The sequence below is a fragment of the Rhizorhapis sp. genome (genome assembly GCF_035276005.1).
In the GTDB taxonomy this organism is placed as follows: Bacteria; Pseudomonadota; Alphaproteobacteria; order Sphingomonadales; family Sphingomonadaceae; genus Rhizorhapis.
The window spans coordinates 1-47308 of sequence record NZ_DATEMB010000040.1 but is presented as its reverse complement, the minus strand read 5'-3'; the positions used below and the strand labels follow the sequence as shown (position 1 = coordinate 47308).

Annotated in this window: 46 protein-coding genes and 1 pseudogene; 24 read left to right on the top strand and 23 right to left on the bottom strand. The window is 61.0% G+C overall.

Features of this window, described 5'->3' with window-relative positions; all coding sequences use genetic code 11:
- The 7 genes from VJS46_RS09555 to rpoZ form a co-directional block, all read right to left on the bottom strand.
- Positions 1-218, bottom strand: a 218-nt coding sequence (locus VJS46_RS09555) for an ATP12 family chaperone protein (protein WP_324059798.1), incomplete at its 3' end; no start/stop codon positions are given.
- On the bottom strand, positions 215-478 hold the full coding sequence (locus VJS46_RS09550; RefSeq protein ID WP_324059797.1) for a hypothetical protein: 264 nt from the start codon (positions 476-478) through the stop codon (positions 215-217). The genes VJS46_RS09555 and VJS46_RS09550, both read right to left, overlap by 4 nt.
- A complete protein-coding gene (locus VJS46_RS09545) occupies positions 471-1130 on the bottom strand; it encodes an HAD-IA family hydrolase (protein ID WP_324059796.1) in 660 nt (219 codons plus the stop codon). The genes VJS46_RS09550 and VJS46_RS09545 overlap by 8 nt, the downstream gene beginning before the upstream one ends.
- Positions 1127-2374: an RluA family pseudouridine synthase gene (locus VJS46_RS09540; RefSeq protein WP_324059795.1), complete on the bottom strand. Its 1248-nt coding sequence runs from the start codon at positions 2372-2374 to the stop codon at positions 1127-1129. Before VJS46_RS09540 ends, VJS46_RS09545 begins: the two co-directional genes overlap by 4 nt.
- Positions 2371-2748 carry a fluoride efflux transporter CrcB gene (gene crcB, locus VJS46_RS09535; protein WP_324059794.1) on the bottom strand — a complete coding sequence of 126 codons (378 nt, stop codon included), beginning with the start codon at positions 2746-2748 and terminating at the stop codon, positions 2371-2373. Before crcB ends, VJS46_RS09540 begins: the two co-directional genes overlap by 4 nt.
- A gap of 164 nt (positions 2749-2912) precedes the next feature.
- On the bottom strand, positions 2913-3761 hold the full coding sequence (locus tag VJS46_RS09530) for a MipA/OmpV family protein (RefSeq protein ID WP_324059793.1): 849 nt from the start codon (positions 3759-3761) through the stop codon (positions 2913-2915).
- Between the two features lie 185 nt (positions 3762-3946).
- Positions 3947-4291 carry a DNA-directed RNA polymerase subunit omega gene (gene rpoZ / locus VJS46_RS09525; RefSeq protein ID WP_324059792.1) on the bottom strand — a complete coding sequence of 115 codons (345 nt, stop codon included), beginning with the start codon at positions 4289-4291 and terminating at the stop codon, positions 3947-3949.
- Between the two features lie 139 nt (positions 4292-4430).
- On the opposite strand from rpoZ, the gene VJS46_RS09520 reads away from it, so the two are divergent.
- Complete coding sequence (locus VJS46_RS09520) at positions 4431-5621, top strand: cardiolipin synthase B (RefSeq protein WP_324059791.1); 1191 nt, start codon at positions 4431-4433, stop codon at positions 5619-5621.
- 36 nt (positions 5622-5657) lie between these two features.
- On the opposite strand, the gene VJS46_RS09515 is transcribed toward VJS46_RS09520, so the two are convergent.
- Positions 5658-6308, bottom strand: coding sequence for a methyltransferase (locus VJS46_RS09515; RefSeq protein ID WP_324059790.1), 651 nt, complete (start codon positions 6306-6308; stop codon positions 5658-5660).
- Between the two features lie 217 nt (positions 6309-6525).
- Between VJS46_RS09515 and VJS46_RS09510 the strand changes: the two genes are divergently transcribed.
- Positions 6526-7773, top strand: a complete 1248-nt coding sequence (locus VJS46_RS09510; RefSeq protein WP_324059789.1) for an MFS transporter — start codon at positions 6526-6528, stop codon at positions 7771-7773.
- On the opposite strand, the gene VJS46_RS09505 is transcribed toward VJS46_RS09510, so the two are convergent.
- Positions 7730-10024, bottom strand: a complete 2295-nt coding sequence (locus VJS46_RS09505; protein WP_324059788.1) for a CDC48 family AAA ATPase — start codon at positions 10022-10024, stop codon at positions 7730-7732. The two genes, VJS46_RS09510 and VJS46_RS09505, sit on opposite strands and share 44 nt — an antisense overlap.
- Before the next feature lie 361 nt (positions 10025-10385).
- On the opposite strand from VJS46_RS09505, the gene VJS46_RS09500 reads away from it, so the two are divergent.
- Together VJS46_RS09500 and VJS46_RS09495 are read left to right on the top strand one after the other, a co-directional pair.
- The gene (locus tag VJS46_RS09500; RefSeq protein WP_324059787.1) at positions 10386-11264 is read left to right on the top strand and encodes a LysR substrate-binding domain-containing protein; all 879 of its coding nucleotides are present in this window, start codon (positions 10386-10388) and stop codon (positions 11262-11264) included.
- Between the two features lie 154 nt (positions 11265-11418).
- Complete coding sequence (locus VJS46_RS09495; RefSeq protein ID WP_324059786.1) at positions 11419-12573, top strand: GGDEF domain-containing protein; 1155 nt, start codon at positions 11419-11421, stop codon at positions 12571-12573.
- A gap of 23 nt (positions 12574-12596) precedes the next feature.
- Here VJS46_RS09495 and VJS46_RS09490 read toward each other — a convergent pair whose 3' ends face one another.
- Complete coding sequence (locus VJS46_RS09490; protein ID WP_324059785.1) at positions 12597-13112, bottom strand: hypothetical protein; 516 nt, start codon at positions 13110-13112, stop codon at positions 12597-12599.
- Between the two features lie 66 nt (positions 13113-13178).
- Here VJS46_RS09490 and VJS46_RS09485 point away from each other — a divergent pair, with 66 nt between their 5' ends.
- The 7 genes from VJS46_RS09485 to VJS46_RS09455 all read left to right on the top strand — a co-directional run bounded on the left by VJS46_RS09485 (position 13179) and on the right by VJS46_RS09455 (position 19007).
- Entirely contained in the window at positions 13179-14114 is a 936-nt protein-coding gene (locus VJS46_RS09485) for an AEC family transporter (RefSeq protein WP_324059784.1), read from the top strand.
- A 142-nt stretch (positions 14115-14256) separates the two neighbouring features.
- On the top strand, positions 14257-14625 hold the full coding sequence (rplU, locus tag VJS46_RS09480; RefSeq protein ID WP_324059783.1) for a 50S ribosomal protein L21: 369 nt from the start codon (positions 14257-14259) through the stop codon (positions 14623-14625).
- A 20-nt stretch (positions 14626-14645) separates the two neighbouring features.
- Positions 14646-14915, top strand: a complete 270-nt coding sequence (gene rpmA, locus VJS46_RS09475; RefSeq protein ID WP_184475205.1) for a 50S ribosomal protein L27 — start codon at positions 14646-14648, stop codon at positions 14913-14915.
- A 216-nt stretch (positions 14916-15131) separates the two neighbouring features.
- Positions 15132-15698 carry a GNAT family N-acetyltransferase gene (locus VJS46_RS09470; protein WP_324059782.1) on the top strand — a complete coding sequence of 189 codons (567 nt, stop codon included), beginning with the start codon at positions 15132-15134 and terminating at the stop codon, positions 15696-15698.
- A gap of 179 nt (positions 15699-15877) precedes the next feature.
- Complete coding sequence (obgE, locus tag VJS46_RS09465) at positions 15878-16921, top strand: GTPase ObgE (RefSeq protein ID WP_324059781.1); 1044 nt, start codon at positions 15878-15880, stop codon at positions 16919-16921.
- Positions 16906-18036, top strand: a complete 1131-nt coding sequence (proB, locus tag VJS46_RS09460; protein WP_324059780.1) for a glutamate 5-kinase — start codon at positions 16906-16908, stop codon at positions 18034-18036. The genes obgE and proB overlap by 16 nt, the downstream gene beginning before the upstream one ends.
- Positions 18037-18074: 38 nt before the next feature.
- On the top strand, positions 18075-19007 hold the full coding sequence (locus VJS46_RS09455; RefSeq protein ID WP_324059779.1) for an NAD-dependent epimerase/dehydratase family protein: 933 nt from the start codon (positions 18075-18077) through the stop codon (positions 19005-19007).
- A gap of 101 nt (positions 19008-19108) precedes the next feature.
- Here the strand turns inward: VJS46_RS09455 and VJS46_RS09450 are convergent, their stop codons facing one another.
- Positions 19109-19696 carry a Pycsar system effector family protein gene (locus VJS46_RS09450; protein ID WP_324059778.1) on the bottom strand — a complete coding sequence of 196 codons (588 nt, stop codon included), beginning with the start codon at positions 19694-19696 and terminating at the stop codon, positions 19109-19111.
- Positions 19697-19810: 114 nt separating this feature from the next.
- Here VJS46_RS09450 and VJS46_RS09445 point away from each other — a divergent pair, with 114 nt between their 5' ends.
- From VJS46_RS09445 to VJS46_RS09435, 3 genes are all read left to right on the top strand, one after another.
- Positions 19811-20053 (top strand): acyl carrier protein, encoded by a 243-nt coding sequence (locus tag VJS46_RS09445; protein ID WP_324059777.1) that lies wholly within the window; start codon positions 19811-19813, stop codon positions 20051-20053.
- Between the two features lie 41 nt (positions 20054-20094).
- The gene (spt, locus tag VJS46_RS09440) at positions 20095-21300 is read left to right on the top strand and encodes a serine palmitoyltransferase (protein WP_324059776.1); all 1206 of its coding nucleotides are present in this window, start codon (positions 20095-20097) and stop codon (positions 21298-21300) included.
- A gap of 85 nt (positions 21301-21385) precedes the next feature.
- A complete protein-coding gene (locus tag VJS46_RS09435) occupies positions 21386-23386 on the top strand; it encodes an ATP-binding protein (protein WP_414707996.1) in 2001 nt (666 codons plus the stop codon).
- Here VJS46_RS09435 and VJS46_RS09430 read toward each other — a convergent pair.
- The 3 genes from VJS46_RS09430 to VJS46_RS09420 all read right to left on the bottom strand — a co-directional run bounded on the left by VJS46_RS09430 (position 23343) and on the right by VJS46_RS09420 (position 26021).
- Entirely contained in the window at positions 23343-24239 is an 897-nt protein-coding gene (locus VJS46_RS09430; protein WP_324059774.1) for a hypothetical protein, read from the bottom strand. The genes VJS46_RS09435 and VJS46_RS09430 overlap by 44 nt on opposite strands.
- A 263-nt stretch (positions 24240-24502) precedes the next feature.
- Positions 24503-25477 (bottom strand): diacylglycerol/lipid kinase family protein, encoded by a 975-nt coding sequence (locus VJS46_RS09425; protein WP_324059801.1) that lies wholly within the window; start codon positions 25475-25477, stop codon positions 24503-24505.
- Between the two features lie 13 nt (positions 25478-25490).
- Positions 25491-26021, bottom strand: coding sequence for a DUF2141 domain-containing protein (locus VJS46_RS09420; protein WP_324059773.1), 531 nt, complete (start codon positions 26019-26021; stop codon positions 25491-25493).
- A 131-nt stretch (positions 26022-26152) separates the two neighbouring features.
- Here VJS46_RS09420 and lptF point away from each other — a divergent pair, with 131 nt between their 5' ends.
- From lptF to VJS46_RS09395, 5 genes are all read left to right on the top strand, one after another.
- Positions 26153-27358, top strand: a complete 1206-nt coding sequence (gene lptF, locus VJS46_RS09415; protein ID WP_324059800.1) for an LPS export ABC transporter permease LptF — start codon at positions 26153-26155, stop codon at positions 27356-27358.
- A gap of 3 nt (positions 27359-27361) precedes the next feature.
- Positions 27362-28456 carry an LPS export ABC transporter permease LptG gene (gene lptG / locus VJS46_RS09410; RefSeq protein ID WP_324059772.1) on the top strand — a complete coding sequence of 365 codons (1095 nt, stop codon included), beginning with the start codon at positions 27362-27364 and terminating at the stop codon, positions 28454-28456.
- A 200-nt stretch (positions 28457-28656) separates the two neighbouring features.
- On the top strand, positions 28657-29367 hold the full coding sequence (locus VJS46_RS09405) for a sterol desaturase family protein (RefSeq protein WP_324059799.1): 711 nt from the start codon (positions 28657-28659) through the stop codon (positions 29365-29367).
- Positions 29368-29466: 99 nt separating this feature from the next.
- Positions 29467-30624, top strand: a complete 1158-nt coding sequence (locus VJS46_RS09400) for an N-acetyltransferase (RefSeq protein ID WP_324059771.1) — start codon at positions 29467-29469, stop codon at positions 30622-30624.
- Between the two features lie 133 nt (positions 30625-30757).
- Positions 30758-31927: an acyltransferase gene (locus tag VJS46_RS09395; protein WP_324059770.1), complete on the top strand. Its 1170-nt coding sequence runs from the start codon at positions 30758-30760 to the stop codon at positions 31925-31927.
- Between the two features lie 2 nt (positions 31928-31929).
- Here the strand turns inward: VJS46_RS09395 and VJS46_RS09390 are convergent, their stop codons facing one another.
- From VJS46_RS09390 to VJS46_RS09380, 3 genes and pseudogenes are all read right to left on the bottom strand, one after another.
- On the bottom strand, positions 31930-32781 hold the full coding sequence (locus VJS46_RS09390) for an SDR family oxidoreductase (RefSeq protein ID WP_324059769.1): 852 nt from the start codon (positions 32779-32781) through the stop codon (positions 31930-31932).
- Between the two features lie 67 nt (positions 32782-32848).
- On the bottom strand, positions 32849-33820 hold the full coding sequence (locus VJS46_RS09385) for a DNA topoisomerase IB (RefSeq protein ID WP_324059768.1): 972 nt from the start codon (positions 33818-33820) through the stop codon (positions 32849-32851).
- Between the two features lie 29 nt (positions 33821-33849).
- Positions 33850-34509, bottom strand: a pseudogene (locus VJS46_RS09380) (UdgX family uracil-DNA binding protein); the annotation flags it as partial.
- A gap of 137 nt (positions 34510-34646) precedes the next feature.
- Here VJS46_RS09380 and VJS46_RS09375 point away from each other — a divergent pair.
- The 4 genes from VJS46_RS09375 (at position 34647) to VJS46_RS09360 (ending at position 38716) form a co-directional block, all read left to right on the top strand.
- The gene (locus VJS46_RS09375) at positions 34647-34832 is read left to right on the top strand and encodes a DUF3008 family protein (RefSeq protein ID WP_324059766.1); all 186 of its coding nucleotides are present in this window, start codon (positions 34647-34649) and stop codon (positions 34830-34832) included.
- 28 nt (positions 34833-34860) lie between these two features.
- Positions 34861-35748 carry a Ku protein gene (locus VJS46_RS09370; protein WP_324059765.1) on the top strand — a complete coding sequence of 296 codons (888 nt, stop codon included), beginning with the start codon at positions 34861-34863 and terminating at the stop codon, positions 35746-35748.
- Between the two features lie 3 nt (positions 35749-35751).
- Positions 35752-38190: a DNA ligase D gene (gene ligD, locus VJS46_RS09365; protein ID WP_324059764.1), complete on the top strand. Its 2439-nt coding sequence runs from the start codon at positions 35752-35754 to the stop codon at positions 38188-38190.
- Between the two features lie 94 nt (positions 38191-38284).
- Positions 38285-38716 carry a CBS domain-containing protein gene (locus tag VJS46_RS09360; protein ID WP_324059763.1) on the top strand — a complete coding sequence of 144 codons (432 nt, stop codon included), beginning with the start codon at positions 38285-38287 and terminating at the stop codon, positions 38714-38716.
- A gap of 185 nt (positions 38717-38901) precedes the next feature.
- Here VJS46_RS09360 and VJS46_RS09355 read toward each other — a convergent pair whose 3' ends face one another.
- Complete coding sequence (locus VJS46_RS09355) at positions 38902-39879, bottom strand: LysR family transcriptional regulator (protein ID WP_324059762.1); 978 nt, start codon at positions 39877-39879, stop codon at positions 38902-38904.
- A 235-nt stretch (positions 39880-40114) separates the two neighbouring features.
- Between VJS46_RS09355 and VJS46_RS09350 the strand changes: the two genes are divergently transcribed.
- Positions 40115-41005, top strand: coding sequence for a LysR family transcriptional regulator (locus VJS46_RS09350; RefSeq protein WP_324059761.1), 891 nt, complete (start codon positions 40115-40117; stop codon positions 41003-41005).
- Between the two features lie 24 nt (positions 41006-41029).
- On the opposite strand, the gene VJS46_RS09345 is transcribed toward VJS46_RS09350, so the two are convergent.
- The 5 genes from VJS46_RS09345 to rpmE all read right to left on the bottom strand — a co-directional run bounded on the left by VJS46_RS09345 (position 41030) and on the right by rpmE (position 46965).
- Complete coding sequence (locus tag VJS46_RS09345; RefSeq protein ID WP_324059760.1) at positions 41030-42679, bottom strand: Glu/Leu/Phe/Val dehydrogenase dimerization domain-containing protein; 1650 nt, start codon at positions 42677-42679, stop codon at positions 41030-41032.
- A 23-nt stretch (positions 42680-42702) separates the two neighbouring features.
- On the bottom strand, positions 42703-43071 hold the full coding sequence (locus tag VJS46_RS09340) for an Hpt domain-containing protein (RefSeq protein WP_324059759.1): 369 nt from the start codon (positions 43069-43071) through the stop codon (positions 42703-42705).
- Positions 43068-45758: a response regulator gene (locus tag VJS46_RS09335; protein WP_324059758.1), complete on the bottom strand. Its 2691-nt coding sequence runs from the start codon at positions 45756-45758 to the stop codon at positions 43068-43070. The genes VJS46_RS09340 and VJS46_RS09335 overlap by 4 nt, the downstream gene beginning before the upstream one ends.
- Positions 45755-46549 carry a tetratricopeptide repeat protein gene (locus VJS46_RS09330; RefSeq protein ID WP_324059757.1) on the bottom strand — a complete coding sequence of 265 codons (795 nt, stop codon included), beginning with the start codon at positions 46547-46549 and terminating at the stop codon, positions 45755-45757. The genes VJS46_RS09335 and VJS46_RS09330 overlap by 4 nt, the downstream gene beginning before the upstream one ends.
- Before the next feature lie 185 nt (positions 46550-46734).
- Complete coding sequence (rpmE, locus tag VJS46_RS09325) at positions 46735-46965, bottom strand: 50S ribosomal protein L31 (RefSeq protein WP_324059756.1); 231 nt, start codon at positions 46963-46965, stop codon at positions 46735-46737.
- Positions 46966-47308: the final 343 nt, after the last annotated feature.

The window sequence follows — 47308 nt, the reverse complement described above, 5'->3', positions numbered from 1 at the left end:
CTGTCGATGGCGGCATTGGCAAGGCCGGTAAAACGCATCCCGCGCGGATCGATCTCCTCGCCCTGCTCAGCCCATTCGCGGGCGATGCGCTCTGCCAGACGCATTGCCGGCACGACCAGCGGTGCACGGCCAGGCGTTCGGACCGGGCGGCCGTCCAGCCTGATCCCATATCCCTCGCCTTCAGCGGCGACTTCGGCCCGCTTGTAGAATCGCTTCATAGATTTTCACCGTCGACCGGCGGCGTCCGCCACGCCCGCGCCAGGATTTTCGGCACAATGATCGTCTGGAACATGCCCACGGTCGCGATGATGGCCCCCATCAGCTTGGCCTTGTCACCCGATACGAAAGCGAATTTCTCCAGCATGATCAGGAATCCGAACATCAGGATGAAAACGCCCGAGAGGCGGAACAGGCCAATGGCGAAGAAGCGCTGCTTCGCCGCCGCTTCCCGCGTCGGTTGCTGATCCATCTCAGTCATGGTCTGCTATATGGCGATAGAGCTCATCCGCGTCCACCGCGACGCTGAACGCCCCTGACGCAATCAGTTCTTCGGGCGCATGATAGCCCCAGCCAACGCCCAGCCCCCTTGTGCGGGCGTTCACTGCCATTTCCATGTCAAAGCTGGTGTCCCCGATCATGATCGTGCTTTCCATCACTGCACCGGCATCGGCCATGGCCTGCTCGATCATCGAGGGGTGCGGCTTTGATGGGTGGCGGTCGGCGGTTTGCAGCGTCACGAACTTCTCCACAAGGCCGTGATGGGACAAGCAAAGCTGAAGCCCCCGGTCCGACTTGCCCGTCGCCACGCCCAACAGCCAGCCTTCCCTGTCCAGCCGGTCGACCAGATCAGCAATGCCCTCGAACAGCGGCTCGTGCACCAGCCCCGCTCCGCGCATGGCCTGAAACACCTGCTTGTACTGCTGGGCGACATGCAGGTGGAAATCTGCTTCCGCGTCCGGCAGCAGGACAGCCATCGCCTCGGGAAGACTGAGCCCCACCACCGCCAGCGTCCGGTATCGGGGCGGCGGCGGCAGCTTCACTGCCTCGAAGGCGCGGTCCATGGCGGTGCAGATATTGTGCTGGCTGTCGACCAGCGTGCCGTCGCAATCGAAAATGGCAAGACGGTTCACTTGGGTCCCCTCGACCGGCGCTCTCCCCGTCGCTCCTTGCGCACCTGTTTCGCATGCGCCCTAGCCCGTTGCTTGAGTTGATCCCGGCTGGGTTCAGGCCGCCCTTCATCAAGGGGCAAGTCGCCGAGGGCCAAATCGAACCCCAGATTTTCAAGGCTTTGGGCGAAATGCGAGGGCAGTTCCGCCTTTACGTCGATCTGTCCGCCATCGGGATGGTCGATCCGGATGCGGCGGGCGTGAAGGTGCATCTTGCGGCTGATCGAGCCGCTCAGAAATGCATCCTTGCCGCCATATTTGCCGTCGCCGACGATGGGGTGCCCAATCGCCGCCATATGGACACGCAACTGGTGCGTGCGTCCGGTGAAAGGCTGCAATTCCACCCAGGCCGCGCGGTTTCCGGCGCGTTCGATCACGCGGTAGCGGGTCCGGGCGGGCAAGCCCTCCTCCTCATCCACATGCATCTTCTCGCCGCCGGTGCCCGGCTGTTTGGCGATGGGCAGCTCGATCATGCCGTCATCAATGGAAGGAACGCCGATGACGATCGCCCAATAGACTTTCCGCGCTGTCCGGCTGGAGAAGCTTTTCGCAAAAAGGGCAGCCGCGCGCGAAGTGCGCGCCAGTACCAGCGCGCCCGACGTGTCCTTGTCCAGCCGGTGAACCAGCTTCGGCCGCCCCTCCGCCTCAAAGATCAGCGCGTCGAGGAGCCCGTCCAGATGCTCGGAGGTCTTGGTCCCGCCCTGCGTCGCCAGCCCCGGCGGCTTGTTGACGACAATGGCCTGCGGATCGCGGTGGATTACCATCTCCTGCGCGAACGCGATTTCGTCGGCGCTCAAATCGACCACGCGCACCCGCTTTGCCGGAGGAGGCGCTTTCGCTTCGGCAGGAGGCACCCGGATGACCTGCCCCTCCTCGATCCGGTCGCCCGGCGTGGCGCGAGCGCCATCCACGCGAAGCTGCCCTGTCCGCGCCCAACGCGATACCAGGTTGAAGCCGATGTCCGGCAAGTGGCGCTTGAACCAGCGGTCGAGCCGGATGCCGTCATCATCGGCCTGAACCCGGAATTGCCGCACATCCTGCAACACCGCGGGCTTTGCCGCCGCCTTCTCAGGCTTTTTCGCAGCTGCCCTTTTCGTGGGTGACTTGGGTGCCGCAGCAGCCTTGCGGGCAGCGGCCGCCTTGGGAGCGCCCCTTGCCCGTCCCTTGGGCGCGGCAGGCCTGGCAGCAGGTTTACGCGGCGGCCTCATGCCAGGGCCCTCACCACGAGAAGGCCCAGCGCCATCATGCCGACCGCTCCAATAACCGAAGCAGTAATATAGCCGAGCCCCATCACCATCTGTCCGCGCTGCAACATCAGCACCACTTCCAGGCTGAATGACGAAAAAGTTGTAAATCCACCGAGCACCCCTACGGCCACGAACAGCCTGATCTGCTCTCCCCCATCGACGAACCGGGCCAATATGCCGGCCAGCAAGCCCATAGCGAGCCCGCCCAGCACATTCGCCGTCAGGGTCCCCCAAGGATAGCCGGGACCCATGACATGCGTCATCAGCCGCCCAAGCTGGTACCGGCAAGCCGCGCCCATCGCACCGCCCGCCATGACGAGGAGAGTATTCTGCATGGGACCAGCCCCTACCGGCTTTTGTCGGGTAAGGGAATGGAAACAGTGAAGGTGGCCTTTCGCTACCCCCTCGCCGCGTTCGCCCCGTGTTTGTCGAAGCCTCTCACTTCTTTTCAGGCAACCAGGTCAGGGCGAACCGATAAGCCAGCGCACGCCGCATGAGTTCAGAACGTATAGGCAAGTCCGGCAGCCGCCATCCATTGATCCGCATCGCCGGCTTCCGCCACGACGGGGCTATCGGCATATTTTCCGAGCAGCCGCGAATAACTGACACCTGCTCCGATACTGAGCCCGCCCCGTATCAGGTCACCAGTCAGGCTGTGCATGAAAAAGCCGCCCAGGCGGACATTCTTGAAGCCGCTGTCATCGACGCTGTAGGGCGACAAGCCACTTGCCGCCGCGCCGACTGGCGTCACCCCGAAATAGGTCCGGCCATAGCCTTTGCCCACATAATCGGCGGACACCGACACCCCCGCATAAGCCGTACTGCTGAGCGGCGTTCCATATTCGAGGCTAGGCGAGATCACATAGCTGTCGTGCACATTGCCCAGGTCGCGAAGATAGCTCACGCGAAAGGACAGGTTGTCATAGGCGCTAGTGAACACGCCGGCCTTGCCAATCCCTGCCCAGCCGCCAAGTTCGAACGCTTCGTCCAGCTTGCCAAGCGCCCTGACCTGCGGATCCTTGATGCCGCCCGTCCGGTCCAGGCGCAGATTGGCGGCTGGCCCAAGTTCGATGTCCCACCCGTCCTCATCGCGATCGGGAAAGACGTCCACGAAAAGATTGGTGCCGCGGGTGAAGAAGGCGATGCCCGAAATCCGTCCCCGCACAAGTGCGCCAGGGGTCACGGAATAGTCATCCGACCCCTCATAGCTCGGCACATAGGCTCCGCCCACCCCGATGGTCACGCTGTCTGCACGGGGATCGACGGCTGGCAGTGCCTGCTCCTGCGCAAATGCCTGGGGAACGGTGAACAGCGGAAGGCACAGAACGAGCAAGCATTGCCTATTCATCGGGACGTCTCCCTTGGAGCAGTTCTAAGGAAATGGCGCGACCGTCATTTTGGTTCCGAAACAGGGTTTCTTTTCAATACAACCAACTTCCAGTCCCTCATCGACCGGGAGGGAACTTCCCCCAAATAGAATAAGGGCCCGGCCATCCGGCCGAGCCCTTGTCCTCCCCTATTAGCTCTTGAAGCTCAGGCGTCGTAGTCGCCGCCAATATTCTGGTTGCGCGGCGGTGCGGCGGCGGTGAGGCGCAGCGCCTCCGCCGACTGGGCAATCGAACCGATTTCGTCAGGCATGTCGTCGTCATCGATCTGCACCTTCTGCAGACCGCTGATCAGGGAATCCTGAAGATCGTCGGGCTGAACCGTTTCCTCAGCGATTTCGCGCAGGGCAACGACGGGATTCTTGTCGCGGTCCCGATCAAGAGTAAGTTCAGCGCCGCCGCTGATTTCCCGCGCGCGCTGCGCGGCGAGCAGGACGAGGTCAAAGCGGTTGGTAACCTTGTCGACGCAATCTTCGACGGTAACGCGGGCCATGCGGGCTCCTTGAAAAATTCCGGAAAAAAGAAAGTCGTCCGACTAACAGCCGTACCCGCCAGAGTCAATGAAAAGCAGGACCCATGGCCACCCCACAGCTCTTGCAGGCTTTGCAAGTCTTTCGAAAAAGGGGCATGCTATGTCCATGTCCGCCGACATGTCCCCACGGCCCCCCTGTGTATCTGCCGAAATAGAGGGCAACCGCCTTCACCTGATCGACACCGGGCCGGGACGTCTTTCGGAGCTGCTGCACCTCATCGGCGGCGCACGCCATTATCTGAAGCTCTATTTCTATATGTTCGAGAGCGACGATTATGGCCAGTGGGTCATGGACCGGCTGCTGGGCGCGCTTCACCGCGGCATTGCCGTCACCTTGATGATCGACAGCTTCGGTTCCTCCAATGCCGATCTCCGCTTCTTCCAGCCTTTCCAGGATGCAGGCGGGCGGTTTGGCGTCTTCGGCAATCGCCGCTCCACCCGTTATCTGATCCGCAATCATCAGAAGATCGCCATTGCCGACGGCAAGCGCATGCTGACCGGCGGCTTCAACATCTCGAAACATTATTTCGGCACGCCCGAGGACAATGCCTGGCGCGACCTGGGCCTTTATCTCGAAGGACCTCAGGTCGCGGAGGCCGAACGCTGGTTCGACGCGCTGGCTGACTGGGTGATGGCGCCCAAGCAGCGCTATTCGGCGCTGCGCCGCCTGATTCGCTTCTGGCCCAAAAAGGAAGGCACTTTCACCTGGCTGCTCGGAGGCCCGGTGCGGCTTAGTCCTTGGGCCCAGGCGGTGAAGCATGATCTGGAGCGGGGCAGGCACTGCGACATGGTCCAGGCCTATTTTTCCCCCTCACGCGGTATGTTGCGGCGGCTGACGGCCCTCGGCATGCGGGGAGAAGTGCGCCTCGTAACGGCATCCAAGTCCGACAATACGACCACCATAGCGGCGGCGCGCTGGCTGTACGCCCGGCTCATTCGCAACCGGGTGAAGATTTACGAATTCCTGCCGTGCAAACTGCACATGAAGCTGATCGTCATCGACGACATCGTCTATATCGGATCGGCCAATTTCGACATGCGCAGCCTGTTCATCAACCTGGAATTGATGCTGCGGATCAAGAATGCCGCCTTCGCCGGCCAGATTCGTGCTTTCATCGACCGGGACGTGAAGGACTGCCAGGAAATCACGCAAGAACTGCATCGCCGCCGGACGGGACCGTTCACCCGCCTGCTCGGCTGGATCAGCTACGGCATGGTGTCCGTGGTGGACTATACGGTAACGCGCAGGCTCAACTTCCCGGCGCACATGCGGGACGTGGACGAAGATTGATGATCTGGCTGGAACCCTTGTCCAGCCCACCAATCCTTATGCCGCAAGTTCCTCGGCGGGTGCATCCTTCCACGCCCAATAGAGTTGGCAGGGCGGGATGTTCCACAATTCAAAACCCTCATCGATCTCGCTGAAATGCGGCGCGATGAATTTCCGTACCTTGGGCGAATATTGATAGACGAGGAACGCGCCGCCCGGCCGCAAGGCGGCCTCGGTTTCGCGCGCAATGGCGGGGCCGACGCCGCGCGGCAGCGTGGAGAAGGGCAGGCCAGACAGGATGTAGTCCGCATGCTCGAAACCATGTTCGGCAATGATCCGCCGCACATCCGCAGCCGAACCGTGGACCGCCAGAAAGCGGCTGTCGGCGATGTCGCCGTTCAGATAGTCGACGAATTCCTCATTCGTATCGATCGCGATCAGCATCGCGTCGGGCCGCATCCGTTCCAGCACCGGCCGGCAGAACGTGCCCACACCGGGTCCATATTCCACGAACAGCTTCACATTCTGCCAGTCCACCGGCTTCAGCATCGAGCGGATCAGCGTTGGCGATGAAGGAATGACCGATCCCACCATGACCGGATGTTTCAGAAAGCCCCGGAAGAACAGGCCCCAAGGACCCAGAAATCTCGAAAACCGGACCAGAAGATTGTTCGAACTGCGAAGCTGTTCAGCGCGTGAGATGCTCATTCCGTATCCGTCATTTATTCTCTAAGGCAGAAGCCGTGGCAAATCCCAGGCCGGTTTTCAAGTGTGCACGTCACCTTTCCCCGATATGGCTGGCCTTGGTTGCGACAAATGGAAGAAAGGGCCTTTAAGCTTATGAGCTTGTTGTCAGAAGCAAATTACGCCGGGCCCAGAAGGTTCCCCGATAGTGCGATCTGATTTCCCTTTGCTTTTCCTCGTGATGCTGACGGTGGCAGCGGGGAATACCGCGCTGCAGTCGGTTCTGCCCGCCATTGGCCGGTCGCTGGGGCTGGCGGACACCGCTGTCGCTGCTGCCTTTTCCGTCTCGGCGCTGATCTGGACGATATCGGCGCCTTATTGGGCGCGCCGGTCGGAACGGCACGGCACGCGGCGGATGCTGCTGCTGGGCCTTGGCGGCTTCATCGCGTCGGTCGGCCTCAGTGGCGTCATATTGACGGCGGGCATCATGGGCTGGATCACCCCGCTCGCCACCTTCGGGGCGTTGATCGTCTCCCGCCTCATCTATGGCAGCCTGGGCTCTGCGGCGCCGCCTGCGGCACAGGCAATGGTGGCGGCGCGCACCAAACCGGAGGAGCGGACCCGCGCGCTTACATTGCTGGCATCGGCCTTTGGCCTCGGAACCATTCTGGGGCCTGCGCTCGCACCCTTTTTCGTCTTCCCCTATGCCGGTCTGGCAGGACCCGCCTATGTCTTCGCCGCATTGGGTGCCCTGGTCCTGTTCTGGGCGCTCAGGATGCTGCCAGCCCTGCCGGTGGACGGCGGCGCGGGCGGCGCCATGGCGGGCTATCCCTCCATTGGTGGCCAAGGGACCGGCGCCACCGTCACCGCCGCGATCGGCGGCAGGACCGAGCAGGTCGGCTGGCGCGATCCGCGCATCTTCATCTGGATCCTGGTCGGACTGATCGCAGGCCACGCCCAGGCCATGACTGGGCAAGCCATGGGCTTCCTCATCATCGACCGCCTCGCCCTGCCCCTTGATGAGGCGCAACAGGCTATCGGCATCGTTCTGATGATCGGGGCGGGAGCCGCGCTGCTCGCCCAATGGGGCATCATTCCGCTATTGAACCTTGCCCCACGCCAACTCGTGCTCTGGGGCTGCGTCTTGGCTGCGGCCGGTTGCGTCAGCATCGGTTTTGCCACCAGCCTTTATGGCCTCGCGGTTGCCTTTGCGCTTTCATCGCTTGGCTTCGGCTTCGTTCGTCCCGGCTTTACCGCCGGGGCATCCCTCGCGGTGAGCGGCGCGGCGCAAAGCTCGGTCGCCGGAAAGGTCACGTCCATCAACGGCGCCGCCTTCATCCTCGGCCCGTCCATCGGCGTCGGACTGTACGAGCTAGGGCGGCCCCTGCCCTATTACATGGCCGGGGCCGCCATGATCCTGCTTTGCCTTTATGCGCTCTTGAAGCTCACTCCTTCTCACCCCTTGGTGTCAGCATTCCAGGAGCGATAAAGCCGATGGGATTGAGCGTCAGGGCATTCTGCTTGAGCTTCGCTTCGATGGTTTCATATTCCTTTTCCATCTCGGGCGTCACTGAGGCGCGGGTATCGGCCAAGCCCCGTTCGAAGTGGCTCATGCTGACCCGTTGCACGTCGAGCGACTGGCGCAGTGCATAAAGGCCAGCACGGCGGACCAGGTCCTCCAAATCCGCGCCAGTGAAACGCTCCGTCCGCGCCGCCAGATCGTCCAGGTCAACGTCGTCCTCCAGCGGCATCTTCGCCGTGTGGATGCCAAGGATGCGCCTCCGCCCGGCAGCGTCAGGCACGCCCACATAGACCAGCTCGTCAAAACGGCCGGGCCGCAGTAGCGCCGGGTCCACCAGATTGGGGCGGTTGGTGGCGCCGATCACCACTACCGACTGCAATTCCTCAAGCCCGTCCATTTCGGCGAGGATGGTGTTGACCACCCGTTCGGTCACCTGCGGCTCGCCAAGACCGCCGCCCCGCGCGGGAACAAGGCTGTCCAGTTCGTCGATGAAGATCACCGTCGGGGCCACCTGCCTGGCTCTCGCGAACAGGCGTGCGATCTGCTGCTCGCTTTCGCCATACCATTTGCTGAGCAGATCGGATGACTTGGTCGCAATGAAATTGGCCTGCGCCTCACGCGCGACCGCCTTCGCCAGCAAGGTCTTGCCGGTGCCGGGCGGGCCATAGAGCAGGAAGCCCTTCGCCGGACGAATGCCGATCCGGCGGAACGCATCCGGGTCCTTCAGGGGCAATTCGACGCCTTCCTGCAATCGCATGCGGGCATCGTCCAGGCCCCCGACATCATCCCAGCGGACAGTGGGCGCCTGCACCATCACTTCGCGCATGGCCGATGGCTGGACTCGTTTCAGCGCTTCGAGGAAATCCTCGCGTGAGACATATAGGTCATCGAGCACCTCGGGCGGAATGGTGCCTTCTTCCAGATTGAGCCGCGGCATGATCCGCCGCACCGCCTCGATCGCAGCTTCGCGGGCCAGCGCCGCCAGGTCGGCTCCGACAAAGCCAAAGGTCGTCCGGGCAAGCTCTGCCAGGTCGACCCTGTCGCCGAGCGGCATGCCGCGTGTGTGGATACCCAGGATTTCGCGCCTTCCCCGCTCATCCGGCACTCCAACAACGATTTCCCGGTCGAAACGGCCGGGCCGCCGCAGCGCCTCGTCGATCGCCTCTGGACGGTTGGTGGCAGCGATCACCACCAGATTGGTGCGTGCCTCAAGACCGTCCATCAGCGTCAGCAACTGTGCCACCAGCCGCTTTTCGGTCTCACCGGTCACCTGACCGCGCTTGGGGGCAATCGAATCGATCTCATCGATGAAAAGGATGCTGGGAGCCGCCTTGGTGGCTGCGTCGAATATCTCGCGCAGTTTTTTTTCCGACTCCCCATAGGCCGAACCCATGATTTCGGGCCCGTTGATCAGGAAGAACTCGGCATCGCTTTCATTGGCCACCGCCCGGGCAAGACGCGTCTTACCGGTGCCTGGGGGGCCATGAAGCAGGACGCCGCGGGGCGGATCGACGCCCAGGCGCTGAAATAGCTCGGGATAGCGCAGCGGGAGCTCCACCATTTCGCGGAGCTGGTCGATGGTCTCCGCCATGCCCCCCACATCATCATAGGTGACATCGGCGCGGCGATGCTCTCTTGGCTCCTCATATTCGGGCCGCAGTTCAACCTCGGTATCGGCCTCGATATGAACGATCCCCTTGGGCACCGTGCTCACTACTGCAAGGCGGATTTCTTGCAGCGCATAGGCCGGCGCGGCCAGCATCTGCTGCAATTGCGGCGGCATGTCGCCGCGGTCTACCTGCTGCTGTCCGGTTGTTGCAACGACATCCCCAGCGGTCAGCGGCCGGTGGAAAAAGCTCCGTTTCAGCCCATAGGGGCTTCCCTGCAGCCGCAGATTCTGTTGGGCCGGGGCGAAGACAACTCGCTGCGCCGGCCGGGAATCCGCCTTCCGGACCACGACAAAGTCGCCGGATCCTACTCCGGCATTGGCACGCTGAAGGCCGTCGATACGAAGCAACTCCAGCCCCTCATCTTCCTTGTAGGGGGCAACCGCCCGGGCAGCGGTGGTCCGCCTGCCGATAATCTCAACGATGTCGCCTTCCGCCAGGCCCAGTGCCGCCATCGTCGCCCGGGACATGCGCGCAAGGCCACGTCCGCTGTCCTCCGGCCGCGCATTTGCCACCTGCAGCTTTTGGCCATCCTGCTGTTCGTCTGCCATGCTACCCCCGATTTTAGGATTGTTACGTGGAAGATAGGATCAGATGAACGCGCTTTAAGGCCCAAAATGTCCATGATCTTTGAAAACTTCGATCAAGACCTTTAAGTGCCAAAAAAAATGGGCCGGTACAGGACCGGCCCTGGAAGTAGTTAGGAGAGGATGCCTGAAAAGGCCCGCGCCTGATGCGCCGCAAGGGGCGTTTGCGCAATTGCGAAAGAACCAAGAGTGGTTGCAAAGTCTGCAACCAGGGAGCATTGAGCCCTGGCCTGGTTTTATGGGCCTGCGTTCATGCTAAATAAAGCTCTGCGGGTGTGTGATTGATGACGCACCGCAATAAAGCGCAGCTATTAGAAGGAATTAGATGCGGCGATTGCCACCTCTGACGGCTCTCGAAGCCTTTGTTCAGGTTGCCCGACTCGGGTCGGTGAAGGCGGCTGCAGAGGAACTCGCCCTTTCGACTCCGGCCCTCAGCCGCCGGGTGCAAGCTCTCGAACGGTTCATTGGCCGCCCGCTGTTCGATCGCAAGCACCAGGCGCTGGAACTCAACCCGGATGGCCAGCGGCTGCTGTCAAATATCGCCCCGGCGCTGGATGTCCTTTCGATTGCGGTGGAAGAGGTTCAGAAAGACAATAATCAGATGCGCCTCAGGCTGGGCGTCCTCCCGCTGTTTGCCAGCCAGCGTCTTTTTCCGCGCATGGGCGAGCTGCGGCGTCTGCATCCCAATCTGCACCTCGATGTCGAAACCACCCCTCACAGCATTTCCCGCCTGGGCGAGGGGTTGGATGCAGCCATTGTCCTGGCAGAGGACGTGGAACCGTCGCTCTATGCCCACGAACTCGACCGCGACGAAGTCTATCTCATCGCCTCTCGCGATCTGGTCCATGGCCCAAATGCCATCACCAAGGCAGAACAGATTGGCAAGATGACGATCCTGATCCATCGGGAGATGCCAGCCAGTTTCGATGCCTGGAAGCAAGCGGCGGGTCTGCCTGACCTGGAACCCGCCGCGGTCGACAATTTCGATTCCGGTCCGCTGATGCTTGAAGCTGTGGCCCAGGGACTTGGCGTCGCCTTCATGCATGCAAGCCATTTTCACCAGGCAAAGGACGACCGCATCGTGCGGCTATTCGATGTGCCGGTCGAAAGCCCCTATCGCTACTGGTTCGTCTGCCGGCCCAAGGCACTGCAGAACCGAGCAGTGAAGATATTCCACGATTGGCTGACCAGCGCCGACATTTAGGGTCCCTAATTTCGGCGCCCCCTTTATCGCAGAACGCTATGCAATAACGGTGATCGAAATTCGGCTGATATTCGCGGGCTTCGCGACACTGGGCCCCACAAAAAATTACTTGCGCCGCATTAAACATGACGTCTCCGTTACCGTTCTTCGCGGCATGGGATATGAGGCAACATCGATCAGGGCCGGGCACGCAAAGACTGTAGCCGCGGCCCCGCGCGGGCGCCTGTCGCAATGGCTGGGCGGCCTGCTTTCAAATGGCCAGGAAGTGGAGGAGGAAGCAGGGGTCCAGCCTCGCTTCGACCGCCTCGAACAGCGCCGCGCCCGGCTCTATCAGGAAATCGGCGAATTCATGTTCGCGCACGACCTTGATCTGACGCCGCTCAATTTCGGCCTTGCCTATGATTATGTGACCGGCAACGACCGGGCGATCGAGCAGGCCGTGCGCGCGATCATCATGGAAAAGGGCAAGCTGACCAACAGTCAGGCTGAAACCATATTGGCCGAAGCCAGCCAGGACGAGATCACACCGGAAGCCATGAACGAAATGCTGGATTCAGTAGAAGCCAATCTCGGCCAGCTTTCGGACCTCGTAAAGATGTCGCAGCACGAGGCCAATCATTATGGCGATCAGTTGCAGGCACAAGTCCGGGATCTCGCCATTCCCGGAAAGGCCGGGCCAGTGATGAGCCAGCTCATCGCCCTCACGCAATCGATGATCGACAAGAGCCGCGCCGTCGAAGCGCAAATGCGCGAAAGCCAGAAGCAGACGCGGTTGCTCAAGAAGAATCTGGATCATGCCCGCAAGGTGGCGGAGCAGGATCATCTCACCGGCCTTCCCAACCGCCGTGCTTTCGAAGCCATTCTCAGGGAGGCCGCCGCGCGGGCGCAGGCGAGCGGCAAGGCTCTCAGCGTCGCCTTTTGCGACATCGATCATTTCAAGCAGATCAACGACGTCCATGGACATGATGTCGGCGACCGCATCCTGAAGTTCGTTGGCAAGCTGCTTGCCGACATCTCCAATGATACCTGCCATGTCGCCCGGCACGGCGGCGAAGAGTTCGTGATGCTGTTCGAAGGGCAATCCACCAAGGCCGCATGCGAGATCGTGGACGCCGCGCGAATCGATCTTTCGCAGCGCACGCTCGTCAACAAGACCACAGGCGAGCGGCTGGACCGGGTTACCTTCTCTGCCGGCATCGCCAATGTGGCGGCTTATGAAGACTCGCGCGAAGCGCTACGTGCCGCCGACGCCGCCATGTACGATGCAAAGGCGGATGGACGGAACCGGGTCTATATCGCGACGGTCTAAGCCCATTTGCGGGGCCATGAAATTCAGGGCGTCGCCAGCCGGTTCCTCAGCGCGTCCAAAGTGTCATTCTGGCGATCCACGATTGCGACCACGTCCGCCCGCGCCCGGTCAACGACGTCGCCACCGGTTTTCGCCTCGCCCGCAGCAATCGCATTCATCCGGCTGACATACAGCGTGTCCAGGCTGGCAAGCGCAAACACGCTGTCATAACGGTTGCTCTCCAGCGTGGAGATTGCCAGTTCCGCTGTCACCCAGGCTTCGCTTGAGACAGCGGATCCCGCCGCTGCATCCACCTGTTGCCGCGCCTTGGGGAGTCCAGCGTCAAAGGCTGCCGCTCCCGCCCGCGCCTTTTCCACAAGGCCCTCGACCTGCTTTGCAAGGACCGGGTCTTCCTGCACTTCGGTTGGAGTGGGGCTTGCGATCTCGCTGCCCTGCGATTCGATCGGCCGCCTGGCGAGCGAAGGATAATCGCCGCTGGCGCCCCCGGCGCATCCCGCCAGGAATAATGCCAGCATGTGGAAAGCGGATTTGATCCTCATGCCACTCCATCTATGCGGCGCACCCCGCATTGGCAACCGCAGCCGAAACATTTAGGGCGGGCAGCCATGCTTTCCACCGCCCTCATCATCCTTCCCGTCTTCCTGATCATCCTCGCCGGTTATCTCAGCGGCAAGGCAGGGCTTATGGGGGAAGCTGCAAGCCGGGAACTCAACCGGTTTGTCGTCTGGCTCGCCCTGCCCTGCCTCATGTTCGGGACTGTCGCCACGACGGACTGGAGGGCAGTCTGGCATCCCGGCTTCGTGGCCGCGTCGGTGATCGGAAGCTTCGCAGTCTTCGCGGCAGGATTGCTGGTGGGCAAGGCCCGGGGCCTAAGCCTTGCCGACATGAGCGTGGATGGCCTCAATGGATCCTATTCCAACTCGGCCTATATCGGCCTTCCATTGATGTTCCTGATCTTCGGCGAAACCAGCCGGCCCTTTGTCATCATCGCAGCGACGCTGACCCTGATGGCGCTGTTCGCGGCCGGGATCGTCCTTATCGAGCTGGCACAGCAGCAAGGGCAGAAGGGGCACATAATGGCTGCAAAAGTCCTTCGATCGCTCCTTACCAATCCGATCGTCATGTCGCCTTCTGCCGGATTGCTATGGTGGCTTACCGGCCTCGCCCTGCCTCAGCCCGTCGATACCTTCGTCTCCCTTCTGGGCTCTGCAGCCAGCCCCGCCGCGCTCGTGGCAATTGGCCTGTTCCTCTCGCTCCGTCCTCTGAAAGAAGCGGCGGGCAATCCCTTCGTCATTGCATTGACCGTCATCAAGCTGATCCTGCACCCTGCGATCACTGCCGTAACAGCGTTTTATCTATTGCATCTTCCGCAGCAGGTGGCCGTGATGGCGATCATGATTGCCGCCCTGCCGACCGGCACCGGGCCTTTCATGGTCGCGGAATTCTATGCAAGGGACGGCAAGGTGACATCGGGCACCATCCTGCTCTCCACCAGCCTATCGGTGCTGACGATCACTGCCATCCTCACCTGGCTTGGATAAATGCGCGCTGAAATGTCCCTCCAGCCTCCCAAAGCCGTTGACAGGACGGACTCAATCCAGTAGCGGACCGGCTTCCCGCGCCAAGGCACTGGCAGCAGCCATTTACCTTGCGCCAAGCATTGAAGAAACGAAGAGACAAGCCATGTTCGCTGTTGTGCGCACGGGCGGCAAGCAATATCGTGTTGCCGCAGGAGACAAGATCGTAGTCGAAAAGCTGGCCGGTGATGCCGGTGCGACGGTTGCGCTGGACGATGTCCTGCTCGCGGGCGAAGGCACCGAGCTGAAGGACACCAAGGGCCTGACCGTTCAGGCGGAAATCATTGCGCAGGCGAAGGGCGAGAAGGTTATCGTCTTTAAGAAGCGCCGCCGGCACAATTACCGCCGCAAGAATGGCCATCGCCAGCAGCACACGATCCTGAAGATCCTGAGCATCGGCGCGGAAAAGAAGGCCGCGCCGAAGAAAGCCGCGAAGGCCGACGAAGCGCCCGCCGCCGAAGCCGGCGAAGCCTGAGACAAGAAGGAGCATAGGAAATGGCACATAAGAAAGCAGGCGGCTCCTCGCGCAACGGTCGCGACTCAGAGTCCAAACGCCTTGGCGTGAAGAAGTTCGGCGGCCAGCAGGTCATCGGCGGCAACATCCTGGTGCGTCAGCGCGGTACGAAATTCTATCCGGGCCGCAATGTCGGGATTGGCAAGGATCACACGCTCTTCGCGCTCGCTGAAGGCCGCGTATCCTTCCATGAAGGCAAGCTGGGCCGCAAATATGTGCATGTGGACATGATGGCTGAAGCCGCAGAATAATTCGGACGAACCAATGACAGGGTCGTCCGCCAGGGCGACCCGAGGATCCGGTGGACGGATCTGATTTTCAAGGGAGACGGGACGCCCCGGTCTCCCTTTTTTATTCTCCCTTGCAATTGGCTCGCCCCGCCGCGCGAAGGCGCACATGGGCCGCCAATGTCGCTAAGCCGTAACCGAAACAGAGCATAGCGACTGGCAACACAAAGGAGAATATCGATGTTTGCCCGTACCGAAAGACTGCTGCTCCGGCCCGGCTGGCGTGAAGACGCTTCCGCGCTTGCCGCCGCCATCGGAGATGAAGGCATCATCCGTAACCTGGCGCGTGCGCCCTGGCCCTATGCCGAAACTGATGCCGCGCAATTTCTGGAGCGCGTGCAGGAATCGGCGCTGACGCAGTTCCTGATTTTTTCCCGCACCTTGGGCGCGCCTCGCCTCGTCGGCGGCTGCGGCATCATGCAGGACGGCACTGATCTGGAACTCGGCTATTGGATTGCCCGTCCCTATTGGGGCCTGGGATTTGCCACTGAAGCCAGCCGGGCGGTCGTCCAGATTGCGCGCGCGATGAACCTGCCAAAGCTGAAGGCCGGGCACTTCCTGGACAATCCCGCCTCCGGCAACGTCCTGCGCAAGATCGGCTTCCGCCCCACCGGCCGCGTTTCCCTGCGCTATAGCAGGGGCCGTGGCGAACAGGCACCCAGCGCCCTGTTCGAGGAGGGCGAACTTGTGGAGATGCGACCGAATCTATCGGCGGCCCTCTATCTGGATCAGGCATTGGCTGCTTGAATGACTGTGAACCGTCGTCACTGCGAAGGCAGGGACCCCGCTATTCTTCGGCAAAGCTGAAAGCTTAGCGGGGCTCCTGCCGGCGCAAGGGGCGCCGGAGCTTGCCCCCCCCTCCCCAAGCCAAACTCGGGGAGGATGGCTACTAGCCATTTCCCCCATTCCATCCTACATGCACGCCCATGCATTTCCTGGATCAGGCCAAGATCTTCATCCGCTCGGGCGCAGGCGGCCCTGGCGCGGTGAGTTTCCGGCGCGAGAAATTTGTTGAATATGGCGGCCCCGACGGCGGTGACGGCGGCAAAGGCGGCGACATCATTTTCGAGGCGATCGAAGGGCTCAACACGCTCATCGACTTCCGCTACACCCAGCATTTCAAGGCCCCGCGCGGCACTCCTGGCGCCGGCAAGAACCGCACGGGCGCGGGCGGCGGCGACCTTGTCATCAAGGTGCCGGTGGGAACACAGGTCATCTCCGATGACGGTGAGAATCTGCTCGCCGATTTTACCAAGCCCGGACAGCGCATCACGCTTCTGCGCGGCGGCGATGGCGGGCGTGGCAATGCCAGCTACAAGAGCAGCACCAACCGCGCCCCGCGCCAGCATGGCACCGGCTGGCCTGGCGAGGAAATGTGGGTCTGGCTCCGGCTCAAGCTGCTGGCGGATGTGGGCCTTGTCGGCCTCCCCAACGCAGGCAAGTCCACCTTCATCAATCAGATCACCAATGCCAAGGCAAAGGTCGGCGCCTATCCCTTCACCACCACCAAGCCTCAGCTTGGCGTCGTCAGCCATCGCGACCGCGAGTTCGTGATCGCGGACATTCCCGGCCTGATCGAGGGCGCGGCTGAGGGAGCGGGCATTGGCGACCGTTTCCTGGGCCATATCGAACGCTGCCGGGTACTCCTGCATCTGGTCGACGCGACGGGCGACGATCCGGTCGCGGCCTGGAACATCGTCCAGGACGAACTCGCCGCCTATGGTGCGGGCCTTGATGAAAAGCCGCAATTGCTGGCGCTCAACAAGGGCGACCTCCTCGACCAGGAGCTGATGGACGACATCGCGGCTGAACTTGGCGAGGCTGGGGCGGAGAATATCTATACGATCTCTGGCGCGACTGGTGCGGGCGTTGCGGCCCTTCTGGATCAGGTGATCCCGCTGCTCGACGCTGACCAGGAAGATGAAGATGACGAAGACCAGGGGGACCATCAGGCATGGTCCCCCCTGTAAACGGCTTCGATCCCGCCCATTGGAGCCGCATCGTCGTCAAGATCGGCTCCTCCCTGCTCGTCGATCCTGACGGTCAGATTCGGGAAGATTGGCTGAAGACGGTGATCGAGGACATCGCCGCGCGCCATGCGGCAGGGCAGCAGATCATCATCGTATCCTCAGGCGCGATCGCGCTCGGCGCCCGCCGCCTGAAGCTGCCCAAGGGCGGCCGGAGCTGTATCGAGGATGCGCAGGCCGCCGCCGCCGCTGGCCAGATCGCGCTCTCGCATAAATGGGCTGAGCTGCTGGGGGCCAAGGGCCTGAGCGCCGCGCAGATCCTCGTTACGCTCGACGATCTTGAGCATCGCCGCCGCTACCTCAATGCCTCTGCCACGCTGGAACGCCTGCTTGGCCTCAACGTCATCCCCGTCGTCAATGAGAATGACAGCGTAGCGACCGAGGAGATCCGGTTCGGCGACAATGACCGGCTGGCTGCCCGCATCGCTCAGGCCGCCGATGCAAGGGCCGTCCTCCTGCTTTCAGACATTGACGGCCTCTACACCGCCAACCCCCACAGAAATCCCGATGCCCGCCTGGTAGAGCATGTCGAGGCGATTACGGACGATATAGTTGCCATGGCCGATGGCGGCTCTTCTTCCGGCATGGGATCGGGCGGAATGCTGTCCAAGATCGAGGCGGCGAAGATCGCCAACAAGGCGGGCGTTCACCTCGCCATCATCACCGGCCACACGGACCATCCGCTGAGCGCCTTTGCGGAGACCGGCAGAGGCACCGTTTTCCATGCGGCGGAAAGCCCCGGCGCGCGCAAGAAATGGCTTGCTGGGCGCCTCTCCATCCGGGGGCACATCACGATCGACATGGGCGCGGCAAAGGCGCTCGCCAACGGCAACAGCCTGCTGCCCGCTGGGGTACGCCAGGTCGCCGGTGCGTTCGCGCGCGGCGACGTTGTTGATATCCTGTCCGAGGATGGCCGCCTTCTCGCCCGCGGCCTGTCGGAATATGACAGCAGCGATGCCGTTCGCATTGCTGGTCACCGCTCCGATGAAATCGCGCGAATTCTGGGTGGGGTTGCACGCTCGGTTCTGGTTCACCGCGACCATATGGTGATGCTGTGACTCCCTTTGACGCACATTCCGGTTTTTGAATCTTGCACATGCCCGCCAGCCCCCTACCCCTTCGCCTCGCCATCACGGGCGGCACCGGTTTCGTCGGCCGGACTGTCGTGACCCTCGCCTGCGCGCAGAATCTGACCCTCAATGCCCTCACCCGCCGCCCCCAGGACGTGTGCGCCGGGGTCACCTGGATCGAAGGCGCGCTGGACCGCGACGAGCGCCTGGCCGATCTGATGGCGGACGCCGACGCCGTTCTCCATATCGCGGGCGTCGTGAACGCTCCTGACCGGGCAGGCTTCAAAATGGGCAATGCCGCTGGCACTCTCGCAGTGGTCCGCGCCGCCCGCAGGGCCGGGGTCTGCCGTTTCATTCACGTCTCCTCGCTTTCCGCGCGGGAACCGCAACTCTCGCATTATGGCTGGTCGAAGCGGCGGGCGGAACAGATCGTGATGGCAAGCGGGCTCGACTGGACGATCATCCGCCCGCCCGCCATTTACGGCCCCGGCGACACCGAATTGCTGGAGCTGTTCCGCCTTGCCCGCAGGGGTCTCGTCCTTCTCCCGCCAAAAGGCCGCCTGTCGGTCATAGAGGTGAGCGACCTCGCCCGCCTTCTCCTCGCCTGCGCTCAGGATGAAGAAGAAAGCATAGGCGCCATTTATGAGGCCGATGACGGGCTGGAGGGCGGCTGGAGCCACCAAAGCTTCGGCCGCGCCATTGGCTCGGCCGTCGGCCGCCGCGTTGCTACTCTCTCTACCCCCCGCGCCCTCCTTCACCTGGCCGCCCGCGCCGACGGCATGCTGCGCGGCACGAAGGCCAAGCTCACGGCCGACCGGGTCAGTTATTTCTGCCACCCCGATTGGGTGGTGGACCCTGCAAAACGCCCGCCATCCTGGCTTTGGGAGCCGCAGGTCGGGACCCGGGCGGGCCTGAAGAACGCGGCGGAATGGTATCGGGAGCAGGGTTGGCTGAAATAGGCCAAAATTGGTGAACGTCACACATTTTATCTGACCCAATTTCCCGTCGTCGCTGCCCTTCGACTGCCCGTAGGGCGGGCAAAGACTGACGGGCTGAGCCCTCAACCGATTCGCGCCGCCGCCAACTCGCCCACGAAGACCGCAAAACTCAGCACCAGACCGGTCAGGAAAATGCGATAGGCATAGCCCAGGAACCTGTACTTTTTCCGCTGCAGCACCTGCCCGTTCTGATAAAGGTCGCGCAGCATGGTGCGGCATAGGGTTTCGTCATTCTTCAGCCTGCCGATGACCCGGTCGACAAACTCGCTTTCCCCCATGCTGGTGAAGACACCGAAGAACAGGATATTGTCATCCTCTCCCACCGGACCATGCGCATGGGTAACTTTCGGCAGCACGCTCAGCACGGCGAAAAGCGCGGAGAAAAAGGCAGCGAAGGCCAATATGGCAAAAGGACCCAGGAAGGCGCTGCTCTTCATCTCTCCCATGGACAGCGTAAAAACCAGGAAGGTCGCGCCCATCAGCATATTTGCCTTCTGATCGGCCATTTGACTGAGTTGCAGATTGGCGAGCTGTGCGGTGCGGACAAGGTGCACGCTATTGGGTGAAAGCGCGGCGCCTTCCTCTGCGCCCTGAACCTCCGCAATATCGACATCCGCCATCGGCCGCACCCCGGAAACCCGGAAAAGCATCGCATCCTTTGCGGATTAGGGCAAGATCATGCCCGATTGCCGCCTTATTCGCTTGCCAAATGGGCTTGTCTGTTGGCAAGCATCCGCGCCAGCACAAAGGGACGTACACAAAACATGACCAACCGCCAGGACATTTTCGACAGCGTGGCCGCGCAGATCGAGCCCTTTAACAAGAAGGGCGTGGATCTGACCGAAAACACTAGTTTTGCGGGCGATCTGGAGTGGGACAGCCTGACGGTCATGGACTTCGTCGCCGCCATTGAGGATGAATTCGACATCATCATCACCATGAACATGCAGGCGGAGATCGAAACCGTTGGACAACTGGTGGATGCAGTGGCGAAGCTGAAGGGTTGAACTATTTCCCGTCACCCTGAACTTACCGATGAAAGCACGGAATGACTGACCTTTTCTCCAAGTTCGATCCCCTCATTGCTGAGCGCGAGGCGTTGCTCGCCACTGGCGTGCGCGATCCCTTTGCGATCGTGATGGACGAGGTGAAGTCCCCTACGCTGGCGGTGATCAAGGGCAAGGAAACCATCCTGCTCGGCACCTATAATTATATGGGCATGACCTTTGACGCCGATGTGATCCAGGCAGGCAAGGATGCGCTCGACAATTTCGGTTCCGGCACCACCGGCAGCCGCGTCCTCAACGGCACCTATCAAGGGCATAAGGAGGTCGAAGAGGCGCTGAAGGAGTTCTACGGCACCGCCCATGCCATGGTCTTCTCGACCGGTTATCAGGCCAATCTCGGCATGATCTCCACTCTCGCGGGCAAGGGCGACTATGTGGTCCTGGACGCGGACAGCCACGCCTCCATCTATGATGGCTGCAGCCTCGGCACTGCGGAAATCGTCCGTTTCCGCCACAACAGCGTCGAGGATCTGGACAAGCGCCTCGGCCGGCTGCCCGCCGAAGCCCAAAAGCTGGTGGTGCTGGAGGGCGTCTATTCGATGCTGGGCGACATCGCCCCTCTCCCTGCCATGGTCGCCGCGGTGAAGAAGCATCCCAATACGATGATCCTGTGCGATGAGGCACATGGCATGGGCTTTTTCGGTCCCAATGGCCGCGGCGTCTTCGAGGAATTGGGCTGCGAGGGCGACATTGATTTCGTGGTCGGCACCTTTTCAAAGTCGGTCGGCACGGTCGGCGGCTTCTGCGTCTCGAACCATCCGAAATTCGATGTGCTCCGGCTCGTCTGCCGTCCCTATGTCTTTACCGCCTCCCTGCCGCCCAGCGTGGTTGCAACGGCGGCGACCTCGATCCGCAAGCTGATGCACGCGGGCGAAAAGCGCGCCCATCTGTGGGAAAACAGCCGCCGGCTGCACAATGGTCTTATGGAGCTCGGCTTCAAGCTTGGGACCGAAACACCCCAATCGGCCATTATCGCAGTGATCCTCACCGACCAGACGCAGGCCGTTGCCATGTGGCAGGCGCTGCTGGAGCTTGGCCTTTACGTCAACATGGCCCGCCCGCCGGCTACCCCAGCAGGCACCTATCTCCTGCGCTGTTCGCTTTGCGCCGAACATTCCAGCGAGCAGGTCGGGCAGATCCTGGATATGTTCGCGGCCGCGGGCCGCGCAGTGGGCTGTATCAGCTAGGGACTGATCGGTTCCGGCGTCAAATCGGTATCTTTGCACGAGTCACCGCATCGGTTATGTTGGGGAAAAACCGGAGGACCGGGACATATTCGCTGAAGAGCCGAACGCGCGCCTGCAGGCGCTGATTGGACGTTTCCTGCCGCTGTTCTTCGCAGCGGGTCTTTCGCTTACCTTGGCGGCCCTGCTGTTCTTTGTCTCGCAGGCGAGCAAGGAGCGGGACCAGGCGCTCACCTCTCAGCGGCACAGCTTCGTGGTGATGAACATCGCCCGCGCTCTCGACGCCACGATTTCGCGCTCGGAATCGACGCTCGCCCGATATGTGATCAGCACCGACAAGGATGTCGGCCGCGTCTATCAGTCGGAATGGGGCAAGGCGGGTCAGCAGCTAGAGCTTCTCGCGCGGGAAACGCGGAAGGACCCGGCGCAGAAGGTGCTGGTGGCGCAACTTCGCGACGCCTATCTGGAACGCGGCAGGGAACTGAACGACATTGCCCTGCGCACCAGCTATGATCAGAAAATGGGCTCCCTCGCCCGTTTCCACCAGGCCGGCCAAGCCGAAAGCCTGGCGCGTATCAACGCGCTGCTGAAGCAAGTCATCAAGGCCGAGGAAGCGGTGCTTGAAAAACGCAGCAAGGCGGTGAGCGCAACTGAAAGCCGGTCGGAAACATTGTCGAGCACCTATCGCATCTTCGGCCTGATCATCCTGGTCGGGGCGCTTGGCATGGGCTGGGCAGCCAATGCAGCGCTCAGCGACCGCCGCCACGCCAGCCGCCTTGCAGAGGCCGAATCCCTCCGCGCCGCTGACCTGGAAGAAGCGGTCACCTCGCGCACGCTGGAACTGAAGATCGCCAATGAGAAACTCCACCGCGAGGCGGCCGAGCGCGCCGCGGCCGAAGAGAGCCTGCGGCAGATGCAGAAGATGGAAGCTGTCGGCCAACTGACCGGCGGCATCGCGCATGACTTCAACAATATGCTCGCGGTGGTGGTCGGCGGGCTGGAGCTTGCCCGGCGCAAGCTTCATCAGGATCCCGCGCACGCCGAGCGGCACATCGCCAATGCCATGGAGGGCGCGAACCGCGCCTCTGCCCTCACGCGCCGGCTACTTGCCTTCGCACGTTCAGAGCCGCTGCTGCCGCAGGTCATCGATCCCGATGACCTCATCTGCGGCATGACCGAGCTCATCGACCGGACAATCGGGGATCAGATCAAGGTCAAGACGGTGCCCGGCACTGAGGGATGGAAAATCTGGGTGGACCGGCACCAGCTTGAAAATGCCATCCTCAATCTGGCGGTCAACGCGCGGGACGCAATGGATGGCAAGGGTACACTCACCATCTCTACCCAGCAGGCGCAGCTTGCTTCAGGCGAGATCGGCGAATGTTCCGAGGGCGACTATATCGTGCTGAGCGTCGAGGACACGGGCTGCGGCATGCCGCCCGAAGTGCTCTCGCGCGTGTTCGAACCCTTCTTTACCACCAAGCCCGTGGGCAAAGGCACGGGCTTGGGGCTCAGTCAGCTTTTCGGCTTTGTCGGCCAATGCCGGGGCGAGATCCAGATCCAGTCAGAGGTCGGCACGGGCACGGAGGTTCTGCTGTATCTGCCAAGGCACCATGTGGCCGAAGAACAGAACAAGGACTTCGGCCACCAAATGCCATCACACGAGGCCGTAGAGCATGACGCCGGATTGACCATATTGGTCGTGGAAGACGATCCACGTGTCCTGTCCGCCACGATCGACGCGCTGGTTGACCTGGGCCATCACCCGATTGCATGCGACCATCCCATGAAGGCCGCCAGCCTTCTGGAAAGCCATGCGGACATTCAGTTGATCGTTTCGGACGTCCTGATGCCGGATATGACGGGACCGGAAATGGTGGCGCATTTACGCAAATCGCATCCCTCCATTCCCGTTTTGTTTGTCTCGGGCTTCGCTGGCGACATCGATAATGCAGCCATGTTCGAGGGATGCGAATTGCTGCGCAAGCCCTACACCATTGCGGCCTTGTCGGCGGCCATTGGAAAGGCGCTCTCGGCTCGCCAGGTCAACGAACAGCTCCGCGAGACAACAGCCGCGGCAACAAGCTGACAGCGCCAAGAATAGGCCAGCGGCGCTGCCAAGGCTTCAGCAAGATTTCGGTCCCTGCATGCCTGTTGATCTTCCACGCGAGATAGTCGATGCCGCCAGCAAAGGTGAAGCTTGCCTTGGCCAGGCGAAGCAGCGTCAGCAATTTGCCCTGCCGCTGCAAGCTCCGCCAGCGGCGGGCATTGGCGGCGATTTCCGCAACTGAGAAGCCAGGCCGCCCAAAAAGACCCGCCGCTTCGAGGGCAGGGCCGGTGAAACGGCGATAGCGCTCCTCATCCGCATCGATGATCGAACCGGACCGCCCCTTACGCTCCGCCCGAAGCTCGGCATTATAGGTAAGCGCAAATCCGGTGCGCCAGAGGTCCAGCCCTTCCCCCTTCGCCGCAGGGGCTGCAAGCGCAAGCAGCGTGGGCGCCGCCTTGGCGATCGCCTTGATCGCTGCTTGCCGGGCATCCTCTCCGGCCGTCCAGACCAGGCGGGCAGGCTGGGCAAAGCGCGCCCATACCGAAACATTGCCGGCTTGGAGGGAGTTGAGCCGGTCAAAATCCGCTTCGCTCAGCACGGCATATTTGGCGGCAAGGCCATCATGGCTGAAGGGGAAGACATTGGGCGGAATGAAGCGGTTCGCAGCGACAAGCCAGCTCTTCCCATAAGCAGCGCGGTAATCGGAAACGATCAGGTAGAAATCCAGCATCAGCCCCTCAAGCTGCTGCTGCCTTAGGCACGACCCATAAAAAAGGACGGAGCGCGCCGCGCCCGGGTAGCGCGCGGCGAGCGCCTCCGCCATGGCCGACACGCGCGGATCGACTGGCTCGGAAAGTTCGGCAGCTATGAGGTGAGACAGGGACGGCATCATAGGGTGATATGAAAAACCAAAGGTTATATCGGGTCGAGGGGCATTCTCTGTTCCCTCTCCCATGGGGAGAGGGTTACGCAGACTTGGGCTGGCAAAGCCAGTCCTAGTCGAAGTTGGGTGAGGGGTTCCGCTACTGATAGGGCACAGCCCCTCACCAACTCCGGCTAGGTCCAAGCAGTCAAGCCTTCATATCCTCTCCCCATGGGAGAGGGAACACAGAGCTTCCGCCGCCAGCATCGGCCCTCTTAATAAAGACCTGCTACTTACGCCGCCAGCCTCAGGAAGGGAACGGGCGGCGTGGATGTCAGCACAATCGGCTTGCCCGCATCCGCTTCGAACAGCTCTCCGTCCAGGATGACACTGCTATGCTCCCCCTCGATGCGGATCATATCGCCGCGCTCAAGGTGGATGCCCGTCAGCTTCCGCTTTCCGAGCTTGCCGGAGACGCTGGCGAAGAGCATCCGGAACAACGCGGAAAGACTGTGATCGACTGCCATCAGCTTCATGCTGCCGACGGCTTCAACCCCGTTGCCGGTGCGCGCGCCCAGAAGCAGCCGTTCCAGGGTAGTCACGATCAGCAGGGAGAAACGGCCCCTCAACTGGCCTTCCCTGATCAGCGACACCTCTATGGGCCGCGCCCTGGGCGGCATATATTTACCGCTGATCCCGAGCAGCAGCGAAAACACGACCGCCAGGGCCGTCAGGAAATGGCTAAGCCCGTTGGACAAGCCAAGCGGATAGATACGGTGACGGCAATAGAGGATATAATCCGCAAGGCCCGCCCCACCCAGAAACATGCCCAGCACTGGCCTGCTATCCGCTTGGCCATCGGACAGGGCGATCAATTCCCGCGCCACGACATGATCCTTAAGCCCGGTCTTGGCAAGCTCCACAATCCGATCGAGCGCCTTCAAGGGGTCGCCATGAATACCGAGGTCGAGCGCGATCAGGTTGGTCTTGCCATTGGGGAGCACGGCGATGGGTGGCACTTTCCCTTTGAAATGCTCACCCTGGTATAACTCGGTGAGCGCCGATTGCACCGTCCCGTCGCCGCCATTGATGACGATGACCGCCGGATTGACACGGGCTATGGTCTGCAGCGCCCTGCCGATCTGGTCGACATGTTCGACCTCATAATGGAAAATATCCGGATGATTGGCGCAATAGCTGCGCACACGCGGCAAAATGGCGCGGTTTCCCGTCGATTTTGGATTGGACAAGAGCGCCACGCACACCATCGCCGTCATGACCCTATCTGTTCCGTTTCAGCGGCTCGAAAGAGAGCCCCTGCACATAATTGAGGACCACGCGAATTGGCCGCGTCTCATTCCCCACCGAAAATTCGGCCTTGCTCATGCTCGGCTTTTTCTTGCTGATGAGGTCGCCAAGGCTGACATCGGGATTCCCCGAAAAGCCGCCCCCGTCCTTGCGGTCGCTCTTGCCATTGCCGTTCACGTCGTGCCGTACGGAAATGGCATAGCTGCCGGGCTTGGGCACAGGGACGCAAACATTGGCGCCGCCTGATGAAGGCACCGGCACATCGACACGCTCCAGCCACTCGCCCTTTTCAAGGAAGGTGCGGCTGTTGTTGGTATAGAGTTGCACGCGAAGCTTGCCGGTCCGGCTTTTCAATCCTTCGACCTGCACCAGCACGGCGCTGCCGCCATTATCGCACAGGGCGGCGTGCGGGCCGATTGCGGCAGCCTCGGCGCCCAAGGGCATAAATACGGTGAAAGCGGCGGATACCGCCACTGCCACTGATTTGCCCGCAAAATTCAACATGACCAATAGACTCCTGGAAGCTATAGCCCGGCTGACACCACCACCAGACGGGCGGCCCTGTTCGCCCCGCTTCGAGGATATGGATAGTATTTGCGGCCAAAACATGGTGACGGGACGACCAGATATTGAAAATGCTTAGTGCCACCGACCGTTATCTGGCGCGCCAGATCGCCTTGCCCCTTCTTGGGACATTGGTGATCGCGGCGATGCTGCTCGTTCTGGACAAGATGCTGCGCCTGTTCGACTTCGTCGCGGCAGAAGGTGGTCCGGTCAGCGTCGTGTGGCGGATGCTGGCGAATCTCATCCCCGAATATCTTTCCCTGGGGATTCCCATCGGCCTGATGCTTGGAATCCTGCTCGCTTTCCGCCGGCTGGCCCTTTCGTCGGAACTCGATGTCTTTCGGGCGGTGGGCCTCAGCTATGGCCGGTTGCTGCGTGTCCCCTATATGTACGCAATTGGCCTTGCGCTCGTGAACCTCGCCATTGTCGGCTTTGTCCAGCCCTATGCCCGCTATGCCTATGAAGGATTGCGATTCGAACTGAGGTCGGGCGCGCTCGGCGCATCGATCAAGGTCGGCGAGTTTACCAATCTCGGCAAGCGCATGACGCTCCGCATTGAGGAAAGCCGGGAAAATGGCCGTGATCTTTATGGCATTTTCGTGCGGATCGAGGATAAGAGCGGGCAGTCGCTTGCAGTCACCGCATCACGAGGCACATTCCTTGCGACCGATGATCCCGACACGATCATCTTCCGGCTCAAAAATGGCGTATTGGTCCACGAATCGCCCAAATATGAATCCCCCCGCATCCTGAGCTTCAGCTCGCACGATCTGCCCATCGACCTGCCCCAGATCGAAGCGTTCCGCGGCCGGGGGGATGCCGACCTGGAACTCACCATTCCCGAGTTGGTGAAGGCGGGAAGCGATAGCAATCCGAGCGAAAGATTGCGCAACGAGGCCCGTGCCAATTTTCACTTCCGTCTGGTCGAGGTCGCAATGATGCTGCTATTGCCCCTGGCGGCAATTGCCTTTGCCGTGCCGCCCAAGCGATCGACTTCCGCGCTCGGCGTTTTCCTGTCGGTGGTGTTCATCGTCACATACCACAAGATCAATGAATATGCGGAATCCTTGGGTGCGCTCGGAATCGTCAGCCCCATCATCGCGCTTTGGGTGCCCTTCCTGCTGTTCAGCGCGCTCATCCTATGGATGTATCATGTGAGCGCGCATCGTCCGGGCGGACAGCCGATCGGCGCCCTGGAACGCGCCTTCGCCAAGGTCGGCAAGTGGATCGGAAAATGGTTCCGCTTCGGCCGCCGCAAACTTCAGCAGGTCACCTGAGCCATGCAGCTGCAATTCTTTCCGTCCAAGACCATGGCCTTCTACATGGCCAAGATGTTCCTGGTCCGCACCTTTGCGGTGCTGGCGATGCTGGTACTAGTGCTGCAGACCCTGGACCTGCTCGGTGAATCGGGAAAGATTCTGGCTTATCCCGGCAATGGCGATGCGGAATTGTGGCGTTATATCGGCTTGCGGGTTCCGCAGATCATTGATCGCTTCCTCCCATTTTCGGTGCTTCTGGGCACGCTGATCACCTTGGCTACGCTCAATCAGAACAGCGAAGTCATATCGATGAAGGCCGCCGGCCTGTCGGCGCATCAGGTTCTCGCGCCCCTCCTTCTGACCAGCATAATAGTCGCCGCCATTAGCTTTGCCTTTGACGAACGCATCGTCGTTCGCGCGAATGCCTCGCTGGATGCCTGGCAGCAGGTGGAATATGGTCCCGTCCCCAGGGCCAGCGGCGTAAAGACCAATGTCTGGGTCAGGGACGGCGAACAACTGGTTCAGGCCGGAACCGTGCAGGGACGCGGCAAGGACACGGTTCTCGGCGACGTCCGCATCTTCACCCGCACGGACAATGTCCTGCGCAGCATCACCAAAGCGCCCAGGGCACGCTATGCCGGCGGCATGTGGCAACTTGAGGACGCTGTGCGCTTCGATGTTACGCGGGGCACGCAGGAACGCCTCGGGACGGTGCGGGTCGCACCGGAAGTAAGACCCGACCAGTTCACCTTGTCCAAGGTGGATCCCGATGGCCTTTCCTTTGGCGAACTGCGCCTGGCCATCGCCGATCTCAAGGACGCGGGACGGCCAATTCAATCGCTCGAAGCCAATCTGTGGCACAAGATTTCCGGACCGCTTTCCGCCACCCTCATGCCCTTGCTGGGTGCTGTGGCCGCCTTTGGCCTTGCCCGGTCGGGCAAGCTTTTTGTGCGGGCGGTCATCGGCATGGCGCTTGGTTTTGCCTATTTCGTGGCGGATAATTTCGCGCTCGCCATGGGCAACCTTGGCGCCTACCCGCCGTTGATGGCTGCATGGGCGCCGTTTTTCCTGTTCCTGCTGGTCGGCGAGACCGTCTTGATCCGCACCGAGGAATAGCCCCGGCTACCGAACTGGCGTAAAATATGGCAGCAAGAATCCGCGCTTGTCCTAAAACCGCCTTATTGCGGGGTGATAGGCCACCGCTATCAGCAGCGCCGCTCCTGCGCGGCGCGTAATGACGACAAAGAGGTTTCGACGTGAACAGGGCTGAAACGCAGCAGCAAAGCTTTTGGAAGCGCTCTCATCATCTGGACAAGATGACGCTGCGTGAACTGGTGGTCGCCTATTTTCAGTACCCAGCGATCATCGCCTATCTTGGCTTCGCAGCATTAACGGCGGCAATATGGGTCTATCAGCCCGCTCCGATGGTCCAGACGCTCGCCTCGATCGCCGCTGCAATCCTGCTTTATCCGCTGGTCTGGTATGCGCTGCACCGCTGGGTCCTCCACAGCAACTGGATGTTCAAGGTGCCGTTGCTCGCCTCGACCTGGAAGCGCATCCATTATGATCATCATCAGGATCCGAATCATCTGGAGGTGCTTTTCGGCGCGCTCCATACGACGCTGCCCACCATCGCGATTGCAACGGCGCCCGTGGGCTACGCCATTGGCGGCGTCGGCGGGGCAGCGATTGCCATTGCGACAGGGCTGGTGACGACCTGCTTCTATGAGTTCTGCCACTGCATCCAGCACCTCTCCTACAAGCCGAAGAACAAATGGCTGGCGGCGATGAAGGCGCGGCACATGGCGCATCATTTCCACGACGAGAAGGGCAATTACGGTATCACCAATTTCCTTTGGGACCGCCTGTTCGGCACATTCTACGAACGGCATGAGCGCAAGGAGAAGAGCCCGACCGTCTTCAACCTGGGCTATACCGACGAAGTGGCCAAGCGCTATCCCTGGGTCAAGGAGCTGTCCGGCGGCATCCTGGCAACGGGGCATCCCCGTCAGCGCGATAGGGATTAACCGCCCTTCCCTTTCGCCCTGAGCTGGTCGAAGGGCTTTCCTTATTTGAAGCAAAGTGACGGGCTTTGACAGGTTCAGCCCAAACGGGGGGTCCGAGGCATGAACAATCAGAACATCACCATCACGCCTGTCTCTTCCAAAGCGGACTTGAAGAGCTTCGTCGATCTTCCCTGGACCATTTACGCCAATGACGCCCATTGGGTGCCGCCCCTCAAGGACGAGGTTTATGCCCTTCTGACACCGGGCAAAAATCCCTGGTTCGAGCATGGCGAAGCGCAATATTTCCTGGCGCGGCGGGGAACGGAGATCACTGGCCGGATTTCCGCCCATATCGACCATCTCGCGCTCAAAATGCCGGCGGAACAGGGAATGGGACCCGGCACTGGCAATTGGGGCCTGCTGGAGGCGAAGGACGCTGAGAGCGCGAAGGCCCTTATAACCGCCGCCGAAGATTGGCTGCGTTCCAAGGGGATGATCCGTTCGCTCGGACCGCTGAGCATCTCGATCTGGGATGAACCCGGCCTTCTCATCCAGGGCCATGATCATCCGCCTACGGTGATGATGGGCCATAATCGCCCTGAATATGAGTCCTGGGTGGAAGCCGCCGGCTATAAGCCGGTCAAGCAGCTCAAGACCTACGAACTGGACATCACCCGCGGTTTTCCGCCCCTCATCGAACGTATCGTCCAGTCGGGAGAGAAAAGCCCGCGCATAAAGATCCGCCGCGTGGACAAGAAGCGTTTCGATGAGGAAGCGGCGATCATCCTTGGCATCTTGAATGACGCCTGGTCGGACAATTGGGGCTTCGTGCCCCTGACCGACGCGGAAATCGCCTATGCGGGCAAGAAGCTGAAGCCCATCGTCTTCAACGATCTCATCCGGATCGCTGAGGTCGAGGGGGAGCCGGTCGCCTTCATGATGACGCTGCCCGATCTCAATGAGGCGATCAAGCCACTCAACGGTTCTCTCTTTCCTTTCGGCTGGGCAAAGCTCCTTTGGTGGCTGCGTGCACCCAAGGTGAGGACCATGCGCGTACCGCTGATGGGCGTCGTCAAGCACCTGCAGGCTTCGCGCCTTGCAAGCCAGCTTGCTTTCATGATGATCGAATATATCCGCCGCGATTCCATCAGCCGCTTCGGCGCAAGCCGGGGCGAAATCGGATGGATCCTGGACGACAATCAGGGGATGAATGCGATTGCAGAAGCGATCGATAGCAAGGTGAACAAGGTTTACCAGATTTACGATAAGAGCTTGTAGAGCTTATCTATCGCAGCCTTGCCTCGCCCCGACCGTCAAGGGTGCCAATTTCACGTTCTATGACAAGGACATAGTTGAAGCCTTGTGAAGCGTTTCGCTAACCTCCCCGCCAGTTCAGGGAGACACAGCGAACATGGCCGAAAACCGCCCGACCATGGGCAAGCTGATCGAGCTCGACAGCCTGCGCGGCTTCATGGCGCTTTGGGTTTACCTCACCCATTTCATGTTCCTGCTTGGGATCGGGAAATCGGGTGTCGCCGGGCTCCTTTCCAACGGCAGTATGGCGGTCAGCGTCTTCATGATCCTGAGCGGCTTTGCCATTGCAACTTCATTGCTCGCGACGCCGCAGACCTATGGCCAATATATGGCGCGGCGCTTCTTCCGCATCTATCCCATCTATCTTGTCGGGCTGCTGCTGGGGCTTTTGACGTCCTGGGCCTATCCCGACCTTTTGCAATCATTGGGTTGGGCCGATCCCAAGGACATAGCCCGCATCGCCGTCCGCACAGAGGGTGAGACAGAGGCGTTCTGGCCTCATTTTCTGGGGCATCTGACCCTCATGCATGGGGCCGTTCCCGATCCGGTCCTTTACGGTTCGGCCCTGAGTTTCAACGGCCCGGCGTGGAGCCTGTCGCTTGAGATGCAATTCTATCTCGCCGCACCGCTGTTGCTGATGCTGCTGAAGGAACCGCTACGCTGGCCGCTCGCCTTTGGCGGATTGGTCCTGCTGGCGCTGATCGGAAAACAGCTATTCACACCCTATTTCCCGCAGGTGCCCTCCTTCCTTCCCATCACTCTCGTCTATTTCCTGTTGGGGATGCTCACGGCCCTCTATCTGCCGAAGCTGACGGAAAGGCCGCAGATATTGCTGGCCATCGCCGCCATATTGGTGCTGCTCGCCGCGCGCAGCGGCCAAATTCTTTTTGCCCTGCCGATCGCCGTCTGGGCCGCAACCATTCTCATCTGCTCGCTTCAGGGCTGGCCGCTGCTCGCTAAGCTGCGGGCGCTAATGGCTTGGCGGCCTTTCGTGGCCATGGGTGAGAGCTCTTACGGCTTCTATATACTGCATCTGCCGATCATGATCGGCTGGGGGAGCATTCTCCAGGCGCAGGGATATGGCACCGACAGGCCGGTCTTCGCGCTGGGTCTGCTCATCACGCTTCCGGTGACATTGGCAGCAGCCCATTTTTCCTACCGCTATTTCGAAGCTCCGATCAACGGCTGGGCGAAAAGGCGGTTCAGCGGCGCAAAGCTGCCGCCGGTTCTGACGCCCGCCAGCAATGCCGCCCTTGAAACCGCCTGATCCTATCCGCCCACAATCTCTCCGCCGTTGGGATGCAGTATCTGCCCGCTCATATAGCGTGAATCCTCGCACGCCAGGAACAGGAAGCTCGGCGCGACCTCATTGGGCTGCCCAGGGCGGCCCATCGGAGTGCCTTCGCCGAAATGCTCCACTTTTTCCGGCGGCGAGCCGCCGCAGGGATTGAGCGGCGTCCAGATCGGGCCCGGCGCCACGCCATTTACCCGGATGCCCTTCTTCACCAGATTTTCGGAGAGAGACCGGGTGAAGGCGGTGATCGCGCCCTTGGTTGAGGAATAATCCAGAAGCCCGCCCGATCCCTTGTACATGGTTACGGAGGTGCAGTTGATGATGGCGGACCCGCTGCTCAGATGGTCAAGGGCGGCTTGCACCATGAAGAACATCCCGAAGATGTTGGTCTGGAATGTCCGGCGGAGTTGTTCCTCGGTGATGTCGCGGATGTCCTCGTCGGGGTGCTGCTCGCCCGCGTTGTTCACCAGAATGTCGAGGCGGCCGAGTTCCTTTATGGTTTCTTCAATCGCCGCCTTGCAGAAGGCCTTGCTTCCGATATCGCCTGCAATGGCAACGGCCCTGTGGCCTTCTTCTTCGATGATGCGGCAGGTTTCCCGCGCATCGGCATGTTCGCACAGATAGATGATCGCGACATCCGCGCCTTCGCGAGCGAACAGTGCGGCTACGGCGCGGCCTATGCCACTGTCGCCGCCGGTGACAACCGCCACCTTGCCTTGCAGCCGCCCAGACCCCGGATAGCGGGGCTGCCACTCAGGCTTGGGATCGAGTTTCCCTTCCTCGCCGGGCAAACCGTCTTCATGAATCATGGGTTGAGTCTGGCTCATGAGATCGCTCCTTCTGGCGAACCAACGGCTCCTCTATGGCTTCGTTCCGGCCAAGGCCCTGAGTGCGTCAAGTGGGGCTTTCCGAGGGACAAGCTTCGAAAAGCTCCAGAAAGGCGATCAAGCCGCGTTCGATTGAGCTCAGATATTTCGTATCGCGCAGGCGCGGCACCACGGGCCGCCCCTGCCGCATCGCCGCAGCCTCCAGGATGCGCGGATGCACATAAGACTTCTTCGCGATCGGAGGCGTATTCCCAAGTGCATCGGCCACCGGCTCCAGCAGGGTCTTCAGCGGCACGCGCCCTTCTCCCGCCGCTGCGAGCTTGGCATAGGCTATCACGCTGGCGGTCCAGGTACGGAAATGCTTGGCGGAAAAACCTGCACCCATGGCCGAGCGGATATAGTCGTTGACGTCGGTGGAGCTTATCGGACGCACTTGGCCACTATCATCCTGACAGGCAAAGAGATGCTGACCCGGCAGGTCCTGGCAGCGCCGGACTATACGGGCCAGCGTCCGGTCATTGATGTCGATCTCATGCTTTCGGCCTGACTTGCCCACAAAGCGAAGGCGGATGGTCGACCCATCGATCCGGACGTGGCGCGTTCGAAGCGTGGTTGCGCCGAAGGTCCCGCTTTCCTTGGTGTAGCTTTCATTCCCCACGCGGATGCCGCTTTCGTCCAGCAGTCTCACGACCGCTGCAGCCAGCTTCTGCCGGTCCATGCCGGGGCGCTTCAGGTCCCTTTCGACCCTGCGCCTCAGCCGGGGAAGCGCTTGGCCGAAAGCGGCGCAGCGCCCGAACTTGTCCGCCTCCTGCTGCGCCCGGAAATCGGGGTGATAGCGATATTGCTTACGCCCCTTGTCGTCATATCCGATCGCCTGGATATGGCCATTGGCGTCGGCGCAGAACCAGGCGCGCCGATAGGCGGGGGGCAGGCCGACACGGTTCAGGCGGTCAATCTCATCCCGGTCGCTGATACGATTTCCCGCATGATCCCAATAGCTCCAGCCACGCCCCGCGCGCCGCCGGGTGATCCCCGGCATGCGATCGTCGGAAAAGCAGAGCATTCCGGTCAGGATCGGCCTCCCGCCACTTCGCTGGCGAGGTGCGCCACATTGCGCAGATCCCCGACGAAGCGGCCATATTCCTGCCGTGCATCCTCCCGATCGCGGATACGCAGCAGAAAGCTCGGATGAACGGTAACCCACAGCAGACCGCCATCGGCAAGTTCCAGCGGTGTCCCCCGCACCCGGCCGATGGTGACCACTTTACCCAGAAGCGCGCGAGCCGCCGTCGCGCCGAGGGCAATCGATACCGCGGGCCGCAGGAGCGCCCGCTCCCGGTCCAGCCAGAAACGGCATGCCTCGATCTCCCCGGCGTCGGGTTTCGAATGCAGCCTCCGTTTCCCGCGCTGGATGAATTTGAAGTGCTTGACGGCATTGGTCACATAGACGCGGGAGCGGTCGATACCTGCCTCGGATAGGGCCCGGTCGAAAATTCCGCCCGCTGGTCCGACAAAGGGCTTTCCGGCCAGATCCTCCTGGTCGCCCGGCTGCTCGCCCACAAACAGCAACGGCGCATTCAGCGGCCCCTCGCCAAAGACCGTCTGTGTCGCATGGCGATAGAGATGGCAGCGCGTGCAATGGGCGGCCTCGCCTCGTAGCGCTTCCCAATTTTCCCTCTTCCCGTCCACGCATCCTCTCCGGTCAGCGGACCGGCCAGAGTTCAGCTCGTCGGCCTGGTCCGCAATATGCCATGTTGACAAAACGGCCCTGCGCCAATCCGGCTCCCTTCCTATGGAACCTCGGGCTGAATGCGGCTTTGATTGCTTATCTGATCCGTAAGCTTTCACGGTAAAGGAGAAGCAACATGCCAGCCAAGTCGAAGGCGCAGCAAATGGCTGCCGGAGCTGCCCTGTCCGCCAAGCGTGGCGAGAAGAAGAAGGGCGAGCTCAAGGGCGCTTCCAAATCGATGTACGAGTCGATGAGCGAGAAGGAACTCAAGAAAATGGCGTCCACCAAGCAAAAGGGCAAACCGGAGCGGGTCGAGGATTAAATTCTTCGATTTTGCAGGAGCACAGCAAATGGCCGCACGGGCATATTGGCAGGGACAGATCAGGCTGGCCCTGGTCTCCATCGCCGTCGAGGTTTATTCCGCCACCAAGAGCGGTGCGAAGATCAGCTTCCGGCAAATCCACGAACCTTCCGGCAAACCCATCAAATATGAAAAGGTGGTACCGGGCATCGGCCCGGTCGACGCCGACGAAATCCTGAAGGGTTTCGAATATGAAAAGGGCAGCTATGTGCTGCTCGATCCTGAAGAGGTGGAAGCGGTCAAGCTGGAAAGCAAGAAGACGCTGGAACTGACGCAGTTCGTCGACCTGGATGAGATCGACGTGCTCTATTATGAAACGCCCTATTATGTGGTTCCGGCCGATGACTTGGCAGAGGAAGCCTTTGTCGTCCTGCGCGAGGCGCTGAAGCGCGCCAAAAAGGTGGGGCTCGGCCAGCTCACCCTGCGCGGACGCGAATATGTGGTGAGCCTCAAACCTTGCGGCAGGGGCATGGTGCTGGAGACGCTGCGCTATGCCGACGAGGTCAACAAGGCGCAGTCCTATTTCCGCGACATTGGCGACATAAAGCCAGATGAGGAACTGCTGGAACTTGCCGAAGCGCTGATCCAGAAGAAAACTGCGCCCTTCAAACCTGATGCGTTCCAGGACCACTATGTCGATGCGTTAAAAGATCTCGTGGCCCGCAAGCTGAAGGCCAAGGGCGGCAAGGTGACGCCCGAGGAGGAGCCTGCTCGGCCGAGTGGCTCCAATGTCATTGACCTGATGGCGGCGCTGAAGCGGTCCATTGAAAAGCCCGAGGCAGCGGCTCCGCCCAAGAAACCGGCAGCGCGCAAGGCGGCTCCCAAGACAAAGGCATCCCCCGCCAAGCCTGCGCCCAAGGCTCGCAAGAGGGCATGATCCATGGCCACGACGGCAGATCCGCTTGCCCTGTACAATGCCAAGCGCGACTTTACCAAAACCGCTGAACCGCGCGGCAAGCGGGCGGCCGCCAAGGGCAACAGCTTCATAGTTCAAAAACATGATGCCACTCGCCTGCATTGGGACCTGCGGCTTGAGATGGACGGCGTTCTCAAAAGCTGGGCGGTGACTCGCGGCCCAAGCCTGGACCCTGCGGACAAGCGGCTGGCGGTACGCACCGAGGACCATCCCCTTGATTATGCCACCTTCGAGGGCATCATCCCGGAAAAGGAATATGGCGGCGGCACGGTCATGCTCTGGGACCGCGGCACCTGGGAGCCGGTCAAGGGCAAGAAGGCCAGCGACCTTCAGAAAGGTCATCTGCATTTCATACTGCATGGCGAGAGAATGAAAGGGGAATGGCTGCTCATCCGTCTGAAGGGCAAACCCCGCGAAAAGCGCGAGAACTGGCTGCTGCGAAAGGTGGAGGACGAATTTGCAGGCTCAGGCGACCTGCTGACGGGCCGTGCACTCACCAGCGTCAAGACCGGGCGGACGATGCAGGAAATTGCGAGCAATATGAAAGCCCGGCCGCTTCCCAAGCCGAAACCACAAAAGCGAGGGGCGTTGAAGCTTCCGAAATTCCGTTCGCCCCAGCTTGCGACGCTGGTCGACCACGCCCCACCAGGCAACCAGTGGCTGCACGAACTGAAATATGATGGATACCGCTGCCTGCTCGCCATCGGCGGCGGGGAGGTGCGGGCTTACACGCGGTCGGGCCTTGACTGGTCGGACAAGTTTGCAGAGATCGTCGCCGCAGCGAAGAATATCGACGCTGGCTCCGCTCTCATCGATGGAGAGGTGGTCTGGCTCAATAATCAGGGCAAGACCGACTTTTCCGGGCTGCAGGCCGCTCTCAAGGACAAAGCGAAGGGCCTAACCTTTTTTGCTTTCGACCTTCTGGAAATGGACGGCGAGGATCTCACCAGACAGCCCAATATTCTCCGCAAGGAAAGGCTTCGTGGTCTCCTGCCCCCGAACCGGGGCGCGGCGATCCAACATGCCGAACATGTGGTGGGCGAAGGAGAAAAACTGCTCCGCGCCATGTGTGAGGCCGGACAGGAAGGCATTGTGTCGAAGCGGGCCGATGCGCCTTATGCAAGCCGCCGGACAATGAGTTGGCTGAAGGTCAAATGCACGCTGCGGCAGGAATTCGTCATCGTCGGCTGGACCCCTAGCTCAGCCAGAGCCCGGCCCTTTTCCTCCCTTTTGCTCGCGCAATATGATGGGGGGGAGCTCTACTACAAGGGACGAGTTGGCACTGGCTTCGACACCGCGATGCTCAATGGCCTGCGCGACAAGATGGACAAGCTTGCGCGTGACAAGCCAGCTCTTGACGTGCCAGCTTCTGAACGGCGGCATGTCCGCTGGATACAGCCCAAGCTGGTGGCGGAAGTCGCCTTCACCGAATTTACGGCCGATGGTGTCGTCCGCCACGGCAGTTTCCTGGGCTTGCGAAGTGACAAGCCTGCAAAAGAGGTCGTGCCGGAAATGCCCGCCCTAGTCGCTGACCCGCCCATTTCCAGCGTCAAGATCAGCAATCGGGATCGCATCATCTTTCCCGGCTCGGGCATAACCAAGGGCGAGCTCGCCGATTATTATGCCGGGGTTTCGGCCATCATGCTGCCCTGGATGGCCAACCGGCCCATCAGCTTGGTTCGCTGCCCACAGGGGCGAGGGAAGAAATGCTTTTTCCAGAAGCACGACGCGGGAAGCTTTGGCAAGCATGTCCATCACGTCGACATCAAGGAAAAGGATGGCGGCACAGAGCCCTATCTGTGCCTCAGCGATGCGGACGGGATCGCCGCCTGTGTCCAGATGGGAACGATCGAGTTTCACGGATGGGGATCACTTGCGAGCGATGTCGAACGGCCCGACCGTATGGTGTTCGACCTGGACCCTGATGAGGGACTGGATTTCGACATAGTGAAAAAAGCTGCCAGGGACTTGCGGCGGCATCTTTCCGACATGGGCCTTGTCACCTTCCCGATGCTCACTGGCGGCAAGGGCGTGCATGTCATCGTGCCTCTGACGCCAGAGGCCGAATGGCCGCTGGTCACCGACTTTGCGCGCCGCTTTGCGACGGCCTTGGCGGAAGCCGAACCCGACCGCTTCACCGCCACAATGTCGAAGGCGCGGCGCAAGGGCCGTATCTTCGTCGACTGGCTGCGCAATCAGCGAGGTTCAACCGCCATCATGCCCTATGCCGTGCGGGCGCGGGATGAGGCGCCGGTGGCCGCCCCCCTCAGTTGGGAAGAACTGGCCGATATTGAGAAAGCATCCCGCTTTACGGTCAGGGACATGCAACTTCTGCTCGAACGCGCCCGCAGCCGCCCCCTTGCCGGATGGGGCATAGCCCGCCAGGCTCTACCCGAACATTAGGTCGGGGCCTTGCGCCATTTGGCGCACTTTCAATGGAACTAGTCCGAAGGGCATCCTTTCTTACGAGTGAACCATCAGGACAAGGAGAGGCCAGATGAAAATCTTGGAATGCATGTCGCGCGATGTCCGGACGGTAAATGCCGACGAACCCATCCAGGAAGCAGCTACCACGATGGCGGACATCGATTCAGGTATTTTACCGGTGTCCAAGGAGGATCGCCTAGTGGGCATGATCACTGATCGCGACATCGCGATCCGGGCCATCGCCCGAGGGCGTGGCCCGTCGACGCCGGTTCAGGAGGTCATGAGCAACGAAGTCCGCTACTGCTTCGACGACGAGGATGTGGACGATGTGCTCGACAATATGGCGGACATACAGGTTCGGCGCTTGCCGGTGGTGAACCGCGACAAGAGGCTGGTGGGTATCGTGTCGATCAGCGATCTTGCATCTGGAGCCAGCCCGGCCCATGCAGGCGAAGCGCTGGGCGAGATCGCCAGGCCAAGCACCCTTCACTCCCAGTCCTGAAAAACCACCAACCTGCTTTGGTAAAGATTGGCGGGAAGGGCGGCCAGTGCCCTTCCCGCCAGCAGGCGCTCAAAACCCCACTCGAGCGGTTCCTGCTTGAGGCAGATTAAGGCGTTCGGCGGCAAAAGCATGCCTAAATGATGCATAAGGCTTATGCATGCATCGCTGTGCGGCCAAGCAGCTCTTCACAGATCAGCCACGCACGGCACCCCGGCGCCCCGCTCGACCCGCGACTGGGCATGATGACTATAGGCCTGCTGAGAAAATATGCGCTGGATCAGCCGGCGGAGCCACATATTGAAGGGATCGGTCTTCGCCCGCCGATGGAAAAATTGACAAACGGAAAATGAAGGAAGCTGGAATTCCGTTTCCACTATCTTCAGGTTGAATCTCTCTTGATAGACTTGCGCCACGGGCTCGGGAACAATGGCGATATATTCGCTGCTGGACCCTACCAGATGTGGCACAATAAGCGCGTGGTGGGTCCTCACCGCGACGTTCCGCCTTATTCCCGCAGCGTCAAGAGCCTCAGCCAATCTGTGACGATCCGTTGCCATGGGGAGGATAATTATCTCCCTCTGCCGGCTGAATTGCTGGGGCGTGATAGAGCCCTGCAAAGGGCAGTCGGGCGCTACGATTACAGAAAAGCGGAACTCACAGAGTTTCTGCTGCAGGATATTGGCCGAAAGGGGCACAGGTACGCCCAGAACAAGATCGACCGTGCCACTGGCAAGTGCCTGTTCCATTCCCTCCCGTGTGTAGGAGCGGCTGTCGATAGAGCAGCCTGGAGCCTCCGCACGCAGAGCGCTCAGCAGCGAAGGCAGCATGGTCAGTTCCACCGTATCGCCCAGACCAAGGTTGATGGCACGCTGGCTCGATTGCGGCACGAAGGGGACCGACCGAAGCAAGGCTGAATCGGCATGAGCCACAAAGGCTCGCACGGCATCCGCCAATTCCGTTGCCCTTTCGGTCGGCATCACGCCTTCCTGCGTTTTCACAAAGAGTTCATCGCCAAAATAGGCCCGCAAACGGCCCAGGGCATGGCTTATGGCGCTTTGACTTCGGCCAAGCTCGCGCGCGGCTCGGGATACGCTGCCATGGGTGAGAAGGGCATCGAAAACTATGAACAGATTGAGATCAAGTTCCCGGTATTTATCGATCATCAGCCTCCCCCAAGAGGCAAGCAACGTGGATCAGCTCCCCCTCCATCGCGTAATGAATAAACTCTACTACAAAATTTAATAGAGGGTTTTCGACACACAGGAATTACGCATTTTTACGGTGGAGAAATGGCCGCAAGCTTTCATTCGCCGAGGCCAGCCGCTGCAGGAGATAAGCTTTTGCTTATCCCGAAGTTTTCATTTATCTGAGAGAAAATTTTGCCTTAGCACCCAGGTCATGGCCAGCATCACTCTCCGCCAACTCGAAGTCTTCGCGCTGATCATGGAGCATGGAAGCTTCCGTGCATGCGCCCGGCAGCTCGGCGTTTCGCAGGTTGCGATAAGCGATCATGTACGGCAACTGGAAGAACGGCTGGGACATCAATTATTCAAGCGCGTCCGCGGTGGGGCCTCCATTTTGACGCCAGAGGGTGAGCGAGCTTTTCTTCACGCCACCAAGATATTGGCTGCGCGGGACGGGCTGATCGCGGAGATGAAAGAGCCGGAACTCGCGCCCACAGGCAGGAAACTCGTCATCTCCGCCCATAGCGATATTCTGCGCTATTTTCAGGAAGCACTCGGACAATTTGAGGACAAACATCCGCAAATCGCCATCGAGTTGGATCTCGACACCTTCACGGCTGATGCCGTTGAAGAGAAGATGCAAAATTGTGCCGTCGACATCGGCTTTTTCTATACCCTCGCGCCTCCCCCCGGCATGGATTCGGTGCTGATGTGGCACGAACCGCTGGCCTTCTTTGTGGCGCAGGATCATATTCTTGCGCAGCAGGAGCAGGTCACGGCGGCCGATCTTTCGAACTTTCCGCTCATCCGGCAAGGACCTCATAACCGGCTGCGATTGCTGATCGATAGGGCGATGGAACTGGCCGGTCTCGGGCGCTGCTCCGTCGCCACGGAGACAGATAATTTCGGCCTGATGCTGACCAGCCTGCGCAATGGGCAGGGCTTTGCCTGCATGTTCGAATCCTCGGCAGGCGCGCTCATGAGGCTCGGCGGGATCAAGCGGATAGATTTTGGCGGCCATCTGGTGGCAATTGAGGTTCGCCGGGCGATTCATCCGTCTTGGTATAGCGATCCGCTGATCGCGGAACTGCTCGCGGCCCTTTGAGAGGGTCAAAACCCCGCGCCCTGGTTACGGATAAATGCCGCGCAACATATTGGCGTCGCCCACGCGGCTCAGCGCCTCGATCATTGCCGCGGTGCGCAAGTCCACCTTTTCCGCGGACGCTCTGCGCTGCGTGCGGCCTAGCGCATCCGTCAGTATGGACCGCATCCGCGCATTGATCTCTTCAATCGGCCACATCAGGTTCTGCAAGCCCTGCACCCATTCGAAATAGGAAACGATCACGCCTCCCGCATTTGACAAAATATCGGGAAGGACGGTGATGCCCCGCTCCTTCAATATCTCGTCGGCTTCCAGCGTCGTGGGACCGTTCGCGCCTTCCGCTAGGATCTGGCACCTGATCCTGCCGGCATTGTCCGCTGTGATCTGGTTTTGAAGGGCGCACGGCGCCAATATCTCGCAATCCAGTTCAAGCAGCTCCTGCCGGGAGATTTTTTCTCCGATCGGGCAGTTCCAGAGCAGCCGGTTCTGGAACGCAAACTCTCTCAGCTTCTGAACCGGCAGGCCGTTCCCGTCATACAAAGCCGCGCTGACATCGCTCACGCCAATGACCTTTGCCCCCGCTTCCGCCAGGAAAGTCGCCGCATGTGCGCCCACATTGCCGAACCCCTGGACGACTGCCCGCGCGCCCTGCAGGTTGATGTGCATCTGATCGCATAGATCCTCGATCAGATAGACGAGCCCCCTCCCCGTCGCCTCATGCCGCCCCTGCGATCCCCCAAGCACAATGGGCTTGCCGGTCACCACCGATGGCACGGAGTGGCCAACATGCTCACTATAGGTGTCCATGATCCAAGCCATGACCTGCGCGTCGGTGCCCATATCGGGTGCCGGAATGTCCCTGTCAGGCCCAAGAATGTCGATGAACTGAGAGGTATAGCGCCGGGACAGTCGTTCCATCTCGCCCCAGCTCAACATTGCCGGGTCCACGCGAATACCGCCTTTGGCGCCCCCGAACGGCAGCTTGGTGAGCGCGCATTTCCACGTCATCCACATCGCAAGCGCGGCAACTTCGCCAAGATTGACTTCAGGATGATAGCGGATGCCTCCCTTGGTCGGTCCCATGGTGAGTACATGCTGCACCCGATAGGCAAAGACCGTCTCCACATGGCCGCCCTCATCCCGCTTGAACGGCAGCGCCGCGATCTGGGCACGCTCCGGGAACAGCAGCCGCTGCCGGATATTGTCATCCAATCCGGCAATATAGGCTGCTTTCAGGAACTGCTGCTGTGCCAGGTGCAGCATGGCGGATGACCATTCCGCGCCCCGCGCATGCTTGCGTTCCATGGCATAATGGATCGACCGCACCAGCGACACGCCGTTGATCGAGTCCTTGAGCAGATAGTCTTGCGCTCCTCCTTCCACGGCTTTGCTGGCAAGGGTAACGTCGTCCATTGCGCTCTGGATGATGATCGGCGTGTCAAGGGCATGAGGATGAAGGCGGTAAAATGTGTCGAGCGCCGAACTGTCGGGCAACATCAGGTCAAGCAGGATGATGTCAATGCCGCCTTTGCCGATCCGGTCAATGGCGTCCCCCAGATTGCCGGCGGTCTGCACATCGAATATCGGATGATCCGAACGGCCGAGCAGGCGCTGGATCAGCCGGACATAGAGGGGATTGTCTTCCACCAGAAGGACAGTGATGTGCTTGCTCGCCATGGCAGAATCCTTGTTGCTGCTATCTAAAGGCCCTTTTTCTCCCCCGCGCCGGTACGGCCGATCCGCTCGGCCAAAGCGGCAGAGAGTTGCGAGACGCTGTTTTCCAGCGCCGCGAAACATTCGCTGGCCTTGCTCAAATCATTCTCGGCGCCCATCGCTTCCAGACGCATTGCATCGTCCACGACTGCCCCGGCCGCGAAAATACGTGCCGAGCCCTTGATGTTGTGGGCTGCGCGATGCAGCGCGGGCGCATCGCCAATGATGATGGCATCGCGAATCTGGCTTATCATGTCGGGGCAGCTCTCGATGAACAGCTTCGCCAGTTCCAGGAGCAGTTCCTGGCTGCCGTCGACATTTTCGAGCGCTCGCTCCCAATCCAGAAGCTTGATCATGACTCAAGCCCTCCTTTCCTGCTCTTCCCCTTCCTGCCCCGTGTTTCATCCTGAATTCCGGCCGCCGCCACATCCCAGTGGCTCTCAATCGCTGCGTAAAAATCTTCAGAGCGGAGCGGCTTGGAAACATAGCCATCCATCCCCGCCGCCAGGCAGCGTTCCTTGTCGCCGCGCATTGCATGGGCCGTCATGGCGATGATCGGGATGTGATGTCCCGTCTCCTTTTCCCTCTGCCGGATGGCGGCCGTTGCCTGAAAGCCATCCATATTCGGCATCTGAACGTCCATCAGGACGAGATCGAACGATCCGTTCGACAGCGCCGTCACCGCCTCCGCACCGTCCCCCACGATGGTGGCCTCATGGCCCCGGCGCTCCAGAAGCCGCTGTGCAAGGCGCTGGTTCACGGCATTGTCCTCGGCCACCAGGACCTTGAGCGGCCTCACTTCATGCTCAACCGGCACTGAAGGCAGCGCCGCTTCATCAGCAGTAACGCCCAGGACGGCAAAAATGGTCTCCAGCAATTCCGATTGGCGTACAGGCTTCAGCAGGAAATGGTTGATGCCAATCGCTTCCGCACGGCGGGCCACATCGTCCTTATGCGCGGAAGAGAGCATGATGATACCGGGATTGCCCAGTTCGGCCTCCCCGCGAATGGCATCCGCGACGGCAAGCCCATCCATGACCGGCATGATCATGTCGAGCAGCACCAGCTTATATGGCCGCCCTGCGCTGACCATCCTCCGCAAGGTCGCCAGCGCGTGTGTACCGCTCTCTGCGGTATGCGGCCGCATGCCCCAGCCTCGCAGCATCTCTTCAAGAATGCGGCGGTTTGTCTCATTGTCGTCGACCACCAGCACCGGCAACCCATGCAGGCTTGGCTGCAGGGCCTGCTCACTCGGCGCCACTTGCTCGGCCAATTCAAAAGGCAGGCTGAAACGGAATGTACTCCCTTTTCCGGCCTGGCTTTCAACCTCCAGCCGGCCGCCCATCAGCATCACCAGTTGCGAGGCGATGGAAAGGCCTAGCCCGGTGCCGCCGTAGCGCCGCGTGAAAGAGGCGTCCGCTTGCGAAAAGGCTTCGAAGATCATCTTCTGCTTGTCGAGCGCAATGCCGGTTCCCGTGTCGCTGACCCTAAAGTCCAGCCCCACATGACGGCCGGCCCGCCTTATCGCCCGCACGTCCAGTAAAACCTCTCCCTTTTCGGTAAAGCGAAGGGCGTTGCCGACGAGGTTGACCAACACCTGCCGCAACCGGTGCCGGTCGCCCATCAGATTGTCGGGCACGTCGAACGCGACATGGCAGGCAAGTTCCAGCCCCTTTTCCGTTGCCCGGCCTGCAAAGGCCTGCATGGTGTCGGCGAGTTCATCGCGCAGATGGAAGGGGGCATTTTCCAGCTCCAGCCGCCCCGCCTCGATCTTGGAAAAATCAAGGATGTCGTTGATAAGGTGAAGGAGGGATTCCGCCGACTGGCTGATCATCTGAAGATATTCGCGTTGCGCCGGGGTCAGCTCCGTCTCGCCAAGCAGGTCCGACGCCCCGATCACTCCGTTCATCGGGGTGCGGATCTCATGGCTCATATTGGCAAGGAACTGGCTTTTCGCGCGGGTCGCTTCTTCCGCCTTCTCCTTTGCCCCTCTCAGTTCACGTTCGGAGATTTCCAGTTGCAGCGTGCGTTCCTCCAGCTCCTGGTTTAGCTGCCGCAGCTCGGCCGTCCGCTCCTGAACGATGCGCTCGGTCTTCTGCCGGCGATTGGCAAGGGAAACCAGGTAGACCATCAGGAGCAGCGTCACTCCAAGGCCGCCCACCAGCGCGATCATCGGCCCGGCGACATCTGTGCGCCTCGCATCATATTCATCGGTCGCGGCGACATAGAGCGTAAAGACCTTGCGGCCGACCACCAGCGAACTGGAATGATAGAGTTCCGCCTCCACCGCAGCGCCCGGCAGATTCCGTTTCCCATCGGAACGGCGGACACTTTCAGGCGACAGCAAGGAAAACACGACCCGCCGTTCTGCCGGTGCACTGGCATCCAGCAGGTAGACATCGACCCCGCTGCTGGGCATCAGGTCCATCGCGTCCTGGATCACATCAACTATCCGGACAGTCGCGGCGATAAAGCCCCGAAGTGAGGCCCGGCGTTCTTCCATGCTCATCGTCATGCTGTCGCTGGCCTGGCGGTAGACGGGGGCAAAGACGGCGATATGCGGCTCGCCTTGCGGCGGAACATAGGCCGCCGCGCTCTCCTGCCCGCTATCACGTGCTTCTATCAGCGCCGTGCGCGCGGCAGGATGGTCCCCCCAATCACGACCAAGCTCCACGGGCGGCGCTCCTTCGGGAACTTCGGTGAATTCCGCGATGAAGCTATCTCCCTTGTCGGCGCCCAGAAACTGCACCGAGTCAATGCTGGACACATCTGCCAGCAGCACGCTGGTAAAGGCGCTGAATTCCTGCCGGCTGACGCTTGGCGCCGCATTATAATAGGCACTGATCGCATCGATCAGGCTTGTTTCCGAATCGAATTGCCGCTTCATCGCCTCAGCGCGTTGTTCGGATTCCAGCGCGAAGGATGTCGCCAATGAGGTCTGCTGCTCGCGCGCGAGCCATTGCCACACCGCAATCGTGATGGCGAGGCTTGCCAGTCCCGCGATGACCACCATCCAGTAGCCGGTCAAAAGCCGCCTGATCATGCTCCCCCTCCCTCGCTTGCAGTCCGCCAGCTACGGGCTTGATCCCGCGCCTGGCTGATCTGCTGGGGCGACATTCTGCCTTCCAGGCGAAGCATGGCTTCGGCGGCAACGGCCCTCGTGCGGCTACTGCGTGCACCGCTGCGGGCGAGCGAAATCCATTTATAGGCCTCCACATAGTTGCGGCTGACGCCAGTGCCTGAAAAATAGAGCATGCCCAACTCATATTGGGCCTCGGGGACGCCCTGCGCGGCCGAGCGGCTGAACCACTTCATCGCCCTTGTAGAGCTTTGCCGGACGCCTCCCCCCAATTTGTAGAGGATACCGAGGCCATATTGGGCCACGGAATGCCCCTGCTCGGCTGCGCGCGTGTACCAACGCGCAGCCTCCAGCAGGTCCTGCTCCACCCCCAGCCCGCGCAAGTACAGGTCACCCAGATGATATTGCGCGTTGGAGGAGCCCAGAGCCGCCGCTCGGCGAAGCAGCTTCGCAGCTTCATCATAGTCGCGAGGCACGCCGCGTCCCGTGCGGTAGAGGATTCCCAACTGCGTAAGGGCCCCCACATTCCCCTGACCGGCAAGAGCTCTGTAAATGCGCGCTGCCGAGGAATAGTCGCCCCTCGCTTGAGCCGCCCTGGCGTCGGAATAGGGATCCGCCCATAGCGGAGCGGGCATGGCCGCCAGTAGCCCGGTCAAGAGGAACTGAACGGCACTCAAAACCGGCAGCGGGACCTTCCAGCCGGTGCCGCCTGACGTTCGTCTATCGGGACCTGCTGCCTTGCTGCGGGTCTCCATGCCAGCTCCTGCCCCGGTGACAGGCCGCCGGGAGCCGAGATCATTCTGGCTTCATGTTACCCCAAATGGGACGGGCTTGCTCTATTTTTTACAATAGCGCGCTTTCCCGCATCAAGAAACGAGCCCTTTCGATTCCACAAAAAAGGGCGCCAGTGGCGCCCTTTTCATTCGCAATCTGAGACAGCTCAGCCCTTCTTGAGGGTAAGACCGCCAAAACGCTTGTTGAAGCGGGCCACCTGGCCGCCAGCGTCCAACAGGCGCTGATTGCCTCCGGTCCAGGCCGGGTGCGACGTCGGATCGATATCGAGCGCCAGCGTGTCCCCTTCCTTGCCCCAGGTGGAGCGCGTCTTGAAAGAGGTGCCGTCGGTCATCTGGACGGTGATGAAGTGATAATCGGGATGCGTGTCTTGTTTCATGTCACTCTGCTCCATGAGCGGCTGGTTTCCGACCAGCCTGAGGATGCGGTAAATTCGGCGAAGAGCGGCCCCTACCGCTATTTGGCGCGAAAGGCAAGCGGCGGGTTGGGAGTGAGGAGGGCTGTCATTCCCCTCCCGCTTGCGGGAGGGGTTAGGGGAGGGCATGTCCCTCCGCCGTGATTACAGCCCCTTCCCCGATCCCTCCCGCAAGCGGGAGGGATCGGGGAAGGTCAATAACAACCCAAAATCACCTTCAGGCGGGTGGGTCCGCAATCATGGCGGTGCATTGCGCTTCGGCCATCAATTTGCCGCCAACCATCGCCTTGCCCTCGAATTTGCAGAT

Bases quoted from the DNA above. Each gene is read 5' to 3' on its own strand.
- VJS46_RS09395 (WP_324059770.1), top strand. From the start codon at position 30,758: ATGGCCGAAAACCGCCCGACCATGGGCAAGCTGATCGAGCTCGACAGC.
- VJS46_RS09520 (WP_324059791.1), top strand. From the start codon at position 4,431: ATGTCCATGTCCGCCGACATGTCCCCACGGCCCCCCTGTGTATCTGCC.
- VJS46_RS09385 (WP_324059768.1), bottom strand. From the start codon at position 33,820: ATGCCGGGGATCACCCGGCGGCGCGCGGGGCGTGGCTGGAGCTATTGG.
- spt (WP_324059776.1), top strand. From the start codon at position 20,095: ATGACTGACCTTTTCTCCAAGTTCGATCCCCTCATTGCTGAGCGCGAG.
- proB (WP_324059780.1), top strand. From the start codon at position 16,906: ATGGTCCCCCCTGTAAACGGCTTCGATCCCGCCCATTGGAGCCGCATC.
- VJS46_RS09345 (WP_324059760.1), bottom strand. From the start codon at position 42,679: ATGGCGAGCAAGCACATCACTGTCCTTCTGGTGGAAGACAATCCCCTC.
- rpmE (WP_324059756.1), bottom strand. From the start codon at position 46,965: ATGAAACAAGACACGCATCCCGATTATCACTTCATCACCGTCCAGATG.
- VJS46_RS09375 (WP_324059766.1), top strand. From the start codon at position 34,647: ATGCCAGCCAAGTCGAAGGCGCAGCAAATGGCTGCCGGAGCTGCCCTG.
- VJS46_RS09515 (WP_324059790.1), bottom strand. From the start codon at position 6,308: ATGAGCATCTCACGCGCTGAACAGCTTCGCAGTTCGAACAATCTTCTG.
- VJS46_RS09425 (WP_324059801.1), bottom strand. From the start codon at position 25,477: ATGGTGTGCGTGGCGCTCTTGTCCAATCCAAAATCGACGGGAAACCGC.
- rplU (WP_324059783.1), top strand. From the start codon at position 14,257: ATGTTCGCTGTTGTGCGCACGGGCGGCAAGCAATATCGTGTTGCCGCA.
- VJS46_RS09500 (WP_324059787.1), top strand. From the start codon at position 10,386: ATGCGGCGATTGCCACCTCTGACGGCTCTCGAAGCCTTTGTTCAGGTT.
- VJS46_RS09470 (WP_324059782.1), top strand. From the start codon at position 15,132: ATGTTTGCCCGTACCGAAAGACTGCTGCTCCGGCCCGGCTGGCGTGAA.
- VJS46_RS09550 (WP_324059797.1), bottom strand. From the start codon at position 478: ATGACTGAGATGGATCAGCAACCGACGCGGGAAGCGGCGGCGAAGCAG.
- VJS46_RS09370 (WP_324059765.1), top strand. From the start codon at position 34,861: ATGGCCGCACGGGCATATTGGCAGGGACAGATCAGGCTGGCCCTGGTC.
- VJS46_RS09330 (WP_324059757.1), bottom strand. From the start codon at position 46,549: ATGGAGACCCGCAGCAAGGCAGCAGGTCCCGATAGACGAACGTCAGGC.
- crcB (WP_324059794.1), bottom strand. From the start codon at position 2,748: ATGCAGAATACTCTCCTCGTCATGGCGGGCGGTGCGATGGGCGCGGCT.
- VJS46_RS09360 (WP_324059763.1), top strand. From the start codon at position 38,285: ATGAAAATCTTGGAATGCATGTCGCGCGATGTCCGGACGGTAAATGCC.
- ligD (WP_324059764.1), top strand. From the start codon at position 35,752: ATGGCCACGACGGCAGATCCGCTTGCCCTGTACAATGCCAAGCGCGAC.
- VJS46_RS09455 (WP_324059779.1), top strand. From the start codon at position 18,075: ATGCCCGCCAGCCCCCTACCCCTTCGCCTCGCCATCACGGGCGGCACC.
- rpmA (WP_184475205.1), top strand. From the start codon at position 14,646: ATGGCACATAAGAAAGCAGGCGGCTCCTCGCGCAACGGTCGCGACTCA.
- lptG (WP_324059772.1), top strand. From the start codon at position 27,362: ATGCAGCTGCAATTCTTTCCGTCCAAGACCATGGCCTTCTACATGGCC.
- VJS46_RS09490 (WP_324059785.1), bottom strand. From the start codon at position 13,112: ATGAGGATCAAATCCGCTTTCCACATGCTGGCATTATTCCTGGCGGGA.
- VJS46_RS09390 (WP_324059769.1), bottom strand. From the start codon at position 32,781: ATGAGCCAGACTCAACCCATGATTCATGAAGACGGTTTGCCCGGCGAG.
- obgE (WP_324059781.1), top strand. From the start codon at position 15,878: ATGCATTTCCTGGATCAGGCCAAGATCTTCATCCGCTCGGGCGCAGGC.
- VJS46_RS09420 (WP_324059773.1), bottom strand. From the start codon at position 26,021: ATGTTGAATTTTGCGGGCAAATCAGTGGCAGTGGCGGTATCCGCCGCT.
- VJS46_RS09510 (WP_324059789.1), top strand. From the start codon at position 6,526: ATGCTGACGGTGGCAGCGGGGAATACCGCGCTGCAGTCGGTTCTGCCC.
- VJS46_RS09355 (WP_324059762.1), bottom strand. From the start codon at position 39,879: ATGATCGATAAATACCGGGAACTTGATCTCAATCTGTTCATAGTTTTC.
- VJS46_RS09405 (WP_324059799.1), top strand. From the start codon at position 28,657: ATGACGCTGCGTGAACTGGTGGTCGCCTATTTTCAGTACCCAGCGATC.
- rpoZ (WP_324059792.1), bottom strand. From the start codon at position 4,291: ATGGCCCGCGTTACCGTCGAAGATTGCGTCGACAAGGTTACCAACCGC.
- VJS46_RS09445 (WP_324059777.1), top strand. From the start codon at position 19,811: ATGACCAACCGCCAGGACATTTTCGACAGCGTGGCCGCGCAGATCGAG.
- VJS46_RS09495 (WP_324059786.1), top strand. From the start codon at position 11,419: ATGGGATATGAGGCAACATCGATCAGGGCCGGGCACGCAAAGACTGTA.
- VJS46_RS09335 (WP_324059758.1), bottom strand. From the start codon at position 45,758: ATGATCAGGCGGCTTTTGACCGGCTACTGGATGGTGGTCATCGCGGGA.
- VJS46_RS09485 (WP_324059784.1), top strand. From the start codon at position 13,179: ATGCTTTCCACCGCCCTCATCATCCTTCCCGTCTTCCTGATCATCCTC.
- VJS46_RS09505 (WP_324059788.1), bottom strand. From the start codon at position 10,024: ATGGCAGACGAACAGCAGGATGGCCAAAAGCTGCAGGTGGCAAATGCG.
- VJS46_RS09540 (WP_324059795.1), bottom strand. From the start codon at position 2,374: ATGAGGCCGCCGCGTAAACCTGCTGCCAGGCCTGCCGCGCCCAAGGGA.
- VJS46_RS09350 (WP_324059761.1), top strand. From the start codon at position 40,115: ATGGCCAGCATCACTCTCCGCCAACTCGAAGTCTTCGCGCTGATCATG.
- VJS46_RS09400 (WP_324059771.1), top strand. From the start codon at position 29,467: ATGAACAATCAGAACATCACCATCACGCCTGTCTCTTCCAAAGCGGAC.
- VJS46_RS09340 (WP_324059759.1), bottom strand. From the start codon at position 43,071: ATGATCAAGCTTCTGGATTGGGAGCGAGCGCTCGAAAATGTCGACGGC.
- VJS46_RS09450 (WP_324059778.1), bottom strand. From the start codon at position 19,696: ATGCTTTTCCGGGTTTCCGGGGTGCGGCCGATGGCGGATGTCGATATT.
- VJS46_RS09530 (WP_324059793.1), bottom strand. From the start codon at position 3,761: ATGAATAGGCAATGCTTGCTCGTTCTGTGCCTTCCGCTGTTCACCGTT.
- VJS46_RS09430 (WP_324059774.1), bottom strand. From the start codon at position 24,239: ATGATGCCGTCCCTGTCTCACCTCATAGCTGCCGAACTTTCCGAGCCA.
- lptF (WP_324059800.1), top strand. From the start codon at position 26,153: ATGCTTAGTGCCACCGACCGTTATCTGGCGCGCCAGATCGCCTTGCCC.